This is a genomic window from Stenotrophomonas sp. LM091, assembly GCF_001806305.1.
GTDB classification, from domain to species: domain Bacteria; phylum Pseudomonadota; class Gammaproteobacteria; order Xanthomonadales; family Xanthomonadaceae; genus Stenotrophomonas; species Stenotrophomonas bentonitica_A.
The window spans coordinates 4,074,790-4,131,713 of sequence record NZ_CP017483.1; the positions used below are offsets into that span (position 1 = coordinate 4,074,790).

The window sequence follows — 56,924 nt, forward strand, 5'->3', positions numbered from 1 at the left end:
CACCAAGGCGTCGAGCCTGCTGATCATGGCGATCGTCGGCGGGGCGCTGATCCCGGTCCTGCAGGGCAAGCTGGCCGACCATATCGGCCTGCAGCCGTCCTTCATCCTGCCGCTGCTGTGCTACGGCTACATCATCTTCTACGGCCTGTGGGGCTCGCGCCCGGCCGCTGGAATCCGCCAGGGAGCTTGAGGCCAAGATGTCCAAGATTGTTTGTTTCGGCGAGATTTTGATCGATCTACTTGCCCAACCGCCGGCCACCCCGGACACCCCGCGTGCCTTCCTGCAGTATGCCGGCGGTGCGCCCGCCAACGTCGCCGTTGCTGCGGCGCGGCTTGGTGCGGACACCCATTTTGCCGGCATGCTCGGCCAGGACATGTTCGGCGACTTCCTCGCCGAGAGCCTGGCCAGTGCCGGCGTGGCGACGGACTGCATCGTACGCACCGACGCGGCCAAGACCGCGCTGGCGTTCGTTGCCCTGGATGCCAGCGGCGAACGCAGCTTCAGCTTCTACCGCCCGCCGGCGGCGGACCTGCTGTTCCGCAGCGCGCATTTCCATCCGAACTGCTTTGAAGGCACGCGCAGCTTCCATGTGTGCTCCAACAGCCTGACCGAGGCCGAGATCGCCGAGGCGACGCTGGAGGGCATGCGCCGCGCGCGCCAGGCCGGTGCGATGGTCAGCCTCGACCTCAACCTGCGCCCGGCGCTGTGGCCGACCGGTGTCGACCCGTTGCCGCGGTTGTGGGAAGCGCTGTCGCTGGCCGATCTGGTCAAGCTTTCGCGCGAAGAACTCGAGTATCTGGCGGTCTCGGTGCCGGGCGGTGACGCCGCCGTGGTCGCGCGTCTGCTCGCCGCGCAGGCGCAGGCGGTGGTGATCACCGATGGTGCCGCGCCGATCCGCTGGCATACCCGCCACGCCCACGGCGTACTCACCGGCTTCCGCGTCACCACGGTGGATTCCACTGCGGCGGGCGATGCCTTTGTCGGCGGGCTGCTGTTCGGCATCGGCGAGCGCGGTGGCGACGGGACGGGCTTTGCCGCCTTCTGCGAGGACCCCGCCGCGCTGGTCGAGGCGATCCGCTTCGGTGCGGCCGTCGGGGCGCTCGCGGTCACCCGCAAGGGCGCCTTCGCCGCGATGCCCAGCCGTGATGAAGTCCAGCACCTGCTCCAGCAACAACAGGATGACGCCGCATGACCACGCCGGTTCCGCCGACCCCCGATTTCCGCTCGCCCGCGTTCCTGCGCGCCCATATCGCGCAGACGATGGCGTTCTACCAGCCGCATGAAATCGACCCCAAGGGCGGTTTCTTCCATTACTACCGTGACGATGGCAGCGTCTACGACGCCAGCCATCGTCATCTGGTCAGCAGCACCCGGTTCGTGTTCAACCACGCGATGGCCTACCGCGAGTTCGGCAAGCCGGAGGACCTGGCCGCGGTCGAACACGGGCTCCGCTACCTGCGCGAAGTGCATCGCAACCCGGCGACCGGCGGTTACGCCTGGACGCTGCGCGATGGGGTGGTCGAAGATGCGACCAACCACTGCTACGGCGTGGCGTTCGTGCTGCTGGCCTACAGCTGCGCGCTGAAGGCCGGCATCAACGAGGCCCGTGCGTGGATGGACGAGACCTGGCAGCTGCTGGAGACGCGCTTCTGGGAGCCGGCGTTCGGCCTGTACAAGGACGAAGCCGACGCCGACTGGACCTTCAGCGATTACCGCGGCCAGAACGCCAACATGCACATGTGCGAAGCGATGCTGGCTGCATTCGAGGCCAGTGGCGAGCAGCGCTACCTGGAACGTGCGCTGCTGCTGGCCGACCACATGACCCGCCGCCAGGCGGCGCAGGGCGACGGGCTGGTGTGGGAGCACTACGACACCCAGTGGCAGATCGACTGGAACTACAACCGCGACAATCCCAAGCATCTGTTCCGCCCCTGGGGTTTCCAGCCGGGCCATCAGACCGAGTGGGCCAAGCTGCTGCTGATCCTGGATCGCCACGTACAGGCCGACTGGCTCGTGCCGACCGCGCGGCATCTGTTCGATGTGGCGGTGGAACGCAGCTGGGACGCCGAACGCGGCGGGCTGTACTACGGGTTCGCCCCGGACGGCAGCGTGTGCGATGACGACAAGTACTTCTGGGTGCAGGCCGAATCGCTGGCCACCGCCGCGCTGCTGGCCAAGCGCACCGGCGACGCCGTGTACTGGGACTGGTACGACAAACTGTGGGGCTACGCCTGGCAGCACATGATCGATCATCGCTACGGCGCCTGGTATCGCATCCTGGACGCGGACAACCGCAAGTACAGCGATGAAAAGAGCCCGGCCGGCAAGACCGACTACCACACCATGGGCGCGTGCTACGAAGTGCTCAACGTAGTGCGTTGAATCGGTAGCCGACCGCCGGTCGGCTGCACCAACCCGGTAGAGCCGACCGTTGGTCGGCTGCTCCCGCAGCCAGGCAGATCCCCATGCGCATGCACAGCCGTCTCCATGTCGTTGCACCGGCCTGCTGGCTGATGCTGGTCCTGCTGGCCGCCTGGGCACTGCCCGTGGCAGCCGCCCCGCTGGCGGCGGAGTGGTCATTCCGCCTGCTACCCGGCGACGCGCGCGGTGCCGCGCACCCCGGCCTGCAACAGTGGCGCCCGGCGCAGGTGCCCGGCGCCGTGCACACCGACCTGCTGGCGCAGGGGCAGATTCCGGATCCCTACGTCGGCGCCCCGGAGGCCGGCCTGCAGTGGATCGGCCTGGCCGATTGGGAGTACCGCGCACGGTTCGATGTGGATGCCGGCACGCTCGCCCGTGCGCATGCCGAGCTGGCGTTCGACGGGCTGGACACGTTCGCCACGGTCACCCTCAACGGTCAGCCACTGCTGCAGGCCGACAACAGCCATCGCACCTGGCGGGCCCGGGTCGACGGGAAGCTGCGCGCGCGCGGCAATGAACTGCGCATCGTGCTGCGCTCGCCGATCCGCACCCTGCTGCCGGGCGTGCAGGCGATGCCGCACAAGATCGCCGGCAACTATCCCTCGCCCTATGGCGATGAGCCAAAAGACGCGATGGTCGGCAATTTCGTGCGCAAGCCGGGCTACCACTTCGGCTGGGACTGGGGCCCCCGATACGTGACCGCCGGCATCTGGCGCCCAGTGCGACTGGAGAGCTGGGACGCGCAGCGCCTGACCGCGCTGGCCGTGCAGACCCGCGCCCTGGATGCGACGCGGGCGGACCTTGAGGTTGCGGTGGAGGTGGAAAGTGCTGCCGTCGGCACTGCAGCGGTGCAGGTCGAGGTGCTGGATCCGGACGGCAAGCGCGTGGCGCGCATCGACCGCAAAGCCCTGCTCAAGGCCGGTGACAACCGGATCGTCATGCCGGTCGCGCTGCCGCAGCCACGGCGCTGGTGGCCGGCCGGGCAGGGCGAGCAGGCGCGCTACACCGTGCGCGCCACGCTGGCCCCTGGCACGAGAGACGCGACCCGCATCGAGCAGCGCACCGGCCTTCGCACCGTCGAGCTGCGCCGGGAAGTGGACCGCAACGGCGGGCAGGGGTTTGCATTCGTGATCAACGGCGTGCCGATCTTCGCCAAGGGCGCCAACGTGATCCCGTTCGACATGTTCCCGGCGCGCGTGGACGCGGCGCGGATCCGGCGCGAGCTGACCGCTGCGCGCGATGCCAACATGAACATGCTGCGCAACTGGGGCGGCGGCTACTACGAAGATGACGTGTTCTTCGACATCGCCGACGAGCTCGGTCTGCTGGTCTGGCAGGACTTCATGTTCGGGGGCGGCATGCAGCCCGGCTACGATCCGGACTTCCGCGCGAACGTGGTCGCCGAGGCGCGCGACAACGTGCGGCGCCTGCGACATCACCCCAGCGTGGTGCTGTGGTGTGGCAACAACGAAGAAGAAACCGCGTGGAAGGACTGGGGCCACGGCCGCGACCTGACCGCCGCCGATCCCGCGTTCGCCGCGAAGGTCTGGCAGGGCTACGTGGACCTGTTCGGCAATGACCTGCGCCAGGTGGTGGCCGAGGAGGGCCTGGGCGTGCCGTACTGGTCGAGCTCGCCGAGCAACGACCTGGACGAGAAGGCCAACGATTCCACCCGAGGCGACAAGCACTACTGGCAGGTGTGGGGCAATCCGGCCCTGCCGGTCACCGCCTACCTGCACGAAACGCCGCGCTTCATGTCCGAGTACGGGCTGCAGGCCTGGCCGGTGATGCGCACGCTGGACGGCATCATTCCCGCCGCGGAACAGCAGGTGGACAGCCCGACGGTGCGCGCGCACCAGAAATTCATGGCAGGCGAGGGCAACCAGCGCCTGCTCAAGTACATCGAGGAGGAGTACGGCACGCCGCGCGACTTCCCGGCCTTCGTGTATCTGAGCCAGGTGATGCAGGCCGACGGCATCCAGCTCGCCGCGCTGCATCACCGCGCCTCCAGGCCGTACACGATGGGCTCGCTGTACTGGCAGCTCAACGATGTGTGGCCGGGCGCCTCGTGGTCCAGCATCGACTACGCCGGCCGCTGGAAAGCGCTGCACTTCCACGCCAAACGGTTCTTCGCCGACCACGCGGTGGCCGCACTGCGCGACGAAGGCGTGACCCGGGTGAGCCTGCTCAACGATCGTCAGCAGGGCCTGCAGGCGACGTGGCGGATGCGGGTGATGGATCTCGATGGCGCGCCGCGCAGCGAGCAGCGGCATACCGTGGCACTGCCGCCGTTGTCCGCGCTGGAGGTGGGGCGATTTGCCGACGCGGACCTGTTGAAGGGCGCCGATCCCACCCGCACGGTGGCGGTCGTCGAGCTGTTCGATGGCGCCACGCTGTTGTCGCAGCAGGTGGTGTATTTCGCACCGGCCAAGGCGTTGGCGCTGTCACCGGCGAAGATCGACAGCACGCTGCGCGCGGACGGCGAGGGTGCCGTGCTGACCCTGCGTGCGCCGAAGCTGGTGCGTGCGTTGTGGATCGACTTCGACAGCGTGGATGCCACCCTGGACGACAACGCGCTGGACCTGGTGCCGGGCGAGACGGTCACCATCCGCCTGGGCAGTAAAGCGGACCTGCCGACCCTGCGCCGCACCCTCCGCCTCACCTCGCTGGCCAACGCAAGGTAGAGCCACCCCATGGGTGGCTGGCGCGGTGCCGGCATCGCGCCAAACGCAGCCACGCATGGCGTGGCTCTGCCGATGGGGGGTCTTACAGCGTGATCTGCTGGAAATTCTCGACGCGGTCGTGGCCGTGGGTGGCCTCACCGCTGCGCGGCAGCGGGTAGTCGTCCAGGCGATCCAGCAGACGGGTCTGCAGGCCGGCGTCGCGCGCGGCATCCAGCTCTTCGACCACGTCGGACAGGAACAGGATCTGCCCGGCCGGCACGCCGATCGCCTCGACGATGTGGCGGTAGCTGTCCGCCTCACGCTTGCCGCCAACCTCGGTGTCGAACCAGCCCGAGACCAGCCCGGTCAGGTCACCGGCCTCGCTGAAGCCGAAGAACAGCTTCTGTGACGGGACCGAGCCGGAGGAATACACGTACAGCGGCTTGCCCTCGGCATGCCAGCCCTTCAGCACGGCGGCCACTTCGGGATAGAAGTGCGCCTTGTAGTCGCCATTGCGGTAGCCGGCTTCCCAGATCATGCCCTGCAGCGCCTTGAGCGCGGTGTGCTTGCGGTCCTGGTCGATCCAGCCCTGCAGCGTCTCCACGATCAGGCTGTCCTGGCAGGCGCCGCCGATCTCGACCGCCACCGCATCCAGCCAGCGGCGCACCTGCGGCTCGTGGCCATGCGCGGCGACGAACGCCGGCAGCGCCTTGCGCGCATACGGGAACAGCACGTTCTTGACGAACGAAATGCTGCTGGTGGTGCCCTCGATATCGGTGAGGATGACGGTCGGATGCGGCATGGATCAGTCGGCCTGGTGCTGTGCGGGGTGGTAACGCGGGAAGGTCTGGGCAATGTCGCTGCCGGTGAAATGGCCGACCCAGCCATCCGGCTCGGTGAAGAAGCGGATCGCCACGAAGCTCGGCTCCTCGCCCATGTCGAACCAGTGCGTGATGCCATCGGGCACGGCGATCAGATCGTTCTTCACGCACTCGATCTCGTAGACCTTGCCATCCACGTGCAGGGTGAACAGCCCCGAGCCGGCGACGAAGAAGCGGACTTCATCTTCCTTGTGGAAGTGCTCGTCCAGGAACTTCTTGCGCAGTTCGGCGCGGTTGGGGTTGTCCGGCGCGATCGAGGCGACATCCACACTCTTGAAACCGTGCTTGGCGACCAGCCGGTCGATGTCGACCTTGTAGGCGGCGAACACCTCGTCCTGGCTGGCGCCCGGTGCGACCTCATGGGCCGCCTGCCAGCGCTCGAAGGTCACGCCGATCGGGGTCAGTTCGGCAGCGATCGCCTCGCCATCCCGGCTGTCGAACAGCGGGACATCCGGGGCGGTGTCATCAAATATGCGGAGTCGGCTCATGGCGGCGGCATCGAGGCGAAGAGGGAAAGGAAAGGGTACCAGTGCGGCGCCGGGGTGGGGGCGACGCACTGATGCCGATGCGCGGAATACAGATTCTCTTCAGGAATCTGAGCGCGATCAGCCGCGCAGCTTGCGCAGCTCCAGCTCACAGTGGAGCAGGAATTCGAAGGCTTCCATGTGGCGGCGTGCCTCGGCCATGGTGCGGCCCCAGGCATACAGGCCGTGGCCATCGATCAGGTAGCCCCACAGCGGCTGGGTGTCGAGCAGGGCATCGACCTGGGCCGAGAGCACATCCATGTCCTGGGTGTTGGCGAACACCGGCACATCCACCGCCATCTCGTGGGTGCTGTTGCCGTGGAAGGCCTTGAGCAGCTCGTAGCCTTCCAGGCGGATATGGCCCTGCGGCGCATACAGCCGCGAGGCGATGGTCTGCACCGGCGAATGGGTGTGCAGTACGCAGCCGATCTCCGGGAAGCGGCGATACAGCTGGGTGTGCAGCAACGTCTCGGCAGACGGGCGGAGCGGCCGGCCGACGGCCTTGCCGTCGAAATCGACCACCATGATGTCGTCCTCCACCAGCCGGCCCTTGTCCTTGCCGGACACGGTGATCGCGGCATGGCGGTCATCCAGGCGGTGGGAGAAGTTGCTGCTGGTGGCCGGGGTCCACCCGGCGTGGGCCAGCTCGCGGACGTTGTCGATCAGCAGCTGGGCCAGCTCGCTCAGGCGCGCGGTGTCGTACGGGAAGGTGGGGGTGCTCATGCCGGTCATTTTAGCTAGGTCAAACGCTAAAAGCAGGTTTGTCGACTGGGCCGGACGGGGTGGGGCTTGCGGCGTCCCCCGCGAACCCATGCCACCCGCCAAACCGACCGAAACAGGAGAGCTGACGCTTCGGCCGGTGCTTCGGCCGTTGGCTTAGGCGTGATCCTTAATTCCCGCGCAGCCGGCTATGGCGATACCCATAACCGAAGTAGATCGCGAAACCGCCCAGCGTCCAGAAGCCCATCAGCATCCAGTTGTGGGCCGTCATCGCGGTCAGCAGCGCGATGCAGCTCAGCACGCCCAGACTGCAGATCAGCCACGCCATCGGCATCCGGAACGGACGCGGCAGGTCCGGCTGGGTGCGGCGCAGGATCAGCACGCCGGCGCAGACCGCCGCGAACGCGATCAGCGTGCCCATCGAGGTCAGCTCGCCCAGAACGTCCAGCGGGAACACCGCCGCCAGCAGCGCGATGCCGATGCCGGTGATCACGGTGTTGATGTGCGGCGTGCGGTACGTGGGGTGGATCTTGGTGAACAGCGGCGGCAGCAGCCCGTCGCGGCCCATGATCATGAAGATGCGCGGCTGCGCGATCACCATCACCAGCACTACCGAGGACAGCCCGATCAGCGCGCCGATCTCCACGACCACGCGCAACCAGCCCAGCTGCGGATGCGCGGCCACCGCGGTCACCACCGGCTCATCGGTACCCAGCAGCTGGTACGGCACCAGCCCGGTCATCACCGCGGCCATGGCGATGTACAGCACGGTGCAGATCACCAGCGAGAGCAGCATGCCAATCGGCATGTCGCGCTGCGGCTTGTGCGATTCCTGCGCGGCTACGGACACCGCCTCGAAACCGATATAGGCGAAGAAGACCATCGCGGCACCGCGCAGCACGCCGTCGAAGCCGTACTTGCCCGGGCCTTCGTTGTCCGGAATGAACGGGGTCCAGTTCGCCGGATCCACATACTTCCAGCCCACCACGATCACCAGCAGGATCAGCGCGGTCTTGAGCACCACCATCGCCATGTTCATGGCCGAGGACTTGCTGATGCCCACGTAGCACAGCCAGGTCAGCAGCAGGACCAGCACGGCGGCCGGGATGTTGGCGATCGCGCCGGTCGGGCGCAGCTGGCCATCCAGCGGCGCGCTGACCAGCGCGGCGGGTAGATGGATATCGAAATGGCTGAGCAGGCTCAGGAAATAGCCGGTCCAGCTGACCGCCACCGCCGAGGCGGAGACGCCATATTCCAGCACCAGCATCCAGCCGATGAACCAGGCCGAGAGCTCGCCGAACGTGGCATAGGTATAGGTGTAGGCGCTGCCGGAGACCGGCACCATCGCCGCGAATTCGGCATAGGCCATCGCGCAGAACGCGCAGCAGATCGCGGCCAGCACGAACGACAGCATGATCGCCGGGCCGGCATGGTTGGCTGCGGCCTGGCCGGTGATCACGAAGATGCCGCCGCCGATCACCGCACCGATGCCCAGCGCGGTCAGGCCCCACGGGCCGAGGGTACGGCGCAGGCTCAGGCCATTGGCGTCTTCATGGGCGGCGTGCGGATGCTTGGTGGCCCACAGTTGCTTGAACATGGTTTGGATTTCTTCTCAGGCGCGATGTAACAAACGACCGGGCCGGCACTGGGCCGGCCCGGTAGCACTCAGGCGGACTTCTTGTTCAGCTTGCTGTGGCGGATGCCGTAGCCGAAGTAGATCAGTGTCCCCAGCAAGGTCCAGCCAACAAACAGATGCCAATGCTCACGGAATGCCATGCCGAACAGCGTCAGGCATGCCAGCGCGCCCAGGGGGCAGATCAGCCACACGGCCGGGACGCGGAACGGTCGCTGCAGTTCCGGGCGCGTGTAGCGCAGGATCAGCACGCCCACGCAGACAGTGGCGAACGCGAGCAGCGTGCCCATCGACACGAGTTCACCGAGGACATTGAGGGGCATCAGGCCAGCCAGCGCCGCTGCGATGACGCCCACAATGATGGTGGCCACGTACGGGGTCTTGAACCGTGCGTGCACCTTGCCGAACAGCCTTGGCAGCAGACCGTCGCGCGAGATCGTGTAGGCGATGCGGGTCTGCCCCATCATCATCACCAGCACCACCGAGGACAGGCCGGCGATGGCGCCGACTTCGACGAAGGTCTTCAGCCACGACAGCTGGGGGTGGGCTTCCAGCGCGGTCACTACCGGCTTGGCAGTACCGAGCTGGGTGTAGGGCACCAGACCGGTCAGCACCAGGCACACGATCACGTAGATGATGGTGCAGATGGCCAGCGAACCCAGCAGGCCGATCGGCATGTTGCGCTGTGGATCCTTGGTTTCACCGGCGGCGGTGGACACCGCATCGAACCCGATGAACGCGAAGAACACGATGGAGCCCGCGCGAAGGACGCCGCTCCAGCCGAACTCGCCGAACGTGCCCGTGTTATCTGGAACGAACGGAGTCCAGTTGGCGGGATCGATGTACGCCACGCCGACGCCAATGAACAGGCAGATCACCGCGACCTTGATCGCGACGATGATGGCGTTGATGAAGGTCGACTGGGTGATGCCGACGTAGAGCAGGCCGGTGACGGCCGCCACGATCAGAACGGCGGGGAGGTTGAACAGCTTCCCAGAGGACACGAACTGTCCTGCTTCCCACGCCACCGGCGCCGATGCCAGCGCGTCCGGGAAGGGCAGATGCAGGGTGGTGGTGATGAAGCTGATCAGATACGCCGACCAAGCCACCGCAACGGATGCCGAGGCGAACAGGTACTCCAGTACCAGGCACCAGCCGATGAACCAGGCCATGCCTTCGCCCAGGGTCGCGTATGAGTAAGAGTACGCGCTGCCCGAGACGGGCATCATGGCCGCGAACTCCGCGTAGCACAGGCCGGCAAGAGCACAGGCCAGGCCTGCTGCGATGAATGACAGGGTGACGGCAGGGCCGGCATGGAAGGCCGCGGCCTGGCCTGTCATGACGAAGATGCCCGCACCGATCACCGCACCGATGCCAAGCAGGATGAGGTGTTTCGCTGTGAGGGTCCGTTTCAGTGTGGGCTCGCCATCCAGGCTGCCTTCGATGGGCTCGCCAGCATCGACGTGCGGTGCCGGTGCGACCGGTTTGACCCTCAACAGAGACTTCAGCATGCAGTGCTTCCCTAAAAGAACAAAGGTGAGGCGCGCGGTACATTGCCGCACGCCCTGATGGCGACTGGGCGCCCCAGCGGTGCGGGGCCCGCTGTACCTTAGCCAAAGCTGAAGCCGCTGTACAAGCACAAATGCAGCATGGCCGAGCGATAATCGGCCAAATCCGCACGATGCCTGCTCCTGCCATGTCGCTGAACCCCGAATCCGTTGCCATTCCTGACGCTGCACTGCGCAGTCAGCTTGATGCCTACGCCCGCCGCCACCCGGATCAAGCCGCACTGGCTGACGAATTCAGCACACTCCTGGACGATCCTCTGAATCCCTTCCTGCGGGAACGGCTGGCCGGCCACTTCACCGGCAGCGCCTGGCTGGTCAGCGCCGACGGGCAGCGGGTCCTGCTGACCCACCACCGCAAGCTGGACCGCTGGCTGCAACTGGGCGGCCACGCCGATGGCGAGCGCGATCTGGCCCAGGTGGCGCTGAAGGAGGCCGAGGAGGAATCCGGGCTGACCGCGCTGGTGCTGGAGGATGGCGAACTGTTCGACATCGACAAGCACTGGATCCCGGAACGCAAGGACGTGCCGGGGCATTGGCACTACGACGCCCGCTATGTGGTGCGGGCGCTGGGCAGCGAGCAGTTCGCGATCAGCGAAGAATCACTGGCGCTGGCCTGGCGTGAGATCCGTGACGTGGCCAACGCGGCGATCGAGACCCCCGATGGGGATGATTCGCTGCCGCGCATGGCCAAGCGCTGGCTGGCCCGTCAATAAAGAACGCGGGTGCGCAGGGTGCCCGGGATGGCCGCCAGCTCCTCGCGCACCGCGCCGGCCTGGGCTTCGCTGGCGGTGATGTCGATCACCACGTAGCCGACCTTGGGGTCGGTGCGCAGGAACTGGCCGTCGATGTTGACGTTGTGGCGCGAGAAGATCTCGTTGACCTTGGAGAGCACGCCCGGCACGTTCTGGTGGATGTGCAGCAGCCGCAGGCTCTCGGCATGCTCGGGCAGGGTCACTTCCGGGAAGTTGACCGCCGACAGGGTGCTGCCGTTGTCGCTGTAGCGCACCAGTTTGGCCGCCACTTCCACGCCGATGTTGTCCTGCGCTTCCAGCGTGCTGCCGCCCACGTGGGGGGTCAGGATAACGTTGTCGTGCGCGGTCAGCGGCGAGACGAAGGCATCGCCGTTGCCCTTGGGCTCGACCGGGAACACGTCCACCGCCGCGCCGCCGAGGTGGCCTGAACGCAGCGCCGCATCCAGCGCGTCGATGTCGACCACGGTGCCGCGCGCGGCATTGATCAGGTGCGCGCCGGGGCGCATCCGGGCCAGTTCATCGGCGCCGATCATCCACTGGGTGGCCGGGGTCTCGGGTACATGCACGGTGACGATGTCCGCACGTGCCAGCAGGTCGTCCAGGCTGATCGCCGCCCGGGCATTGCCCAGCGACAGCTTGGTTTCGACATCATGGAAGATCACCTGCATGCCCATCGCTTCGGCCATCACGCCGACCTGCGTGCCGATATGGCCGTAGCCGATGATGCCCAGCGTCTTGCCGCGCACCTCATGGCTGCCGGCGGCCGACTTGGACCAGCCGCCGCGATGGCATTCGGCGTTCTTCTGCGGGATGCCACGGGTGAGCATGATCGCCTCGGCGATCACCAGCTCGGCCACGCTGCGGGTGTTGGAGTAGGGCGCGTTGAACACCGGGATGCCTGCCAGTTCCGCCGCCTCCAGGTCCACCTGGTTGGTGCCGATGCAGAAGCAGCCGACCGCCATCAGGCGCTTGGCATGTACCAGGACGTCCGCGCTGAGCTGCGTGCGCGAGCGGATGCCGACGATGTGGGCCTCGGCGATGCGTGCCTTGAGCTCGTCTTCGGGCAGCGCCTTGCTGTGCAGTTCGATCTGCGAATAGCCGGCCGCGGTGAACACGTCGATCGCGGTCTGGCTGACCCCCTCGAGCAACAGTACGCGGATATCCTGCTTCGGGAACGAGGTCTTTTTCGGCGACATGGGCGGCGTGCGACGTGTGGCGGCGGGAGCCCTCAACTATGCCAGAAGCGGGCGGCGATGGTGCGGTGCGCCAATCGGTGGCAAAACGGTTTCAGATGCACCTATTTCTGGTGTGCGCCCTGGGGATCGCCAGAGGCTGCGGCGCCCGGGGCTCCGCTACTGGACGCGGCCCGTGGTGGCTGGCAGGCTTGCGGGCTCCCCCGGCACCGCCAGACGCCCCATGACCGATCCGCGCCTTGATTCGCTCCTGCACGACTGCCCCGGGCTGCGCCTGAAGACCGACCCGGCCGATCTGGAGCACTACGGCCGAGACTGGACCCGGCGCTGGGTGCCGGCACCGCTGGCGATCGCACTGCCGGGAACGATCGAAGAGGTGCAGGCGATCCTGCGCTGGGCGAGCGCCCAACACGTGGCCGTGGTGCCCTCCGGCGGCCGTACCGGCCTGTCCGGTGGCGCGGTGGCGGCGCACGGCGAGCTGGTGCTCAGCCTGGAGCGCATGAACAAGCCGCTGGCCTTCGATGCGGTCGACCGCACCTTGACCGTGCAGGCCGGCATGGCGCTGGAGGCGGTGCACAACGCCGCACTCGAACACGGGCTGATCTACCCGGTGGATTTCGCTGCGCGCGGTTCCTGCTCGATCGGTGGCAACATCGCCACCAATGCCGGCGGCATCCGGGTGATCCGCTATGGCAACACGCGCGAGTGGATCGCCGGGCTGAAGGTGGTGACCATGGCCGGTGAGCTGGTCGAGCTCAACAAGGGCCTGATCAAGAATTCCAGCGGCTACGATTTCCGTCAGCTGCTGATCGGCTCGGAAGGCACGCTCGGCGTGATCGTCGAAGCCACCCTGAAGCTCACCGATCCGCCGCCGGCCAGCAACGTGATGCTGCTGGCGCTGCCCTCGTTCGAGGTGCTGATGCAGGTGTTCGCCGCGTTCCGCGAGCGGCTGCAGCTGCAGGCGTTCGAGTTCTTCACCGACCGCGCGCTCGAGCATGTGCTGGCGCATGGGGCGCAGGCACCGTTCGCCGAGGTCTACCCGTATTACGTGGTCACTGAGTTTGCGGCCGGCGATGAGGCCCAGGAAGCGGCGGCCATGGCGGCGTTCGAAGACTGCATGGAGCATGGCTGGGTCAGCGATGGCGTGGTCAGCCAGAGCGATGCGCAGGCTGCGCAGCTGTGGCGCCTGCGCGAGGGCATCACCGAGGCGGTGGCGCGCTACAAGCCCTACAAGAACGATGTCTCGGTGCGCATCTCGGCCATGCCGGCCTTCCTTGCCGAAACCCAGGCGCTGATCGGGCAGGCGTACCCGCAGTTCGAGGTGGTCTGGTTCGGGCACATCGGCGACGGCAACCTGCACATCAATGTGCTCAAGCCTGACGATACCGCCGATACGGAGTTCCTGACCCAGTGCGAGCACGTCACCAAACTGCTCGCCGGTGTGCTGAGCCGTTTCGATGGCAGCATCTCGGCCGAGCACGGCATCGGCCTGGTCAAGAAGGGCTATCTGGACAGCACGCGCAGTGCGCCGGAAATCGCGCTGATGAAGGCGGTCAAACGCGCGTTTGATCCCCAAGCGCTGCTGAATCCGGGCAAGGTTTTCGACCTCTGAGGCAAGACAGGATTTCACGCAGCCTATACGCTCTGTGTTTTCCACCGCGAACGACACCCCGATGATGCGTCCGATCCTGCTCCTTGCCGTGCTCGCCCTGCCGTTGTCGGCGATGGCCTCCAGTTTTGCCGGCAGCTCCGCCGGTTCCGCCTCCGGCGCGTCGTCGGCCGGTTCGTCCAGCTCCGGCGACGACAAGATCGTGATTGACGCCCGCGACGACGCGGCTGCCTTCGTGGCCAGCGATGGCGCGATCCGCGGTGCACGCCTGGAAGCGGCGCTGCTGCACCTGCGCGAGCAGAGTGTCGCGCAGCAGCAGGCCAGTGACATGGCATTGGCCAGGACGCTGCTGGCCCGCTGATGCACCCGTCCGGTCAGGTCCGCCGCTGGCGCTGGGCGGTCCTGTTCGCATGGCTTGCCGCGCCATGGGCGCACGCGGCACTCACGTTGGAGCTGCAGCCGCAGGGACTGGATCCGGCGCAGATCGTCGCGGCCGAGCGTACCCTGCAGCAGGTGCGCGGCCGCTTGCCGCCGCAGTGGCAGGCACGGTTCCAGCACCCGGTGCAGGTGCGCTGGTCGGACACGCTCCCCGCGCACGTGCATGGCCGCGCCCGCAACGGGGCGATCACCCTGCAGCGCGCCTTGCTCGACACCGTGAAAGACGATCAACCGCTGCCGCGCCCGCTCGAGGCCGCGCTGATCCATGAACTGACCCACGTACTGGACCGTTCGCCGCAGGGCGGTTGGTCGCGCGATGCGCGGCTGCGCGATCTGGCCGGGTGGCAGCGGCGACCTTGGAAACTTGGCCGTACGGCCAATGCCTTCAGCGGGCGCAGCCCCGACGACTATGAGCGCGCACGCCCCGCGGAATTCCTGGCGGTGAATGCCGAGCACCTGCTGCTCGATCCCGATTACGCCTGCCGTCGGCCGGCGGTGGCCGCGTGGTTCGCCGAGCATCTGGGGCCGATCGACCACACCGTGGCCTGCGACAGCCGCCTGCCGTTGATGCAGGCCGAGGAAGACGCGGGCGCGGCGAGCCTGCTGGAACTGGACCCGGCCCGGATCTACGCCGTCGACTACCTGCTCGCCGAAGGCAACGAGCAGCTGATGAGCCGTTGGGGCCACAGCATGCTGCGGCTGGTGATCTGCGCACCGGGCCGGCCGCGCGGGCCGGCGTGCCGGATGGACCTGTCCCATCACCGCGTGCTGTCCTACCGCGCCTTCGTTGGCGATGTGCAGATCTCCAGCTGGCGCGGGCTGACCGGTTCCTATCCCTCGCGCTTGTTCGTGCTGCCGCTCAACCAGGTCATCAACGAGTACACCCAGCTCGAGCTGCGCGGCCTGTCGTCGGTGCCGCTGGCGCTGGATGGCCAGGACATCGCCGGCCTGCTCGAGCGTGTCGCGCAGGTGCACTGGAGCTATGACGGCCGCTATCTGTTCGTCAGCAACAACTGCGCGGTGGAGACCGGCAAACTGCTGCAGGAAGGCGTGCCACGCCTCGCGTCGCCCGGGTTGAACCGGATCACCCCGCGCGGATTGCTGACCCGGCTGGAGCGCCAGGGCGTGGCTGATGCCAGCGTGCTGGCCGATCGCGCGCTGGCGACGCGCCAGGGTTACTACTTCGCCTCGGCCGCAGACCATTACCAGCAGCTGTTCGATGTCGCCCGGCGGCAGCTGCCGCTGGGCGCGACAACGGTAGGCGACTGGTTGCGGCAGCCTGCCAGCGCCCGGTCACGCTGGGTGGAGCAGGGCGACCTGCGCGCCACCTCCGCCTTGCTGCTGCTGGAGCAGGCGGCGCTGCACCGTGAGGAGCTGCGCGCGCGCGATGCCCTGAAACGGCTGCTCGGCCATCCGCGCCCTGGCGATGCCGCGGCGCGCGACACGCTGCGCGCGTTGCTCGAGGACACCGGCCAGCTGGTCAGTCCGGCCGCCTTGGTGAGCCGTGGCGGCTACGGGCTGCCATTGGCCGAGGAGCGCGTGCAGGCTGCGGAGGCGGCGGCGCAGCTGAGCGCCCAGGGCGTCCCGGCCTGGAAGGCGCTGCAGGCGCAGTTGAAGCAGCGCCTGCCGGCCGCACAGCAACGCGAACTTGCCACGATCGACCGCAATCTGGCCCGGCTCGGCACGCGGATGCGCGAGCTGGCCCTCCAGGACGCTGCTACTGCCGCGGCAGCTCGATGACGAAACGTGCGCCGCCCAGGGTGCTGGCGCTGCAGGCGACCTGGCCGCCATGCGCATCGGCGATCGCCTTGACCACCGCCAAGCCCAGCCCGCTGCCGCCGCGCTGACGCGAGCGCGAACCATCGCCGCGCAGGAAGGGATCGAAGATCTGCTCGCGCAGCGCTGCATCGATGCCGGGGCCTTCGTCATCGATGGCGATCTGCACATGGGTAGCGGTGTCGTGCACCGCGATGCGCACCCGGCCCGGCGTCGCATAGCGGCGTGCATTCTCCAGCAGTGCCATCAATGCCTGCCGCACGCGGGTCGGGTCACAATGCGCGGGATGCTCCTCGCGTGAGGTCTCCAGTTCCAGCACGAAGCCGCTGCTGCGGAAACCCGGATCCACCAGGGTCATCACCGTGTGCACTTCCTGTACCACATCGTTGCGGGCGCGGCGCACGTCCAGGCGGGCGCTGTCGGCCAGGCTGAGCACACGCAGGTCTTCGATCAGCCGCGACAGCCCCTCCACCTGCGCCAGCAGGCTGCGGAACTGGCCTTGGTCCGGGGCAAATACGCCTTCGGCCAGACCCTGCAGGCGGCCGCGCAGGATGGTGACCGGCGTGCGCAGTTCATGCGCGATCGCCGCGTGCCACATCACCCGGTCGGCCTCGATGTTCTGCAGCCGGCGCGCCATGGCGTTGAAGTCGTCCACCAGCAGCGCCACTTCGCCCAGCGAGCGGTCACTCACTGCCGCGCGTGCGCCCAGGTCGCCATCGGCCAGCCGCCCGATGCTGTCCACCACCGCGTTGAGCGGGGTCAGGATGCGCTGGGACAGGCGTACGGATGCGGCGACCGCCAGCGTCAACCCGATCAGGGTCACGCCCACCATCCAGACCAGTTCCGGGCCACTGGGTACCCAGCTGACCGGTTCGTCCACGCCGCCGGGGTAAAACGCCACCAGCACCGCATAGAGCAGGTAGGAGCTGAGGATCACCATCACGATGACCGCCAGCACCATCATCGACATCGAGACCACGATGTGCCGGCTCAGGCCCGAGCGGCGCATCAGTGGTCCGCCGCCAGCCGGTACCCGACGCCGCGCACGCTGGCCGGCACGTTCGCCAGGCCGACATCGTCAAGCTTGCGGCGCAGCTTGCTGACGTGGCTGTCCACGGTACGCTCCAGCGCTTCGCTTTCCGGCAGGCACTCATGCATGAGTTCGCTGCGGCTGAAAATGCGCATCGGTGCCAGCGCCATGCAGTGCAGCAGCTTGAATTCGGTCAGGGTCAGCAGCAGCTCGTGGCTGTAGCCGTCGCCTTCGACATGCACCGTGTGGTGCTCCGGATCGATCACCAGGTTGCCCACGCGCAGGATCTCCGGCGCACTCTGGCGCGCGGCGTTCAAGGTGCGCCGCAGTACCGCGCGCACCCGCGCGGCCACCTCGGCCGGGTTGAACGGCTTGACCACGTAGTCGTCCGCGCCCATCCGCAGCGCGGTGAGCTTGTCCAGGTCCTGGTCCAGCGCGGTCAACATGATCACCGGCGTGTCGCCGCGCTGGCGCAGTGTGTTGAGCACGGTCCAGCCATCCATGCCCGGCATCTGCACGTCGAGCAGGACCAGGTCCGGGCGTGCGCTGCGGTGCAGGGAAAGGGCAGTGAGGCCATCCTGCGCGCGCAGTGTGCGCAGGCCTTCGCGGGCCAGGTAGGCCGCGACGATGTCGGCGATCTCGGGTTCGTCCTCGACGATCAGGACCAGGGCATTGAGCGAATGATCCCAGCGCGCGGTCGAGGCGCCGGGTAGATCGGAGGCAGGCATGCAGGGCAAAGCCGGAAGGTGCTTGGGCTCCATCGTATCTCCACACTTCCTCCATCGAAACCCCACCGAGGCCGCGCAGACTGCCGCCATCGTGATTTCGGCCGGTGTTCCGGCAGCTGTGCAGATGAAAAGCAGGAAGACGCATGCCGCCCTGGTGGCGGCAATCCAGACGCTGGGCGCGCACGCCAGCGGGCCGCGACGACGATGTCCGGTGCGCCCATGAGCGCGATACTGCAACCGGCGCACGTGGAGGCAGCCGAGGCGCGGCTGTGGGACGCGCTGATCCAATGGCAGCCGCAGCAGGTGAACGCACTGCTCTCGCCAGCGCTGTTCCTGACCGACCACGATGGCCAGCGGCAGGATGCCTCGGCGTTGCTGGCGGGCTGGAATGCGCGGCGCATCCGCATCGTTGCCATCGAGCGGCAGCAGACCGAGCAGCTCGCCTGCGGCGCCATGGTGCTGGTCACCGGCGAGATGCGCCTCCATCTCGACGGCGAGCACGGCCGGCAGCTGCATGCGATGCGGCTGCTACGGGTCTGGGCGCGCTGCACGGGCGCACCCGGCGTGCATCTGCTTTCGCTGTGCGTGCTGCCGGCCGCGCCGCGTGCGCACTGAACCGCGTGTTCAGGCCTGCGGCCGGGGTCAGCCTCGCTTCACCCGCTCTCACGGCGCGGCAGGTACGATCAAGTGTTGTTGACGTTATCGCAAGGAGTTCCTCATGCGCGCATCTCCCTGGCTGTTGAGCCTGGCCATTACCGGCGCACTCGCCGCCTGCCAACCGGCCACCGAGAGCCGCCCTGCCGCCGATGGCAGCGAAGCGCCCCCACCGATGGATGCCTCCACCACCGATGAGCGCAGTTACGCGTTCCGCTGTGGCGAGCTGGAAGTGCATGCCACGTATCGCGGCCAGGATTCGGCCACGGTGGTGGTTGCCGATCGCACGTTTGCCATGTCCTCGCAGCCGGCCGCTTCCGGCGCGAAATACGGAGACGGGCAGGGCAACGAATTCTGGACCAAGGGCACCACTGACGGGATCCTGATCCTCAAGGGCGAGCCCGATCGCACCTGCACCGGTACCGGCGAGCAGGGCGGCGAAGCGCCGCCGGCCAATGCGGCCGCCAAGGCCGATACTGAAGCCGGCGCCGATGCAGCCGCCGGGTTCCGCGCGACCGGCAATGAGCCCGGTTGGCTGGCCCAGGTCGGCGCGGGGGCCACCCCGGCGCTGCACATCGAGATGGATTACGGCGAGCGCAAGCTCGAGATCGCCAGCCCCACCCAGGGCCGTGATGGCTGGTCCGGTACCGCTGCTGACGGCACCCCGGTGAAGCTCACCTTCCAGCGCACCGTGTGCCAGGACAACATGAGTGGCCAGGCCTTCGGTGCCACGGCCATGCTTACCGTCGGCGCGCGCCAGTACCACGGTTGCGGCGATTTCGCCGGTGCGCCGTCGTTGGCTGCCAAGCCCTGATCGAAGGGAACGCACCGGATTGCGCGCCTGCGCGTCCGGTGCAGGGTCACAAGCCGCGTGGGCAGGGGTTGGGTTGCGCCCGGCTGTCCGCATCCAGCGCGAGCTCGTTACGCGTGCCCAGCAGCATCAGCTCGGTGTGCACAAGGCAGTTGTCGGCGTGGCGCTGCAGCAGCTGATTGAACAGCGCAGCCCGGTCGTCGCAGGTTTCGTGGATCGCATACGCCAGTTCGCGGGCGCGGTCCTCGTCGTAGGCTTCTTCGCCAGCGAAGTGCTGACAGGCGCTTTCGCGCGTCAGAAACGCCTGCACGTCGCCCGGCATCGCGCAGTACATGCGGATGTCCTCGGCCACGAAGATCTCTGCAGGCACTTCGCAGCGCGCATCAGCGGTGTTCCCCATCGGCGCTGTGCCCGTCGCCGAAGGCACGGGCGCCAGCGTCTCGCTCTCCACTGCCCGCGGCGAACACGCCGCGAGCAGCAGGAGCAGGACGGTCGGTGCGGCGCGCTTAGTCGGCACGGCCGGCGAATTCACCGGTGGTGGTGTTGACCAGCACGCGCTCGCCGTTGGCGATGTACTCCGGCACCATGATTTCGATGCCGGTGTTGAGCTTGGCCGGCTTCGGGCGCTTGGTGGCCGTGCCACCCTTGAGTTCCGGCGGGGTCTCGACCACTTCCAGCACCACGCTGGTCGGCAGCTGCACGCCCACCGGGGTCTCGTCGATCACCTGCACGTAGATGCCGGTCAGGCCGTCGGTGATGTAGCCGGCGTCATCGCCGAGCACATCGGCATCGACCATGTACGGGGTGTAGTCCTCGTCATCCAGGAAGACGAAGGCATCGCCGTCCATGTAGGAGTAGGTCGCCTGGCGGCGCAGCAGTTCGACTTCCGGCAGGTTGTCGTCGGCGTCGAAGCTGGAATCGAGCTTGTTGCCGCCCGGCACGCTGTACATGATGAAACGGAAGCGGACATTGCCGCCGCGGCCCTGCGGGGAGCTGCGTTCGATGTCGCGGATCTGGTAGACGCCGTTGTTGAATTCGACGACGTTGCCTTTCTTGATGTCGCTGGCTTTCATGGGAATGAAGGTCGGTTCGTGGAGGTGGCGGGTGCCGGAACCGGGCACCCTGCGGGTTGCGTGCTCGCTTACTTCGGCGCCAGACGCACGGCGCCGTCAAGGCGGATGGTCTCGCCGTTGAGATAGGTGTTGCCCAGGATGTAGGCAACCAGCCCGGCAAAGTCTTCCGGCTTGCCCAGGCGCGGCGGGAACGGGATGGAGGCGGCCAGCGATTCCTGCACCGCCGGCGGCATGCCATCGACCATCGGGGTCCAGAAGATGCCCGGGGCGATGGTCATCACGCGGATGCCGAAGCGCGACAGCTCGCGTGCCATCGGCAGGGTCATGCTGACCACGCCGCCCTTGGAGGCGGCATAGGCGGCCTGGCCGATCTGGCCTTCATAGGCGGCCACGCTGGCGGTGTTGATGATCACGCCGCGCTCGCCATCGTCGCCCGGGGTGTTGTGCTGCATGCGGTTGGCGGCCGCCTTGGCGACGTTGAAGCTGCCGACCAGGTTGACCATCACCGTGCCCTGGAAGTTGGCCAGCGGCATCGGCGCCTCCTTGCCCAGCACGCGCCCGGCGCCCAGGATGCCGGCGCAGTTGATCGCGGTGTTCAGCCCGCCCAGGAAGTCGCAGGCGGCATCGATCTGCGTGGCCACGGCGGCCTCGTCGCTGACATTGGTGCTGTAGTAGCGCGCGTTGGCTTCGCCGAGCGTGGCCACGGCGGCCGCACCCTTGTCGTCATTGAGATCGAACAGGGCCACCTTGGCGCCGTTGGCGACCAGGTGCTGGGCCACGGACAGACCAAGGCCGGAGACACCGCCGGTGATGACGGCGCGGACAGAAGACAGCTGCATTGCACGATCCCGCTGGTTCAAGAACCGCTGATTCTAGCGGAAGCGGCCGCCATCACCGTTGTGCACTGCCCACCGCGACCCGGGCGCGCAGCGCGAGGCGCCGCGCGAACTCGTCCGGCGCCAGCCCGGGCGCGAACAGGAAGCCCTGGCCGACCGACACCCCCAGGGAGGTCAGGAACTGGCGCTGGGCCTCCGATTCGATGCCTTCGGCCACCAGGCCCAGCCCGAGACTGCGGGCGATCCCACAGACTGCCTCGCACACCGCCACATCCGAGCGGTTGGCCGGCACCCCCTCGACGAACAGCTGGCTCAGCTTGAGACCATGGATCGGCAGCCGGCGCAGATAGTTCAGCGCGCTGTAGCCCTCGCCGAAGTCGTCGATGGTCAGCAGCACGCCCATCTCGCGCAGCTGCGCGAAGGTGCGCAGGGTGTCCGGGGCATCTTCGATCAGCACCCGTTCGGTGAATTCCAGTTCCAGCGCGCTGCCGGGCAGATGGAACTCGTCCAGCACCGCGCGGACATGCCGGGCCAGGTCCTCGCCCACGAACTGCCGGTAGGACACATTGACCGCCACCCGCACGATGCCCAGCCCGTCATCCTGCCACTGGCGGACCTGCCGGCAGGCTTCGCGCAGCACCCACAGGCCGATCCGGACGATGTCACCGGTGCTCTCGGCATGGCCGATGAAGATGTCCGGGCGCAGCTCGCCGAGCTGGGTATTGCGCCAGCGGATCAGCGCTTCGGCGGCGATCAGCTGGCCGCTGTGCAGGTTGACCTGCGGCTGGTAGACCAGATGGAACTCGTCGTCGTCCAGCGCCCGGTGCAGCCGGCTCTCGATCTGCAGGCGGTCATGCTGGCGCTGGGCCAGCTCGGGCGAGAACACCTGCCAGCCGTTGCGGGTGCGCCGCTTGCAGTCGTACATGGCGATGTCCGCGTTCTGGATCAGCTGCTGCGGGCGCAGCCCATCCTGCGGCGCGCGCGCGATGCCGATGCTGGTGGTCACCGGGAATTCGTCGGCACCGAAGCGGAACGGTGTGCTGAAGGCGCGCGTGATCGCAGTGGCCAGCCGCTCGGGTTGATCGGCCTGGTCGCGGGTATCGCAGATCACCAGGAACTCATCGCCGCCGAACCGGGCCAGCAGGCCTTCGGTGCCGATCGCGGTGGCGATGCGGCGGGTGGCATCGATCAGCAGTTCGTCACCGGCGTTGTGGCCCAGCAGGTCGTTGACGGTCTTGAAGCGGTCCAGGTCGATGTACAGCACCGCGACCCGGCAGTGGGTCGGGTTGGCCATGCGCATGGCCAGGTCGTTGAGCACCGCATCGCGGTTCATGATCCCGGTGAGCGGATCGGTGCGCGCCTGGATCCGCAGCGTCTCCTCGGCCTGCTTGCGTGCGGTGATGTCCTGCACGGTGCCGGCGATGCGCGCGGCATCGACATCCCCGGCCTCGGCCTCGCCGATCATCCGCACCCAGAACGAATGCCCATCGCTGCGCTGGCCCTGCAGCTCCAGTTCGAACGAGACCTGGCGGTCGACCACCTCCAGTAGCGCCTGCTGCAGCTGCGCGCGGTCGTCCACGCGCAGGCATTCCAGCAGTTCGGCCATGTCGCGCATCGGCAGCTCCTGGCCGAGGATGCGGGTCGCCTCGTCGGTCAGGTACAGCCGCTGCAGGCCGCGGTCCCACTCCCAGCCGCCGATGTGCGCCAGCGACTGCGCGCGGTCGAACAGCGTGTTGTTGCGTTTGAGTTCGGTGATGTCGCTGAACAGGCCGAACACATGGTCCGGCGCATCGCGCCCGTTGCCGTACACCGGCACGTTGGTGGTGGAGATCCAGATCATCCGGCCGCGCGGGCGGTGGTACAGCCCGACGATGGTGCTGCGCACGATGCGCCCGCTGTGCAGCGAGACGCTGGCCGGCCATTGCTCGCGGGTGAGCGGGTGGCCGTGCTCGTCCACGCTGATCCAGTCTTCCGGGGCGAGCATCGCCTGCAGGCTGCCGCCATTGCCGGCGGTGCCCAGAATGCGGTGCGCGGCCGGGTTGGCCGAGACCACCCACAACTGGCGATCGAACAGGATCACGCCCTTGTCGATGGATTCCATCAGCAACCGGTAGCGCGATTCGGCCTGCCAGCGGCTGCTCAGGTCGCGCGCCACCGCCACGATGCAGTGCTCGCCCTGGTGCTCGAAGCCGGCCGAATGCACCTCCACCGGGAAGCGGCTGCCATCGCCGCGCATGTTGGTGACCTCGATGACATAGGTCTCGCCCCGGTGCAGCGCCTCCCAGACCGGATCGAGGTGGTCGCCCGGCAGGTCCGGGTTCAGCAGCTCGATCGGTTGCCCGACGATTTCCTCGCGGGGACGGCCATAGGCGCGCACGCCAGCCTTGTTGAGGTCCAGCACCACGCCGCGTTCGCTGAGGATGCTGACCGGGTCCGGGACCGCATCGAACAGCGCGGCATAGCGACGCAGCGCCAGCTGGCGCTCGTCCATGGCCTCCTGCAGGGCCTGCTGCACTTCTTCCAGCAGGCCGCGCAGATCGCCCGGCGACTGTGCCAGGGCGCGTTGCAGGGCGGCCAGCGCGTGGACGTGGGCGGTGAGATGATCACCTACCGCAGCGTCCTTGCGCGGGCCGCCGCTTTTCATGTCGCCGCCAGCGCCCTGCCGGTCTTGCTGCCGGTCTCGCGCCCGAGCCGTGCGGCCAGCCAGCGCCCGGTGGCGGCCAGCGCCGGCAGATCGATGCCGGTGCGCATGCCGATGCCATGCAGCATGTAGACCACGTCTTCGCTGGCGACGTTGCCGCTGGCGCCCTTGGCATACGGGCAGCCGCCCGCACCGGAGACCGCCGAATCGACCACGCGCACGCCTTCTTCCAGGCAGGCATCGATGTTGGCCAGGGCCTGGCCATAGGTGTCATGGAAGTGCACCGCCAGCGCGGCCATCGGCAGTTCGCCGGCGACCGCCTTGAGCATCGCGCGGGCCTTGCGCGGCGTGCCGACGCCGATGGTGTCGCCGAGCGAGATTTCGTAACAGCCCATCTCGTACAGCGCGCGCGCGACACGCACCACCTCGCTCACCGCGACCTCGCCCTGGTAGGGGCAGCCAAGCACGGTGGAGACGTAGCCCCGCACCTTCACCCCGTCGGCCTTGGCCCGCTCCAGGATCGGTGCAAAACGGGCCAGCGATTCGTCGATGCCGGCATTGGTGTTGGTGCGGTTGAAGGTTTCCGAGGCGGCCGTGAACACCGCCACTTCCTGCACGCCCACCGCGCGTGCGCGGTCATAGCCCTGTTCGTTGGGGACCAGCACCGGGTAATCGATGCCCGGGCGGCGCTCGATGCCGGTGTACACCTCGGCGGCGTCGGCCAGTTGCGGCACCCAGCGCGGGCTGACGAAACTGGTCGCCTCGATGGTGCGCAGCCCGGTCAGCGAGAGCTGGCGGATCAGTTCGATCTTGTCGGCGGTGGCCACCGGCTGGGCTTCGTTCTGCAGCCCGTCGCGCGGGCCGACCTCGACGATGCGGACGAAGTCATCCATGTGCCGGCCCTCCGCGAACGGAGCGACGGACGACCAGCAGGGGGCGGGGTGGGGTAGAGGTCACGGAGATTCCTGTCAGGCGAATGGCGGCCCACGTTCCCCGGCGGGCCACGAAAAGGGGATACGCGGGATGGGCGACAAAGCGGCCATCCCGCCGGCGTGCGCGGTCAGCCGGGGTGGTGGCAGACCGCTTCGATGTTGTTGCCGTCCGGATCGAGCACGAACGCCCCGTAATAATCGGGGTGGTAATGCTCGCGGATGCCCGGGGCGCCATTGTCGGTGCCACCGGCCGCCAGTGCCGCACGGTGGAAGGCGTCCACGTCGGCCCGCCGGGTCGCGCTGAAGGCCAGGTGCACGCCGCCATGGGCGCCGGGGGCGTTGCTGATCCAGAAGTCCGGTTTACCGCTACGGCCGAAGCCGGCGTGGTCATGCTCGCCGGTCTGGGCGGCCGAGACCTGCATCACCACGGTGATGCCCAGCGGCGCCAGGGCCTGCTGGAAGAACGCCAGGCTGCGCCCGAAGTCGGCGCAGCGGATGCCTATATGGTCGAGCATGACGCTGTCCTCAGTCCTGGGTGACCCAATGCGGGGAACGCTTGTCGAGGAAGGCCCCGAGGCCTTCCTGGCCTTCGGCCGAGACCCGCAGGCGGGCGATCAGCGCCGCGTTGTCGCGGTCGGTGGCGTCCCGGTCGCGGCCCAGCGCCACCCGCCGGACCAGGTCCTTGGCCGAGGCCGAGGCCACCGGGCCGGCCTTGTCGAGCAGGCCGAGCTGACGCTGGACGGCCTCGTCGATCCGTTCCGGCTCGATCAGCTGGTGCACCAGACCGATGCGCAGGGCGGTTTCGGCGTCGAAATGCTCGCCGGTGGCAAACCAGCGGCGGGCCTGGCGCGGGCCGATCGCGTCAATGACATAGGGCGAGATCACCGCCGGCAGCAGGCCCAGGCGGCTTTCGGTCAGGCCGAAGCGGGCGCTGGTGCTGGCGATGGCGATATCGCAGCAGGCCACCAGGCCGACCCCGCCACCGAAGGCGGCACCCTGCACGCGGGCGATGGTCGGCTTGGGCAGCTCGTCCAGGGTCCGCATCAGGCGGGCCAGGGCGAGCGAATCCTGGCGGTTGTCCTCCTCGCTGGCGGCGGCCATGCCACGCATCCACTGCATGTCCGCACCCGCCGAGAAGGAGGCGCCTTCCCCGGCCAGCACCACCGCGCGGACATGGTCGTCGCGTCCGGCGGCCTCCAGTGCGGCGGTCAGCTGGGCGATCAACGAGGCGTCGAAGGCATTGTGCAGGGTCGGGCGGTTCAGCCACAGGGTCAGCACCGAGGCGCTGCGTTCAATCCGTAATGCGTCACTCATGGGCGGGTTTACTCCATACATGTACAGATCATAGCGGGCCGTTGGTCACGGGCAATGACGCGGCGCGGCGATGGTAGAATTGATAACCATTCCTATCATCGAGAAGGCGCTCCGTGACGTTGTCCGATCTGGCGCTGTACAGCTCCGCCCTGGTGGAGTCCGTGCAGGAACTACACGCAAACGATGCGATCGCCCGCCGCCTGAAGGAGCTTGGCTTCGTCAAAGGGGAAGAGGTCCGTCTGGTAGCCCGTGGTCCGGTCGGCGCCGAGCCGCTGCTGGTGCAGGTCGGGTTCACGCGCTTCGCGCTGCGCCGCAGTGAGGCCGCCCGCATCGTGGTCACTGCGCTGCAGGGCCAGGAGGCCCGCGCATGAGCGCTGCCGCCAACGCCCTGCGCATCGCCCTGGTCGGCAATCCGAACAGCGGCAAGACCGCGCTGTTCAACCAGCTGACAGGCAGCCGCCAGAAAGTAGCCAATTACACCGGCGTAACCGTGGAGCGCAAGGAAGGCCGCCTGCGCGCGCCGTCCGGCCGCGAATTCGCCGTCCTTGATCTGCCGGGCGCCTACAGCCTGCAGCCGGCCAGCCTGGACGAGGCGATCACCCGGGACCTGTGCCGGGGCTTCTACCCGGGCGAGGCCGCCCCGGACGTGCTGCTGTGCGTGATCGATGCGACCAACCTGCGCCTGCACCTGCGCTTCGCGCTGGAACTGCGCGAGCTGGGCAAGCCGATGATCGTGGCGCTGAACATGGTCGATGCGGCCGAGCGCCGTGGCATCAAGATCGACGTCCAGGCGCTGGAACAGGCGCTGGGCGTGCCGGTGGTCGAGACCGTGGCGGTGCGCCGCAACGGCGCGGCCAGGCTGGTGGAGCGCCTGGATGCGATGGTGCCGCACCTGCAGGCCCCGGTGGCGGTGCCCGCGGCGCAGGCCGACTACCACGCCCAGGTGCGCGACATCCTCGCCGCCTCGGTCAGCATGCCGACGCGGACGGCGAAGATCGACGACGCGCTGGACCGCTGGCTGCTGCACCCGGTGTTCGGGCTGCTGACCCTGGCGGTGGTGATGTTCCTGATCTTCCAGGCGGTGTATGCCTGGGCCACGCCGGTGATGGACCTGATCGAGGCCGGCACGGCCGCGCTGGGGGGCTGGATCGGCGGCGCGCTGCCCGAGGGCCCGCTCAACAGCCTGCTCACCGACGGCATCATCGCCGGCGTCGGCGGGGTGATCGTGTTCCTGCCGCAGATCCTGATCCTGTTCGCCTTCATCCTGGCGCTGGAAGAGTCCGGTTACCTGCCGCGCGCGGCCTTCCTGCTGGACCGCATGATGGCGGCGGCCGGCCTGTCCGGCCGTTCGTTCATCCCGTTGCTGTCCAGCTTCGCCTGCGCGGTGCCGGGCATCATGTCCACCCGCAGCATCCAGGACCCGCGCGACCGGCTGGCCACGATCCTGGTCGCGCCGCTGATGACCTGTTCGGCGCGCCTGCCGGTGTATGCGCTGCTGATCGGCGCCTTCATCCCGCAGAAGCAGATCTGGGGCGTGTTCAACCAGCAGGGCCTGGTGCTGTTCGGGTTGTATGCGGCCGGCATTCTCAGCGCGCTGCTGATGTCCTGGACCATGAAGAAGTGGCGCCGCGACAAGAGCGAGCATCCGTTGATGCTGGAACTGCCGTCCTACCGCATCCCGCACCCGCGCGATCTGGCGGTGGGCCTGTACGAGCGCGGCATGATCTTCCTCAAGCGCGTGGGCGGCATCATCCTGGCGCTGACCATCCTGCTGTGGTTCCTGCTGTCCTTCCCGGGCGCGCCCGAGAACGCGACCATGCCGGCGATTGACTACAGCTTCGCCGGTCAGATCGGCCATGCGATGGCGGTGTTCTTCGCGCCGCTGGGGTTCAACTGGCAGATCTGCATCGCGCTGATTCCAGGCCTGGCCGCGCGTGAAGTCGCGGTCGCCTCGCTGGCCACGGTGTATGCGCTGTCGGCCGCCGATGACGATGCGGCCAGCCAGGCGCTGACTCCGCTGATCAGCGATGGCTGGTCGCTGGCCACCGCGCTGTCGCTGCTCGTCTGGTACATCTACGCGCCGATGTGCATTTCGACGCTGGCCACGATCAAGCGCGAAACCAACTCGTGGAAGCAGATGGGCTTCGCCACGTTCTACCTGTTCGCAGCCGCCTACATCGCCTCGCTGATCACCTACCAGGTGACCGTGGCACTGGGCGGCGGCTGATGGAGACCGGCCTGCTGCTGCAGTACGCCGTGATCGCGCTGGCCGTGCTGGTCAGCGCGTGGGTGGTGATGAAGAAGCAGTTCCCCGGCACCGTGCGCAAGGCGCGCGGGGCGATCGCGCTGGGGCTGGTGAAGCCGCAGCGCGCCGCCTGGCTGCAGGCGCTGGGCCGGAAGATCGCGCCACCTGCCACGGGTGGCGGTGGTGCGTGTGGCGGCTGCGACAGTTGTGGGCCGACGCCACCGAAGCAGCACTGAGCCGCCAGGGCAGGGCCACGCCAAAACCTCTTGTGCAGCCTCACCACCACCCGCTAGCCTGCTGGCATGACTACCACTCCCCTACGTTTGCTCATCCACGGTGCCTCCGGCCGCATGGGCCAGGCGCTGCTCCGTCTTGCCGCCGATAACCCCGCCCTGCAGGTCGTGGCCGCGGTCACCCGCCGCTCGCCGGCCCAGCGCGTGGTGGACGGCGTGCCGCATTTCGCCAGCAGCGAGCTGGCCGGCGCGCCCCAGTTCGATGTCGCCATCGATTTCAGCCTGCCCGAGGGCTTTGATCCGGTGCTGGCGCTGTGCGTGGAGCGTGGTGCCGGCTTCGTGTCCGGCACCACCGGCATCAGCGAGACGCAGCGCCAGGCACTGATCCAGGCGGCGGGCCGGATTCCACTGGTCTGGGCCTCGAACTTCAGCCTGGGCGTGGCGGTGCTGGATGAACTGGTGGAGCGGGCCGCAGCGGCGCTGGCCGGCTGGGACTGCGATATCGTCGAATCCCACCACACCCAGAAGAAGGATGCGCCTTCCGGTACCGCCCTGACCCTGGGCGCCGCGGCGGAGAAGGGCGGGGCGCACCCGCACTACGCCAGCCTGCGTGCCGGGGACATCGTGGGCGAGCACCTGGTGCAGTTCACCGGGCTGGGCGAGCGCATCGAGCTGACCCACCGCGCCACCAACCGCGACATCTTCGCCCGCGGCGCGCTGTTTGCCGCCGCCCAGCTGCCGGGCCGCGCCCCGGGCAGCTATCGGGTCCGCGACCTGCTGGATGGCGCCAGCCCGCCACCCGCCGTCTGAATGGGGCCCGCGCGGCCAGCTGGGGCAGGCGCCTGAACCGGCGCCATGCCCTCTGTCGGGCTGAATAGGGCAATTGCACGCGGATACTGGCGTCGAACCCGGCTTCCCTTTACAATTCCCGCTCGCCGAATCACGACAGCCGGACCGGTCCAGAACCGCAGTCCGCGCTTTTTTGCAGCCGCTTTTTCGTGAAGCGCAGGCGTGACTTCGGCGACCCCTCGGTAGCCAAAGTGAGATTTCCGTGACCCAAGCCGCAATCCTCGTCCTCGAAGACGGCACCGTATTCGAGGGCGAATCCGTAGGCGCGCCCGGCCTGTCCGTTGGTGAGGTGGTGTTCAACACCGCCATGACCGGCTATCAGGAAGTGTTGACCGATCCTTCCTACGCCCGGCAGATGGTCACGCTGACCTACCCGCATATCGGCAATACCGGCATGACCGACCAGGACGATGAAGCGGCCAAGGTGTGGTCGGCCGGCCTGATCGTGCGCGATGTGCCGCGCCGCCCGAGCAACTGGCGCAGCCAGGTGTCGCTGCAGGATTGGCTGATCCAGCGCGGCGTGGTCGCCATCTCCGGGATCGATACCCGCAAGCTGACGCGCATCCTGCGCGAGCGCGGCGCCCAGAACGGTGCGCTGATGGCCGGCGAAGGCCTGAGCGTGGAAACGGCGCTTGAAGCGGCCCGCACGTTCCCCGGCCTGAAGGGCATGGATCTGGCCAAAGTGGTCAGCACCGACAAGCGCTACACCTGGACCGAGGGCCAGCTGGATCTGGACAGCAACGCCTTCGTCAACGCCGCACCGCGCTTCAAGGTGGTGGCCTATGACTTCGGCGCCAAGCTCAACATCCTGCGCATGCTGGCCGAACGCGGCTGCGAGCTGACCGTGGTGCCGGCGCAGACCCCGGCCGCCGAAGTGCTGGCGATGAACCCGGACGGCGTGTTCCTCTCCAACGGCCCGGGCGACCCGGAACCGTGCGATTACGCGATCGCCGCCATCAAGACCTTCCTCGAGAAGAAGGTGCCGACCTTCGGCATCTGCCTGGGTCACCAGCTGCTGGCGCTGGCCTCCGGTGCGAAGACGGTCAAGATGGGCCACGGCCATCACGGCGCCAACCACCCGGTCCAGGACCTGGACGGTGGCCGCGTGATGATCACCTCGCAGAACCATGGCTTCGCGGTGGATGAAGCCTCGCTGCCGGCCACCCTGCGCGTGACCCACCGCTCGCTGTTCGACGGCACCAACCAGGGCATCGCCCGCACCGACGTGCCGGCGTTCTCGTTCCAGGGCCATCCGGAAGCCTCGCCGGGCCCGCATGACGTCGGTCCGCTGTTCGACCGCTTCGTGACCCTGATGGCCGAGGCCAAGGCGTGATGCGCAGCCCCGTGCTGCTGCTGTCGCTGTTGTGCTTCACCGGTGTGGCCCAGGCCGCACCGGCCACGGATGCGGAGGTGCGGGCGGTGGTCCAGTCGCTGGGCCTGGGCACGCTGGGTACGGACATGGCCAAGCTGATGGTCGACAACGTGCCCGCGCTCAATGCGCTGCCCGAGACCGATCGCCAGTGCGCGCATGCGCCGATCAAGAGTCTGCTCGACGCACAGTTCCGTCGTTCGGTGATCTCCGGCCTCGGCAACGACGGCGACGAGGTGATCGCGGAGTGGTCGCGCTTCCTGGGCACCCCCGGGGGCAAGAGCCTCTCCTCGGCCTTCGCCGCTGCGAATCCATCGACGATCGCCGAAAAGTCCAACGTGGATCTGAGTGAAGCCGAGCGCGCCGAAGTGGCTGCGTTCCTGGCCAGCCCGGCCTACACCCGCTTCATCGCCACGCTCGACATCGAATCGGAGCTGCCCGACGACATCGGCGTGCAGCTGGCCAAAGGACTGCAGGACCAGTGCCGGATCGCGCTGAACCCCGACGATATTTCCTGATCGACAGCGTGCGATCACCCCCATCTGCCTCGCTGTCCAGACTTAGAGAAGACAATGCCCAAGCGCACTGACCTTAAAACCATCCTCATCATCGGTGCTGGCCCGATCGTCATCGGCCAGGCCTGTGAGTTCGACTACTCTGGCGCGCAGGCCTGCAAGGCACTGCGCGACGAGGGTTACCGCGTGGTGCTGGTCAACAGCAATCCGGCCACGATCATGACCGACCCGGAGATGGCCGACGCCGTCTACATCGAGCCGATCAACTGGCAGACGGTCGAGAAGATCATCGCCAAGGAAAAGCCCGATGCGCTGCTGCCGACCATGGGTGGCCAGACCGCGCTGAACTGCGCGCTGGACCTGGCCGACAACGGCGTGCTGGAGAAGTACAACGTCGAGCTGATCGGCGCCAAGCGCGACGCCATCCGCATGGCCGAAGACCGCGAGCTGTTCCGCGTGGCGATGGGTGAGATCGGCCTGGAGTGCCCGTCGGCGGCGGTGGCGCACACGCTGGAAGAAGCGATCGAGATCCAGACCCGCGTCGGCTACCCGACCATCATCCGCCCCAGCTTCACCCTGGGCGGCAGCGGTGGCGGCATCGCCTACAACCGCGAAGAGCTGGTCGATATCGTGACCCGCGGCCTGGAGCTGTCGCCGACCACCGAAGTGCTGGTGGAAGAGTCGGTGCTGGGCTGGAAGGAATTCGAGATGGAGGTGGTGCGCGACACCGCCGACAACTGCATCATCGTCTGCTCGATCGAGAACCTGGACCCGATGGGCGTGCACACCGGTGACTCGATCACCGTGGCCCCGGCCCAGACCCTGACCGACAAGGAATACCAGCGCCTGCGCGATGCCTCCATCGCCGTGCTGCGCAAGATCGGCGTGGACACCGGCGGTTCGAACGTGCAGTTCGGCATCAGCCCGACCACCGGCCGCGTGGTGGTGATCGAAATGAACCCGCGTGTGTCGCGCTCCTCGGCGCTGGCCTCCAAGGCCACCGGCTTCCCGATCGCCAAGGTCGCGGCCAAGCTGGCCGTGGGTTACACCCTGGACGAATTGAAGAACGAGATCACCGGTGGCCTGACCCCGGCCTCGTTCGAGCCGTCGATCGACTATGTCGTCACCAAGATCCCGCGCTTCGCCTTCGAGAAGTTCCCGGCCGCCGACGCACGCCTGACCACCCAGATGAAGTCGGTGGGCGAGGTGATGGCGATGGGCCGCACCTTCCAGGAGTCGCTGCAGAAGGCGCTGCGTGGCCTGGAAACCGGCAAGATCGGGCTGGACCCGACCGGCCTGGACCTGGCCAACGAAGACGACATCACCACCCTCAAGCGCGAGCTGAAGGCCCCGGGCCCGGAGCGCCTGTTCTTCGTGGGTGATGCGTTCCGCGCCGGCTTCAGCGTGGAAGAGGTCTTCGCGCTGTCGCACATCGACCCGTGGTTCCTGGACCAGATCGAAGAGATCATCCAGGCCGAGGCCGAGGTGGCCGCCGACGGCATCGATGCACTGGATGCCGCACGCCTGCGCAAGCTCAAGCGCGCCGGTTTCTCCGACGCCCGCCTGGCCGAACTGACCGGCACCAACGAGGCGGCCGTGCGCGCGCTGCGTCGTGCCCACAAGGTGCGCCCGGTGTACAAGCGCGTGGATTCCTGCGCCGCCGAGTTCGCCACCAGCACCGCCTACCTGTACTCGACCTACGAGGACGAGTGCGAAGCGGCCCCGAGCAACCGCGACAAGATCATGATCCTGGGCGGCGGTCCGAACCGCATCGGCCAGGGCATCGAGTTCGACTACTGCTGCGTGCACGCCGCGCTGGCGCTGCGCGATGATGGCTTCGAAACCATCATGGTCAACTGCAACCCGGAAACCGTCTCCACCGATTACGACACCTCCGACCGCCTGTACTTCGAGCCGCTGACGCTGGAAGACGTGCTGGAGATCGTCGAGCTGGAACAGCCCAAGGGCGTGATCGTGCAGTACGGCGGCCAGACCCCGCTGAAGCTGGCGCGCGCGCTGGAAGCCAACGGCGTGCCGGTGATCGGCACCTCGCCGGACTCCATCGATCTGGCCGAAGACCGCGAGCGTTTCCAGCAGCTGGTGGAGAAGCTCGGCCTGAAGCAGCCGCCGAACCGCATCGCCCGCAACGACCAGGAAGCGCTGCTGCTGGCCCGCGAGATCGGCTACCCGCTGGTGGTGCGCCCGAGCTACGTGCTGGGCGGCCGCGCGATGGAAATCGTCTACGGTGAATCCGACCTGGCCCGCTACGTCCGCGACGCGGTGAAGGTCTCCAACGATTCGCCGGTGCTGCTGGACCGCTTCCTGGACAATGCCGTGGAAGTGGACGTGGACATCATTGCCGACAAGGACGGCAACGTACTGATCGGCGGCGTGATGGAGCACATCGAAGAAGCCGGCGTGCATTCGGGCGATTCGTCCTGCTCGCTGCCGCCGTACTCGCTGTCAGCTGAAACCCAGGCCGAGCTGCGCCGCCAGGTGGTGGAGCTGGCCAAGGCCCTGAACGTGGTCGGCTTGATGAACACCCAGTTCGCCATCCAGGCCGGCGAGAACGGCGAAGACATCGTCTACCTGCTGGAAGTGAACCCGCGTGCCTCGCGCACCGTGCCGTTCGTCTCCAAGGCCACCGGCATGCCGCTGGCCAAGATCGCCGCGCGCTGCATGGCCGGCAAGACGCTGGCCGAGCAGGGCGCCACCAAGGAAATCGTGCCGGGCTACTACTCGGTCAAGGAAGCGATCTTCCCGTTCGCCAAGTTCCAGGGCGTCGACCCGATCCTCGGGCCGGAGATGCGCTCCACCGGTGAGGTGATGGGCGTGGGCCGCAGCTTCAGCGCCGCCTTCGCGCGTGCGCAGGAAGCCGGTGGCATCAAGGCCCCGCCGCTGGGCAAGGCCTTCGTCTCGGTCCGTGATCCGGACAAGAAGCGCGTCCTGCCGGTGGCCCAGGCCCTGCTCGAGCGTGGCTACACCCTGGTCGCCACCCGTGGCACCGCCGCGTGGCTGCAGCAGCACGGCATGGACTGCGAGATCGTCAACAAGGTCGTCGAAGGCCGTCCGCACATCGTCGATTCGATCAAGAACGGCGAGATCGTCTACATCGTCAACACGACCGAAGGTCGCGCGGCGATCAACGACTCGTTCTCGATCCGTCGCGAGGCGCTGCAGCATCGCGTCACCTATTCGACCACCATTGCCGGCGCCAAGGCGCTGGTGCAATCACTGGAATTCCGCGGGACCGGCCCGGTCTGGTCGCTGCAGGAACTGCACAAGGAGTTGAACGCATGAGAGCACCGATCACCCTGAAGGGCGCGCAGCGTCTGCGCGAAGAGCTTGACCACCTGAAGTCGGTCAAGCGCCCGAAGGTCATCGCGGCGATCGCCGAGGCCCGTGAGCACGGCGATCTCAAGGAGAACGCCGAGTACCACGCCGCGCGCGAAGAGCAGGGCTTCATCGAAGGCCGCATCAAGCAGCTGGAAGGCGAGCTTTCGCATGCCGAGATCATCGACATCACCAAGCTCAACGCCGGCAGCAAGGTGGTGTTCGGCGCCACGGTCGAGTTGTCGGACGTGGAGAGTGATGAAGAAAAGCGCTACCAGATCGTTGGCGACCTGGAAGCGGACATCAAGCTGGGCCTGATCGCGATCTCCTCGCCGCTGGCGCGTGCCCTGATCGGCAAGCTGGAAGGCGATGCGGTCACCATCGACGCGCCGGCCGGCCAGCGCGAGTACGAAATCGTCAGCGTCCAGTACCTGGACTGACCGCGATGGCCACGGCGACGTTGTTGCTGCCGGCGCGCAGTCGGTTTCCGGCGGCGCCGCTGCCCGATGACGTCGCCAAGGCGCTGGGGCGTGCCGAACGCCGCAGTGCCGATGCGGGCGAGCGCGCCCAGCTGCGTCGGCATTTCCAGACGCAGCCGGACGCGTGGTCGGCCGCAGCCCTGACCCGCCAGCTCGATGTTGGCGATGCCGGCGGCGCGGTCTGGCTGCGGGCCGATCCGGCGAACGTGGTGCCGGACATGCACGGCGCCCGCCTGATGGGGCACGGGGATACCCTGCGCCCCGACCTGGCCGATGTCATGCACCTGCTGCCGGCGTTGCAGCCGTTGTTTGCCGGGTTCGGTTTCGTGCTGGATGCCCCGGTGCCGTCGCGCTGGTACCTGCGTCTTCCGCCGGGCACGACCCTGCCAGCCTTTGCCGAGCCGGATGAAGTGCTCGGCGATGATCTGTTCGCCCATCTGCCCGAAGGCGATGCCGGCCGCCGCTGGCGCGCCCTGCTGACCGAAGCGCAGGTGGTGCTGCACCAGCATGGGTGGAACCAGCAGCGCGTGAGCGAGGGCAAGCGCGCGATCAATTCGCTGTGGTTCTGGGGTGGCGGTGAGCTGCCCGAACGTGTGACCACCGCGCATGCCCAGGTCCGCAGCCGCGATGCGCTGCTGCAGGCACTGGCCAAGGCCGCGGGCCTGCAGGCCGACGGCGAGCAGACCGTGGATGCCCTGGTGGACCTGCGCCAGCTGCGTTCGCTGGAACAGCTGGGCAATGATGCGATCCGCCCGTTGCTGGCGGCGATCGCACGCGGGGAGTTGAAGCGGCTGGTGCTGGATTTCGAGGACGGCACCCGCGTGGAGATCGACAAGGCCCAGCGCTGGCGGTTCTGGAAGAAGCCGGTGCAACTGCACGCGCTCTGAGTGCGTCGAACGGCAGCCGGCCAGCGGTCGGCTCTACCGGTACCAGGGCGGTATCATGGGCGCGCACGTCATTGATCGAGCCTGTTTTGACCCAGTCTGAAGCACCCCGTATCCAGCGCCGTCCTGCCGCCGCCGTCAGCGAGTGGCCCTCGTCCATGTTGCCGTTGCTGCAGCGCCTGTATGCCGCCCGCGGCGTCACGGATGCCGCACAGGCCCAGCCGAAACTGGCCCAGCTGCATGCGCCGGACCTGCTCGGCAGCATGCAGGCTGCGGTAACGCTGCTGGCCGATGCGATCGCCAACAACGAACGCATCCTGATCGTCGGTGATTTCGACTGCGACGGCGCCACGGCCTGTGCGGTTGGCGTGCGCGGCCTGCGCATGCTCGGCGCGCGCGATGTGGTGCATGCCGTGCCCAACCGCATGCTGCACGGCTATGGGCTGTCGCCGTCACTGGTGGCCGAACTGGCCCCGCTCAATCCCGGGCTGCTGGTCACGGTCGACCATGGCATCGCCTGCCACGCCGGCGTCAACGCGGCCAAGGCGCTGGGCTGGAAGGTACTGGTGACCGATCACCATCTGCCAGGCGAGCACCTGCCGCCGGCCGACGCGATCGTCGACCCCAACATCAGCGGCGATGCGTTCCCGAGCAAGGCGTTGGCCGGCGTCGGGGTGATCTTCTATGTATTGATGGCGCTGCGCCGCCACCTGCGCGAGCAGGGCGCGTACGCCACGGCCCCGGAGCCGGACCTGCTGACCCTGCTCGACCTGGTCGCGGTCGGTACCGTCGCCGATCTGGTGGCGCTGGATGACAACAACCGCGCCCTCGTCTCGGCTGGCCTGCGCCGGCTGCGCAGCGGCAAGGGCTGCGTTGGCCTGCAGGCGCTGATCGAAGCCAGCGGGCGCGATGCCTCGCGGCTGACCGGCAGCGACATCGGTTTTGCGCTGGGCCCACGTTTGAATGCGGCCGGCCGGCTGGAAGACATGGCGCTGGGCATCGAACTGCTGCTCACCGAAGACCGCGCCCATGCGCGTGAGATCGCCACGACGCTGGAATCGATCAATACGGAGCGCCGTGCGGTTCAGCAGCTGATGACCGACGACGCCGAACTGGCCGTGTCCCGTGCGGTGTTGAGTGCCGAAGGCGTGCGCCCGGTTGCGGCCTGCCTGTTCGACGCCGAGTGGCATCCGGGGGTGGTGGGGCTGGTGGCGTCGAAGATGAAAGATCGCCTGCATCGGCCGGTGATTGCGTTTGCGCCTTCAGAGCCAGGTGGCGATTCGCTGCGTGGCTCGGCGCGCTCGATCCCCGGCTTCCATATCCGTGACGCGCTGGCACTGGTCAACGCGGCGCACCCGGGCCTGATCGACAAGTTCGGTGGGCATGCGATGGCCGCCGGCCTGAGCCTGCCGCACGCGCAGCTGGCCGCCTTCGAGCAGGCCTTCGTGGAGGTGGTGGAACGTACGCTGGACCCGCTCTCGCTGCAGCAGCTGCTGATCACCGACGGCGAGCTGCTGCCGCAGGAGCTGGATTTCGCCCATGCCGAGGCGCTGCGCCTGGCCGGGCCGTGGGGGCAGGGTTTCCCGGAGCCGTTGTTCGATGGTCACTTCCAGGTAGCCCGCTGGCAGGTGCTCAAAGAGAAACACCTCAAGCTGAGCCTGCGCGTGCCCGGCCGTGCCGAGCCGATCAGCGCCATCCACTTCAGCGGCTGGACCGGCAATGCGCCGGCCAACCATGTCCATATCGCCTACCGGCTGGTCAGCGATGATTACCGGGGCGGTGGGGCGATCCAGTTGATTGTGGAGCACTGCGCGGATGCGTGAGGCGCATGCCCGTTCTCTGACTTCAGGGGGGAGCGCCGAACGTCCGTGCCGATTGCGTTAACTTCTGGCGCAGCGCGGCAGTACTTGCTGTGCTGGACCAATTAGGATCTGAACCAACGAAAGCGGAATCGAGTGCGTTCAAAGTGGATCACCAGTTAATGGACATGATCACCCTGGATATCATGACGGGGGACGGGGATCTTTATGGCTTGCCTGCCACCGATTCTGAGATCGAGACCGCGGAACAGACACTTGGTGTCAAGTTCAATGCTGACTACATCCAGTTCATCAAGGCGTTTGGGGGTGCATTTGGCGGTATCGAGATCCACGCTTTCAACAATGGCTCTCTTATCGGCAATGAAACAGTCACTGAGCTGACCGAGCGGTTTCGAGACAACTATCTGGAAAGTGCCGGAGAACAGTGGCGCGACGCCTACGTCATATCGGATGACGGGACCGGCAACCCGGTTTTGATGACAGCCGAAGGGGTACTTCATCTGTATCTCCACGAGACTGGAGAAACCGAGTTGTTGTATGACTCGTTGGAGCAGCTGCTAAGCCAGACCTTCCCTTTCAGGATGCCGCGTCCGCCAAGGTGATTCCCTGGCACGGGCTGACCACTGCCCGATGACAGGGCAGCGGGCAGACGAGGCACTTACTTCAGCACACGGGTCACCAGTGTCGGCATCTGCCATGGTCCGCCAAGGGTGACAAGGCGGCACAGGCCGGTAGTCAACGCCGATGTGGGGACAAAATCCTTGCCATCCCACGCCCAGCTCTTAGCCGATAAACAGTCGCCAGCAACATTCCTCTGTGATGCAAAAATGTGGCTTGCCCCAATACTTTCGTCGGCCGATATAGTGACCAGAGCAGCCTGATAGGGCGCGCGGTGGTTGACCATCCAATAGCCGAACCCTGCGTTTTGCCCACTTGTCCAGCATTGGGCGGAAACCAGCAGTTTGCTGCCGCTTAATCTGCGTACGGTCAGAGGGTGGTCGCGTTCGTCGAAGAACAGGTCGGGGCATCGTTCCTGCAGCTCCACCTGCTCGGTGGCACACAGAGCCGAGCGACGGGAAGGGGGTCGTTCCAATGCTCTATGCCGACGCCTGAGCCCGCCGTTCCACGCGGGCGCGACTTACTTGACGACCCGGGTCACCAGGATCGGCATGTCCCAGGCGCCGCCGGCCGCGACCAGCCGGCACATCCCGGTGGTGGCATCGGCGGTATGTACGAACCGGCGGCCATCCCAGGTCCAGCTGTCGCTCGACCAGCAGTCACCCAGGCCGCGGATCTTGTGCGCGGCGTGTATGCTGCCTTCGTCTTCATCGCTGCCGCTCGTGGTCACCAGTTGCGGGTTGAACGGCGCACGATCGTTGGTGACCCAGTAGCCCTCGCCCACGTTGTAGGCACCCATCCAGCACTGCGTGGAAACAAGCAGCTTGTCCGCGCTGAGGCGGCGTACCGTCAGCGGTTCGACGCGCTCGCCGCTCACCAGGACATCGCAGGCGTCCGGTGCCAGGGAGGTTTTCAGGGCCGCGCGCAGTGCCGCACTTCCGGCCAGCGCGGCATCGCCGGGACGCGTAGCGACCAGGGCGGCCTGCCTGACCACGGGCACCGGCACCGCCGGCAGCACCGTCGCCTCGGGGCGATTGCCCTTGCGCAGCAGCGCCCCGGGCGTGTGGAGCCTGCCCTGGAACTCGTCCATCTTCAGCAGTACCGCCGAGGCGCCACGGTCTGAGAGCTGCCACTGGCGTTTATCGGCGCTCACGACGAGGATCGTGCTGTCGCGGGTCAGCGCTTTGAGCAGGGCGGCGGTCTGTGCGGCACTCAACGGCCCGGCACCGGTCTCAGCTACCGCGCCCAGATCCTGCCCGTTGATGCGCAGGCGCGGCTTAACCGGCGGCGTGCTTTCGTCGTACACGCCCAGCATCAGTTCGGCGGTGACCGCCTGGTTCGGGCCGCCCGCCCGGGTAAGCAGCACCGAAAGCGGCTCCCGGTCGCCATTGTCAGCTTGGTAGCCGGCTGCACGGCAGGTGCGAGTGTTGTCGCAGGCGATGGTCCAGTCGTGGTGATCGAACCGCATGCCGGTGAGCGCATCGGCGGCTTGGACGGGCACTGCGCCGGCCAGCAGCAGGGGGACGAACATCAAGCGGCTGGGAGGCAACGAACGCATGCGGCATCCTTGGAGCATGAGGGCTTGGGAGCGTGATCTTTGCCCACCCGCGCTGAGGCGTACATGACCGGCGCATCCTTCCGCGTGGCGGCAACCCCGTTGCCCTGGGCCTGCCGCACGCGCGTTTGGAGGGTTTCCAGCGGGCGTTCGTGGCAGTGGTTGTTGCGCCCCACAGCTGATCGGTCCTCGACCGCAAGGAAATGAACAGCCGCGCATCTTACTGCTGCACCCTGGTCACCAGGGTCGGCAGATTCCATGGGCCGCCAAGCGTGATTGATCGGCACAGTCCAGAACTGGCCATCGCTGTCTGTACGAAGCGGGTGCCGGTCCAGCTCCATGTAGTGGAGTAAATGCAGTCGGCCAGGCCGCGGCCCCTGTGCCATTCTTCGATGGAGCGCACGTTGTCGCCGCTGCCCGAGTTAGTGACCAGCCTGGGGCGGTACGGGGGGCGGTCGTTGATCACCCAATATCCGTCCCCCTGTTGTAGGCGCCCCGCCAGCACAGATGCGATACCAGCAGCTTGTCTGCGCTCAGACGCTGCACCTTCATTTCTTGAGGGCCTTCATTGGAGGTGTCGTTCCATGTCGGTTGCAGGGCTTCGCAATCGTCGGCCGAGACGGTTGCAATCAACGCTTCGCGCAGCGCGGCCGACGAGGCCAGCGCTTTGTCAGCCGGCCGCGTGGCGACTATGTTGGTCAGTTTAATGATTGGCATCGACACGGCGGGCAGTACCGTGCTCTCGGCTTTCGTGCCTTTCCGCACGAGCGCGCCGGGCGTGCCGATCCGTCCCTGGAATTCATCCATCTTCAACAGCACCGCCGAAGCGCCGCGACCAGACAGCGTCCAGCGTCTGCCGTCGTCGCCGATCAGCGCGATGCGGCTGTTGCCCATCAGTGCCGCGAGCATGGCGCTGACCTGCGCCGGCAACAACGTGGCGGTGCCATCGGCCGCGTTGTACCTCAGCGGGCCCAACCTGGCGTCGTCGATCTGCAGCGACAGCCGCAGGGGCAGCTTGATTTCGCCGAGCTGGCCAAGCATGAGCTCGGCCTTCACCCGCTGGTCCGGGCCCGCCCGCCGGGTCAGCAGCACCGATACCGGTGCATGCTCGCCATCGTCAGGCTGATAACCTGCGGTACGGCATGTCCGGGTGTTGTCGCAGGCCAGAGTCCAATCACCGTGGTCAACGGCGATGCCTTTGATGGGCGGGGCAGCCAGAGCAGTAGGCGAAGAAAGAAAGCAGAGCAGCAGGGCAAGGGTCGGCTGGTTGGCGAGCAGGCGCATCGTGGGGGTCCTGTGCGGAGGTTCACAGTGTCCCTGCTGGCGAGCGCGACGGCCATGCAACGAGTACGATTCGGTTCCCTCTGGTCAGTCAGGGTCGGTCACGGCGACGTCGGGTATTGCAGATGCGACCGCTACTCCTGTACTTCGGTCACCAGCGTCGGCATCTCCCAGGCGCCACCGGCGGCAACAAGGCGGCACAACCCGGTGCTGGAATCGGCCGTCTTCACGAACTGCGAGCCGGTCCAGCCCCACGTGGTGGTGGACCAGCAGTCGCCGAGGCCACGGCCCTTCTGCGCCTCCTGGATGGTGCGCACCTCATCCCCCACGGCTGCCGTGGTGACCAGCCGCGGCTGGTACGGCGCGCGGTCATTGATCACCCAGTAGCCGTCGCCGGTGTTGTAGGCCCCGCGCCAGCAACTCAGCGACACCAGCAGCTTGTCGGCACTGAGCCGCTGTACGGTCAGCGCTTCGGGTTCGCCGTCCGGTGACAGGCTGCCGCCGGCGCCCAACGCCTCGCAGTCGTCGGCCGACGTCACCGCCGCCAGCGCGGCGCGCAGCGCGGGCGACGCGGCGAGCGCCGTGTCCGCCGGGCGGGTTGGCACCGGCTTGCCCAGTTGCACCACCGGCACCGGCAGTGCAGGCGGCACCGAGGATTCGGCCTGCGTGCCCTTGCGCATCAGCGCGCCGGGTGTGCCGAGGCGGCCCTGGAACGCATCCATCTTCAACAGCACGGCCGAGGCGCCCTGATCGGAAACCGTCCAGCGCGCACCATCGTCACCCGTCAATTCGATGCGGCTGTTGCGTGTCAGCGAGGCGAGCAGGGCGGCGAGCTGCTTCGCGGAAAAGGTGGCGGTGCCCTCGGCGGCATCGAACTGCATCGGGCCCAGCGAGGTGCCATTGATACGCAGGCTGAGCCGCTTGGTGGCGGTATTGTCGTCGTACTGGCCGAGCATCAGTTCCGCCTGGACCGGTTGATCCGGCCCGCCCGCGCGGGTGAGCAGGATCGAGACCGGGTCGCCGCCATTGTCATCGGCCTGATAACCGGCGGCGCGGCAGGTGCGGGTGTTGTCGCAGGCCAGCGTCCAGTCGTGGTGGGTGAACGTCACACCCTCGATGGCGGCGGCATAACCGGGCAGGGCGAGCCCCATCAACAGCGGGGCGGTCAACAACAGGCGCATGCGGCATCCTTGGTCCATCAATCCGTGGAGAGCGATCTTGGCCCAGCGCGGATGAGGCGTCCATGACCGGAACAGGCGATTGCCACCGCTCAACCCCGTTGTGGATCGCGGCGCGTTCAATGGAGGGTCATCGGATCAGGAGCGTCACATGGGACTCGCACTGCGCAGTATCGGTCTGCTCGCGCTGCTGTGCTGGCAGCTGCCCAGCGCCCACGCACAGCCACGGCGTTTTCCCTCGCCACGCCCACCCATCCTGCAGGTCGCCGGTGCCGAGGTGCCGGTGCGGTTGACCGAGGCCCACATCGACAGCCGCGTCGTGGCAGGGCTCGGCGAAACCACGATCGAATTGACCTTCCACAATCCCAATGCGCGCGTGCTGGAAGGGCAGCTGGAATTTCCCTTGGCCTACGGCCAGCAGGTGGCCGGTTTCGCACTGGATATCGATGGCACGCTTCGCGATGCGGTGCCGGTACCCAAGGCGCAGGGACGCCAGGTCTTCGAGGCGATCGAACGTCGCCAGGTCGATCCGGGCCTGCTGGAACAGACGGTCGGCAACCAGTTCCGGCTGCGCATCTATCCCATCCCCGCGCGCGGCGAGCGTCGTCTCCGGCTGGTGCTGCGGGACAGCCTGCCGCTTGTGCCGCAGGGTCTGCACTGGTCATTGCCGGTGTCCTTCGCACGCCAGGCCGAGCAACTGACGCTGCGGTTGGAGACCAGCGGCACCGGCCAGCCGATGCCCGTGGGCGTGAATCCACTCGCGTTCACGTTGAAGACCGGTGCCTACGCGGCGCAGTGGCAGGGGCGGGGCGCGGACCTGCCTGCGCAACTGCAGTGGAGCCTGCCGCTCGCGCGCAGCACTGACGTGGTCACCGGGCTGCAGGATGGGCAGCGCTATCTGCTGGCCAGCGTGCCGGTCCGCACCCCGACCGCCGCGCGCGTCCTGCCTGCGCGCATCGGTCTGCTCTGGGATGCCTCCGGTTCGGCCGGTACGCGTAACCGTGCGGCTGAACTGGCCGTGCTGGATCGCTATTTCCAGGCGTTCGGCACGGGCCAGGTCCAGCTGACGGTGCTGCGTGACCGCAGCGAAGCGCCGCGCGAGTTCCCGATCACCCGGGGCAACTGGTCGGCGCTGCGCGAGTACCTGCTGGCGCTGCCTCATGATGGCGCCAGTGCGCTGGGCGACTGGACGCCGAACCGCACGATCGGCGAGTACCTGCTGGTCAGCGATGGCCTGGCCAACTATGGCCGCCAGGCCTTGCCCACCCTGTCGCCTGATCAGCGTTTGTATGCATTGAGCAGCGCCGGTGCGAAGACCGACGCGCCGCGCCTTCGTGCGTGGACCAGCGCCCATCATGGTCAGCTGCTGCAGCTGCGCGACGAGGCGGAGGTGGAGACGGTAATGCCGCTGCTGCTGCGGCAGCCCGCCGAAGTGACCGATGTGCTGGCACGTGGCGTGGAGGACGTGAACGTGGATGCCTCGCGGGCTGCGCAGGGCTGGATTCGCGTCACCGGCCGCGTGCTGCGTCCCGATGCGACGGTGCTGCTGTCCCTGCGTGGTGGCGACAGCGATCCGCAGCCGGTTACGCTCAACGTCGCGAACGCGCGTGCGGTCGACGGCGGCCTGGTCGCTCACGCGTGGGCGAATGACCGGTTGGCAGCACTGGCGGCGGACCCCGCCGGGGCGCCGGAGGCCAACGCGCTGGCCCGGCAGTTCGGGATCGTGACGGCCGATACATCGCTGCTGGTCCTGGAGACGCTGGAGGACTATCTGCGCTATGGCATCCGCCCGCCGGCTCCGCTGCGCGCGGCCTACGACCAGCGCCATGCGTTGACGGTGGCCGACGTGGCAACCGAGCGGAAGCGCCGCCTGGATGGCATCGCCCGCCAGTTCGCCGAGCGCGAGCAGTGGTGGAATACCCGCTGGCCGAAAGATACGCCGCCGCAGCCCAAGCCGGACGTGCACGCTGTCGCCGCGCCGGTGGCCATGGCGATGGCCGCGCCACCGCCGGCACCTGCGGCGCCGATGGCGCTGGACCGTGTAGAGCTGACCGCCTCGGCGGTTGCCGATGAGGCGGAGGCCACCCCCGAGCGCCGCGCCAAATCGGCACCCAGGGCCAACAATGGCCAGATCACACTGACGCTGGCGCCGTGGGCACCGGATTCGGCCTATGCACGCCGCCTGCGCGATGCCACGCCGGCGCAGCTGTATCCGCTGTACCTGCAGGAGCGCGAACAGCACGCCGGCAGCAGCGCGTTCTATCTGGACGTAGCCGATCTGTTGCTGGCCAGCGGACAGCGGGAGCTGGCCCTGCGCGTGCTCTCCAACCTCGCCGAGATGGAACTGGAAAACCGCCACGTGCTGCGCGTGCTCGGCTATCGCCTGATGCAGGCCAAGGCGCCCGCGCTGGCGGTGCCGGTGTTCCGCCAGGTGCTGGCGATGGGCGAGGAAGAGCCGCAGAGTTTCCGTGACCTGGGCCTGGCCCTGGAAGCGGCCGGGCAGTACCAGGCGGCGGTGGATGCGCTCTACGAAGTCGTGGTGCGCCCGTGGGATGGGCGGTTCGACGGCATCTCGCTGATCGCGCTGGACGAACTGACCCGGCTGATCGCGCGCGAGCGTGTGGACGCCTCGGCCATCGATCCACGCCTGCGCCGTGCGATGCCGGTGGACCTGCGCGTGGTGCTGAGCTGGGACAGCGACAACAGCGACATGGACCTGTGGGTCACCGATCCCAATGGCGAGCGCGCCTACTACGGCAACCAGCTGACCTACCAGGGCGGGCAGATGTCGCAGGACTTCACCGGCGGCTATGGCCCGGAGCAGTTCTCGTTGCGCGATGCCAAGCCGGGCATCTACAGGATCGAAGCGAACTACTTCGGCAGCCGCGAGCAGCTGGTCACCGGCGCCACCACATTGATGCTGCGCCTGAGCACCCGATGGGGCAGCCGCGACCAGCGCGACCAGCAGGTCACGCTGCGGTTGAAGGACCGCGCAGAGACGGTGCTGGTCGGGGAGTTCGAGGTGAAGTGAGCACCCGCAAGCGGACCCCGTGAGGGCCGCCGCCGTTTATTCGACGGCGGCGGCCCGTGGCAGGCTGCGCGCCGCCAGCGGCCAGTACCCCGCCAGGGCGATGCCGCCCATGAAGATCGCCGCGTTGCCGATGGCATTGAACACCACCTCCACCACCGCTGCGTCGGGGAGTGCCAGTGCGACGGCGACCGCCTCCAGCACGGGGCTGATGACGAGATACAGCCCGATGACGGCCATGACGCGCCCGATCCGCTGCCACGCTGTGTACGGATCCAGCGGCCAGCCGCGCCAGTGCAGGAAGGCGAAGACCAGCAGCAGCCCCAGATACCGCCCCGCGCTGTCTGCCGGGACGAACGCGGTCGTCAGCGCCGCTGCCGTCACGCAGATGCCGAGGGTGACGAGGATGAGGTGGCGGGTTCGATTGCGATGCGCGGGCGCTGGCAGGCACTGCCAGGCAAGCCAGCCCAAGGCCATCCCGACCAGCCAGCCGCCCAGCACATCGGACAGGAAATGCCGCCCCAGGTACATCCGAGACAGCGCCATCAGCAACGGCCAGCCGATCAGCAGCGCGATTCGCCAGCCAGCACTGCGGATACCGAAGCACAGCACCACGGCCGTCATGGCAGCCGTCGCCACCCCCACATGACCGCTGATGAATCCGTAGTCCGGATCCGGCTGCGCGCGCAGGGAGGCAATCGCCTGATCGGTCGGCAACGACCAGAACGATCCGGCAGCGCCATCGGCGACCAGCGCGTGGTCCGGCCGGCCCTTGTCCAACACGTGGATGTCGACATCGCTGGGGCGGGGCAGGGCGGCACCCTGCTTGATCGCGTGCGTGGCCATCGACATCAGCAGTACCGCCATCATGATGCCCAGCCCCGCGCGAAGACGCACCCCGAAACTGCACACCACGATCAACAGCACGTAAGCCCATTCGTAGCCCAGCGCGCTGACGAAGTTCATCAGCGGCAACATCCATGCGGCATCGAAGAAGGACTGCAGCCATACATGCCAATGGGTCTGGAACATCCGTATTCCTCAGTGCCGGGCCACCGCCCGCGTGACCGGCAACGATAACGGCTCCCGGCGCAGTCCGAACAGTGGACGCAGCCAGCCAACGCGCCGGATCAGCCCTTCGTGCAGCAGCAGGCAACCCGCCACGGTTCCGGCCAGGACCAGCAGTGGCTCCCACCATGGCCCCAGGTGCAGCGGTTTAAGCCAGAACAGCAGCGCGATGATCAGGCTCTGGTGCAGGATGTACCAGGGATACACCGCCTCGGTGCAGTACGGCAGCCAGCGGAACGGGCGATCCAGATACACCTTGGCCCAGCCGAGCAGGGTCAGCAGCACGGCCCACAGGTACAGCGACTGGCTGGCCATCACCTGCAGCGTCCAGACACTGTCCGGCCACTGCCGCAGCACCGAATCGGCCGGCAAGACCCGCCCCAGGAGGCGGATGCCGAAGTACCAGCTCGCGGCAATGATCGCCACCCACAGGGTGGTCCGGCGCAGCTCGACCACGCGCGCCCAGAACGGGGTGGCGCGGGCAAGCAGGTAGCCGGCCAGGAATACCGTGCCGTACTTGGCGTGCTGGTACCAATCGCCGAACAGCAGGTTGGTGGACGGGAACCGGGGATCGAGCCAGGCCACCCAGCCGAAGGAGAGCAGGCTGGGCACCCCGATCAGCAGCGGCGCCGGCGCACGGGCGAAGCGCTCCACGGCGCGATGCACGGCAGCGGTATCCAGCACCGGCATCAGCAAGGCCAGCACCAGCGTGTAGACCCATAGGTAGGCCAGGTACCACAGGTGGTTCCAGGTGATGCGCAGCTGCCAGCCGGCAAAGCTGTCCTGCGGCCAGGCCGGCATCTGCCAGTAGCGCAGCAGGAACGCGCCGAAGCCGGGCTCGATGCGGCCGTTGGTCAATGCCTCGCAGTAGGGTTGGATCGGCACCACCACCCACATCCCGAACACCAGCGGCAGCAGCAACCGCCACGAGCGCAGCACGGCAAAGCGCACGATGCGTGTCTCCGGCCGCATCAAGGCGATGGCGATGCCCGAGAGCAGAAACAACAGCTGCATCCGCCAGCGGTTGACCAGCAGCATCGGCCATTGCAGCCACTCGGCGGTGTGATCGCTCTTGAGATGGAACCCCCAGCCGTCCACGTAGGCCATGGCGGTGTGATACAGGATGAGCAGGGCGAAGGCGAGTACGCGCAGGGCGTCGATGTCGTGGCGGCGTGGCATGGACGGGGCAGGGAGGGCAGGAGCCTCCACGGTGCGCACTGGCAGGAGGTTCGGCCACGCCAAAGGGCTCTGCCGTGGGTGCCAAGTGACCAATGGCGGTCGCCAAGGGACGGGCGGGGCGCACTACCATGGTGTGATGAGTCAGGCTGACGACCCTTTGCGAATGGACGATTCAATGGCGAACGGACGTGCCGCGCGGTGGCGGCCGGGTGCGCGGATGCTGGTGTGGTCGGTGATCCTGCTGACCACCGCGGTGGCCAATGCGCTGGTGGAAGTGATGGATGCGGGGCGCCGTGGCGAAGACCTGGGCCTGTGGCAGCCGATGATCTGGGAGCTGAGCAGCGTCACGATGATCCTGCTGACGCTGCCGGTCCTGTGGTGGGGCTGCCAGCGTTGGCCGCTGCATGCCGATACCTGGAAGCGCCGCCTGCCGCTGTACCTGCTGGCCAGCGTGGCGTGGTCGCTGGTGCATGTCACCGGGATGATGGGGCTGCGCCATCTCGCTTATGCCGCGCTCGGCTACCACTACCAGGACGATGCCAGCTGGCCGGTACGCCTGGTGTACGAGTACCTCAAGGATGTGCGTGCGTTCTTCACCTTCGTGGCGATCGAGCATTTCTTCAGCTGGTTCGGACGGCGCCGGCAGGGCGAGGCGCATCTGCTGGCCGCGCCGGACGATGCGCCGCCGGTGGACGCCGTGGAGCGCCCGGAACGGTTCCTGGTGCGCAAGCTGGGGCGCGACTTCCTGGTCGCCACCGGTGATATCGAATATGCCCAGGCGGCCGGCAACTACGTCAATCTGCGGGTGCGCGGGCACGACTACCCGCTGCGCAGCACCATGGCGGCACTGGAAGAACGATTGGATCCGGCCGTGTTCGTGCGGGCCCACCGCAGCTGGCTGGTGAACGTGCGGCACCTGGTCTCGATCGAGCCGCTGGACGGGGGCGAGGCCTTGCTGCACATGGACGATGGTGGGCGCGTACCGTGCAGTCGCCGGCAGCTGCCCTCGTTCCGGCAGGCGCTGGCGGTGCAGGCAACGGCCTGACCCGGCCTGGCTGACCGGCACCCTGGCGGAGCAGGGTGCCGGCAGGGAACTCAGCGCTTGCTGTCTTTCTTGATCATCGCGTCGATGCGCCCGGCGCGGGCTTCCGAGCCCGGGTGGGAGGACATCAGGCCGCCCTTGCTGGACAGCTTGCGGAACATGCTGGCCAGGGCGGCCGGGTCGTACTGGTGGCGCTTCATGAAGCGGTAGCCGTATTCGTCGGCAGCGCTTTCTTCCTTCTGCGAGAACTGCGCGTTGACGAAGCCCTCGGCCAGTTCGCCGAGCTGGCCCTGGGTCAGGGTGGCGATATTGGCATTGCCCGAGGCGGCCAGCGTGTCGCGACCGGCCGAGGCCAGCAGTGCGGTACGCATCTTGGTCTTGGAGTGGCCCAGCTTGACGTGGCCGATCTCGTGGCCGATCACGCCACGCACTTCGTCGTCCGAGGCCATGTCCATCAGGCCCGAGTACACGCGCACGCAGCCGTTGGCCATGGCCCAGGCATTGACGTCGTCGGTCAGGTAGACCTTGAAGTTGAGGTTCATGCCGTCTTCGTTGGCCAGGCCCTGGGTGATCCTGGCCAGGCGCTGGGCGTAGGGCGAGTTGGCGGGGGCGACCTTGTTCTGCTGGTCCATGTAGACGCAGGCTTCGTCGGCGGCCTTGGCCACGTCCTGGTCGGACAGGGTGAGCGCCTGGCCGGCCTTCAGGCCGGTGCTGGTCAGCTGCTTGAGGTCCAGGGCCGAAGCGCCGGTGGAGGCGGTCAGGCAGGCGAAGGCCAGCAGCAGGGCGGAGGATGACGTCCTCATCGGGGTGGTGCTCCATGTAGTGCGTTGGGGGACGCCGCGGGCAGGGGGCCGCGCGGCGGGGCCGAAGTCTACCGTCTGGCCGGGCGCCCGTGTTCAGCGATCTCGCTTTCCTGCCCGCCGGCGGGTACCTGCCGCCCCGGCCACCGCCGGAAAGGCCCGGATAGGCTATGATGGACAGTCTTTTCGCACGCATTAATCGCCGACATGATCGAGCTCAATCCTGTCCGCCAGCGCATCACCGATCTCACCGATCGCGTGCTCTCGCTCAGGGGGTATCTTTGACTACGACGCCAAGAAAGAGCGTCTGGAAGAAGTAACCCGGGAACTGGAAAACCCGGATATCTGGAACAACGCCGAGTACGCCCAGAACCTTGGCCGCGAACGCGCCAACCTGGACAAGACCGTGGGCGGCATCGCCACGATCCTCGACGGCCTGACCGAGTCGGGCGAACTGCTGGAACTGGCCGAAAGCGAACAGGACGAAGAAACCGCCCTGGCCGTGGTCAGTGACCTGGACAAGTACCAGAAGCACGTGGAGCAGCTGGAGTTCCAGCGCATGTTCTCCGGCCAGATGGACAACGCCGCGGCGTTCGTCGATATCCAGGCCGGCGCCGGCGGTACCGAAGCCCAGGACTGGGCCGAGATCCTGCTGCGCATGTACCTGCGCTGGTGCGAATCGCGCGGCTGGAAGACCGAGCTGATGGAAGTCTCCGGCGGCGACGTCGCGGGCATCAAGTCGGCCACGCTGCGCGTGGAAGGCGATTACGCCTACGGCTGGCTGAAGACCGAGACCGGCGTGCACCGCCTGGTGCGCAAGTCGCCGTTCGATTCGGACAACCGCCGCCACACCAGCTTCACCTCGGTGTTCGTGTCGCCGGAAGTCGATGACAACATCGAGATCGACATCAACCCCGCCGACCTGCGCACCGATGTGTACCGCTCCTCCGGCGCCGGTGGCCAGCACGTCAACAAGACCGAGTCGGCGGTGCGTATCACGCACATTCCGACCAATACGGTCGTGGCCTGCCAGACCGGCCGCAGCCAGCACCAGAACCGCGACAACGCGATGAAGATGCTGGCCGCCAAGCTGTACGAGCTGGAGATCCAGAAGCGCAATGCCGAGCGTGATGCGGTGGAAGCCACCAAGTCCGATATCGGCTGGGGCAGCCAGATCCGCAACTACGTGCTCGACCAGAGCCGTATCAAGGACCTGCGCACCGGCATCGAACGCTCCGATACGCAGAAGGTGCTGGACGGCGACCTCGACGAATTCGTCGAAGCCAGCCTGAAGTCCGGCCTGGCCGTGGGTGCCAAACGCACCGACGCCTGACCGTCGGGGCCGCCACGCGCGGCCCCGATCCGTTGTGCCCGGGCCGCGCCCGGTTTCGCAATCCGCCCCGACCATCGGCATGATGGCGGGGACCGTACCTCCCCCCCGACATACATAGACCCACGCCATGAACGATCAGACCGCCTCGCCGCAGCCCCCCGTCGACGAGAACAGCCTCATCGCCGAGCGCCGCGCGAAACTGACCGCCCTGCGCGGGCAGGGCATTGCCTACCCGAACGATTTCCGCCGCGAGCACTTCGCCGGCACCCTGCAGGCCGAGTTCGCCGATGCAGAGCAGTGGACCGCCGAAGCGCTGGAGGCCAGCGACCGCCAGGTCAAGATGGCCGGCCGCCTGATGGCCAAGCGCGTGATGGGCAAGGCAAGCTTCGCCCAGATCCAGGACGAGTCCGGCCGCATCCAGCTGTTCCTGCAGGGCAGCACGCTGGGCGATGCCTACACCGCCTTCAAGGGCTGGGACGTGGGCGACATCATCGCCGTGGAGGGCGGGCTGACCCGGACCAAGACCGGTGAGCTGTCGGTCAAGGCCACCAGCATCCGCCTGCTGACCAAGTCGCTGCGCCCGCTGCCGGACAAGTGGCACGGCCTGGCCGACGTGGAGCAGCGCTACCGCCAGCGCTATGTCGACCTGATCGTGACTCCGGAGTCGCGCGAGGTGTTCATCAAGCGCTCGCGGATCATCCGCGCCATGCGCGCGTGGCTGGACAACCGCGACTTCCTGGAAGTCGAAACGCCGATGATGCATTACATCCCCGGCGGCGCCACGGCCAAGCCGTTCACCACCCACCACAACGCGCTGGACCTGGACCTGTACCTGCGCGTGGCCCCGGAGCTGTACCTCAAGCGCCTGGTCGTGGGTGGCCTGGAGCGCGTGTACGAGATCAACCGCAACTTCCGCAATGAGGGCGTGAGCACCCGCCACAACCCGGAATTCACCATGATGGAGCTGTACGAGGCCTACGCCACGTACACCGAAGTGATGGACCTGACCGAAGGCGTGATCCGTGACGTGGCCAGCAAGGTGCTGGGCACCACCACGGTGGAGTGGGACGGTGCCACCATCGACCTGGCCCCGGCGTTCCGCCGCTGGCGCATGGACGAGGCGGTTCGCCACCACAACCCGGAGATCAGCGCCGCCGACTGCACCGACCGCGATGCGCTGGCCGCCCACTGCGAGCGCCTGAAGATCCGCATCAAGCCGTCCTACGGCTGGGGCAAGCTGCTGCTGGAGATCTTCGAGGCCACCGTCGAGCACACCCTGATCCAGCCGACCTTCATCACCGACCACCCGGTCGAGGTCTCGCCGCTGGCCCGCGCCAACGATGACCAGCCCGGCTACACCGACCGCTTCGAGCTGTTCATCAACGGCAAGGAGCTGGCCAATGGCTTCTCCGAGCTGAACGACCCGGAAGACCAGGCGGCCCGGTTCCAGGCCCAGGTCACGGCCAAGGAAGGCGGCGATGACGAGGCCATGCACTATGACGCCGATTACATCCGCGCGCTGGAGTACGGCATGGCCCCGACCGGCGGCCTGGGCATCGGCATCGACCGTCTGGTGATGCTGCTGACCGGCAGCAGTTCGATCCGCGACGTGCTGCTGTTCCCGTACATGCGTCCGGAAAACTGAGAATTGGGTCCGGGCGTGCTTGGGGCACGTCCGGCGCGGGGGTTCCGCTGCCGTGGCCGCGCGGGTATGGTTTCTGCGTGGCCTTAACAGGCGCTATGGCGTGATGGCCACAGACCATGACGGGTTGCAGGGAGATGCCGACACCGGCGTCACACTGTGACGACGATCATGAACTGGGGTGTTCATGACGGGAGGCGGACCGATGCAAGGTGCCAGTGTGCAGAGCGGCGGAGTATCCTCTTCGCAGCATGTTCCAGTGTGGTCAAGGAAGAAGGCAGAAGCAGCCTTGAATATTGTCATCGTTGACGATCAGACGTCCGCGCGTACCATGCTGCGCCATGTCATCGAGGACATCGCGCCGGAACTGTCCGTGCACGACTTCGGCGATCCGCTGACGGCGCTTGCCTGGTGCGAGTCGCACGCCGTGGATCTGCTGTTGCTCGATTACCGCATGCCGGAGATGGACGGGCTGGAGTTCGCCCGCCGCTTCCGCCGCCTGCCCAAGCACCGCGACATCCCCGTGATCCTGATCACCGTGGTCGGCGACGAGCCGATCCGCCAGGCCGCGCTGGAGGCCGGGGTGATCGATTTCCTGGTCAAGCCCATCCGCCCGCGCGAACTGCGCGCGCGCTGCTACAACCTGTTGCAGCTGCGCCAGCAGTCGGAGAACGTCAAGCAGCGCGCGCTGTCGCTGGAGCAGCGCCTGCTGGCCAGCATGCACGAGGTGGAGGAGCGCGAGCGCGAGACGCTGTCGCGGCTGGCGCGGGCGATCGAATTCCGTGATGCCGGCACCAGTGCCTACCTGGAGCGCATGGCGCATGTCGCCGGGCTGATCGCCGAGCAGCTCGGGCTGCCGGAAGAAGAGGTCAAGCTGATCGAGATGGCGGCGCCCCTGCACGACATGGGCAAGATCGCCATTCCCGATGCGGTCCTGCTCAAACAGGGCAAGCTGAGCGATGAGGAGCAGGCGATCATGCGCCGGCACCCGCGGATCGGCTACGAGCTGCTGAGTGGCAGCCAGAACCGTTTCATCCAGGTCGGGGCCCTGATCGCACTGCGCCACCATGAGCGTTACGACGGCAGCGGCTACCCGGATGGGCTGGTCGGCGATGCGATTCCGCTGGAAGCGCGGATCGTGGCGGTGGCCGATGTGTTCGACGCGCTGATCTCACCGCGTCCGTACAAGGAAGCATGGACCATGGAAGCCACGCTGGCGTATCTGTATGCCCAGCGGGGCCGGTTGTTCGATCCGCGCTGCGTCGATGCCCTGCTGCGCGGCCGCCTCCAGCTTGATGAGATCTGCGCACAGCACTCCACCGCGTCATCCCGCCCGGGGATGTGATATGCGTCGTCTGTACCCGCGCCTGAAGCACCGCCTGGCGCAGCGCCCGGATACCGAACACGGCCAGGCGATCGTGCGCATCGTGCTGATCACCCTGATCCTGCTGTATGTGCTCATGCCGGGGCCGCGCCACGACCTGCCCCCGGCGCAGTACCACGGGGTGCTGGCGATCGTGCTGACCGGCCTGACCCTCTCGCTGGGGCTGTTCGGCTGGTTGCTGTGGCGGCCGGGACGCTCGGACCCGCGCCGGGTGGCCGGCATGCTCGCCGATTACGGGCTGATCGCCGCCGGCATGGTGCAGATGGGCGAGCCACTGGCCTGGGTCTACATCGTGGTGATGTGGGTGACGGTCGGCAACGGCATGCGCTACGGCAACAACTATCTGTACGTCGCGGTGGCGATGGCGATGGTCAGCTTCGGCAGCACCGCACTGCTGACCCCGTACTGGCATCAGAACGCGCGGCTGGCATTCGGCCTGTGGCTGGGCCTGGCGGCGGTGCCGCTGTATTTCTCCACGCTGCTGCGCCAGCTCACCCGTGCGATGGCCGAGGCACGCCGCGCGAGCGAGGCCAAGAGCCGTTTCCTGGCCAACATGAGCCACGAGTTCCGCACGCCGCTCAACGGCCTGTCGGGCATGACCGAGCTGCTGGCCACCACCAAGCTCGATGACGAGCAGCGCGAGTGTGTGAACACCATCCAGGCGTCCTCGCGCAGCCTGCTGGCGCTGGTGGAGGAAGTGCTCGATATCTCCGCGATCGAAGCGGGCAAGCTGCGCGTGACCGCCGAGGACTTCGCGCTGGCCGATGTGATCCAGGCCATCGGGTTGATCCTGCTGCCGCAGGCCAAGGCCAAGCGGCTGGATTACCGGGTCAAGGTGGCCGATACCGTGCCGCCGCTGCTGCGCGGTGACCTGGGTCACCTGCGGCAGATCCTGCTCAACATCGCCGGCAACGCGGTCAAGTTCACCGACCACGGCCGTGTCGAAATCCGCGTGGCCGTGCTCGATGCCGAATCCAACGGCGGGGTGCGCCTGCGGTTCGACATCCTCGACACGGGCATCGGTGTCGCCCCGGAGATGCGCCCGCGCCTGTTCGAAGCGTTCGAGCAGGCCGACGTCAGCATGGCGCGCCGCCACGAAGGCACCGGCCTGGGCACGACCATCGCCAAGGGCCTGGTCGAGGCGATGGGCGGGGACATCGGCTACGAAGAGAACCCGCCGCAGGGCAGCCATTTCTGGTTCGAGCTGCCGTTCGCGCCGCCGCGCGTGCCGCTGGGCACGGTCACCCCGGCGCTGGTCGGCGACGGGCTGCCGGACCGCAACGGCAATGTGATTGCGTTTGCCGACCCGTTCCTGCGCCACCGCGCGCGCGTGCGCAGCATGCACATCCTGGTCGCCGATGATCACGAGGCCAACCGGATGGTGCTGCAGCGCCTGCTGCAGAAGGCCGGCCACAAGGTGCTGTGCGTCAACGGCGGTGAAGCGGTGCTCGATGCGATGGCCGAGAGTGATTTCGATGCCGCCATCGTGGATCTGCACATGCCCGGCATGAGTGGCCTGGACATGCTCAAGGAACTGCGCGTGATGCAGGCCGGTGGCGGTCCGCGCACGCCGGTGCTGGTGCTCAGCGCCGACGTCACGCCCGAGGCCATCCAACGCTGCACCCAGGCCGGCGCGCATACGTTCCTGGCCAAGCCCGTGGTCGCGGTGCGGCTGCTGGATGTGCTTGCCGATATCGCCTCCAACGGCCAGCTCAAGGCCAGCGCACCGATCGTGCGTACCGCTACCGTGCTGGATGGTGTACTGGACCCGGGCGTGCTCGACGAGCTGGCCTCGCTCGGCATGGGCGACGGTTTCGAACGGGAGTTCATCCGCCAATGCCTGGCCGATGCCGACCAGTGCATCGGCGTGGCACTGGCCGACGGCGAGCGCAGCGACTGGGTCCATTTCCGCGAGCAGGCGCACGCGATCAAGGGCGTGGCCAGCAATCTGGGCCTGGTCCGCGTTGCCAACCGCGCCGGGGATCTGATGCGCATGGCCGACTGGCAGCTCAAGAGCGAATGGCGGCAGCGCGTGACCCTGCTGCAGGCCGGCATCAAGGAAGGCCGGCAGGCGCTGGATGCGCGTGCGCAACGCAAGGCGCAGGGGCAGGCCGACGACGGCGGCGACATGCGCTGAGTGGGGCTGAAATAAAAAAAAGCCCGGCGGCAGCCGGGCTTGAACAACACAGGGGAGGGGATGGCTCAGGCGACGTCGAGGGTGGCGCGGCGGGTCTGGGCCTTGATCAGGCGGTCCATGGTGCGCAGCGACTTGTCGCCCAGCGCAAGGGCGGAGTCCACCCAGACCTTGGTGATTTCCAGCAGTTCGTCATAGCGCACGGCCTGGGCCAGGTTGCGCGCGGCGTTCATCGCCAGATACGAATGCGGAATGCGCTGGTGCTGGCGGATCAGATCTTCCACGGCCTTGACGCCCTGGCCCTTGGGCACCAGCACATCGACCACGCCCATGGCATGCATCTCTTCGGAGGAATACACGCGGCCGTCGAGGATGATCTTCTCGGCCAGCTGCGGGGCCACGCGCTTGCACAGGAAGGAATAGGCGCCCATGCCCGGGAACAGCCCGAACAGCACTTCCGGCAGGCCCATGCCGCAGCCTTCCTCGGCCACGATGGTGTGGCAGGCCAGCGCCATCTCCAGGCCACCGCCGAGGGCATCGCCCTGGATCAGCGCGATCGAGCGCACGTCGCCACCGAAGCCGGTGTGCAGGTGGTGCACGCCTTCCACGCAACGCTGCGCATAGGTCAGCAGGCGGTCGCGGTTGCCCTCGCGGATCAGGCGGGTGAACAGGTCCAGATCACCGCCCAGGTTGTAGGCATTGGCATCGGAGGCGAGCACGAAATGGCGCAGCTTGCCGCTGTTGCGCTCGGCCGGGC

General features: G+C 67.5%; 51 protein-coding genes (2 of these 51 only partly in view). 27 read left to right on the forward strand and 24 right to left on the reverse strand.

What is annotated here, in order from left to right; genetic code table 11:
- The 4 genes from fucP to BIZ42_RS18155 form a co-directional block, all read left to right on the forward strand.
- Window positions 1-190: the 3' end of an L-fucose:H+ symporter permease gene (gene fucP, locus BIZ42_RS18140; protein ID WP_019182991.1), read on the forward strand. It extends 1,121 nt beyond the left edge of the window; 190 of the gene's 1,311 nt are visible here — the last part of the coding sequence; the start codon falls outside the window, past its left edge; the stop codon is at window positions 188-190.
- Window positions 191-197: 7 nt separating this feature from the next.
- Window positions 198-1,193, forward strand: coding sequence for a carbohydrate kinase (locus BIZ42_RS18145; RefSeq protein WP_070427276.1), 996 nt, complete (start codon window positions 198-200; stop codon window positions 1,191-1,193).
- Window positions 1,190-2,383, forward strand: a complete 1,194-nt coding sequence (locus tag BIZ42_RS18150; protein ID WP_019182989.1) for an AGE family epimerase/isomerase — start codon at window positions 1,190-1,192, stop codon at window positions 2,381-2,383. The genes BIZ42_RS18145 and BIZ42_RS18150 overlap by 4 nt, the downstream gene beginning before the upstream one ends.
- Before the next feature lie 83 nt (window positions 2,384-2,466).
- The gene (locus BIZ42_RS18155) at window positions 2,467-5,106 is read left to right on the forward strand and encodes a glycoside hydrolase family 2 protein (protein ID WP_070427277.1); all 2,640 of its coding nucleotides are present in this window, start codon (window positions 2,467-2,469) and stop codon (window positions 5,104-5,106) included.
- A gap of 82 nt (window positions 5,107-5,188) precedes the next feature.
- On the opposite strand, the gene mtnC is transcribed toward BIZ42_RS18155, so the two are convergent.
- The 5 genes from mtnC to BIZ42_RS18180 all read right to left on the reverse strand — a co-directional run bounded on the left by mtnC (window position 5,189) and on the right by BIZ42_RS18180 (window position 10,354).
- Window positions 5,189-5,887, reverse strand: coding sequence for an acireductone synthase (mtnC, locus tag BIZ42_RS18160; RefSeq protein ID WP_070427278.1), 699 nt, complete (start codon window positions 5,885-5,887; stop codon window positions 5,189-5,191).
- Window positions 5,888-5,890: 3 nt separating this feature from the next.
- Entirely contained in the window at window positions 5,891-6,454 is a 564-nt protein-coding gene (locus BIZ42_RS18165; RefSeq protein WP_019182986.1) for an acireductone dioxygenase, read from the reverse strand.
- Between the two features lie 117 nt (window positions 6,455-6,571).
- Complete coding sequence (locus tag BIZ42_RS18170; protein ID WP_026069746.1) at window positions 6,572-7,213, reverse strand: methylthioribulose 1-phosphate dehydratase; 642 nt, start codon at window positions 7,211-7,213, stop codon at window positions 6,572-6,574.
- Between the two features lie 166 nt (window positions 7,214-7,379).
- A complete protein-coding gene (locus BIZ42_RS18175; protein WP_070427279.1) occupies window positions 7,380-8,807 on the reverse strand; it encodes an amino acid permease in 1,428 nt (475 codons plus the stop codon).
- 68 nt (window positions 8,808-8,875) lie between these two features.
- Window positions 8,876-10,354: an amino acid permease gene (locus BIZ42_RS18180; protein ID WP_070427280.1), complete on the reverse strand. Its 1,479-nt coding sequence runs from the start codon at window positions 10,352-10,354 to the stop codon at window positions 8,876-8,878.
- Window positions 10,355-10,539: 185 nt separating this feature from the next.
- Between BIZ42_RS18180 and BIZ42_RS18185 the strand changes: the two genes are divergently transcribed.
- Window positions 10,540-11,124 (forward strand): NUDIX hydrolase, encoded by a 585-nt coding sequence (locus BIZ42_RS18185; protein WP_019182982.1) that lies wholly within the window; start codon window positions 10,540-10,542, stop codon window positions 11,122-11,124.
- Here BIZ42_RS18185 and serA read toward each other — a convergent pair.
- Complete coding sequence (gene serA / locus BIZ42_RS18190; protein ID WP_046273456.1) at window positions 11,118-12,359, reverse strand: phosphoglycerate dehydrogenase; 1,242 nt, start codon at window positions 12,357-12,359, stop codon at window positions 11,118-11,120. The two genes, BIZ42_RS18185 and serA, sit on opposite strands and share 7 nt — an antisense overlap.
- Before the next feature lie 220 nt (window positions 12,360-12,579).
- On the opposite strand from serA, the gene BIZ42_RS18195 reads away from it, so the two are divergent.
- The 3 genes from BIZ42_RS18195 (at window position 12,580) to BIZ42_RS18205 (ending at window position 16,143) form a co-directional block, all read left to right on the forward strand.
- On the forward strand, window positions 12,580-13,968 hold the full coding sequence (locus tag BIZ42_RS18195; RefSeq protein ID WP_070427281.1) for an FAD-binding oxidoreductase: 1,389 nt from the start codon (window positions 12,580-12,582) through the stop codon (window positions 13,966-13,968).
- Between the two features lie 61 nt (window positions 13,969-14,029).
- Window positions 14,030-14,326: a DUF2388 domain-containing protein gene (locus BIZ42_RS18200; RefSeq protein WP_046273482.1), complete on the forward strand. Its 297-nt coding sequence runs from the start codon at window positions 14,030-14,032 to the stop codon at window positions 14,324-14,326.
- Window positions 14,326-16,143 carry a DUF4105 domain-containing protein gene (locus tag BIZ42_RS18205; RefSeq protein WP_070427282.1) on the forward strand — a complete coding sequence of 606 codons (1,818 nt, stop codon included), beginning with the start codon at window positions 14,326-14,328 and terminating at the stop codon, window positions 16,141-16,143. Before BIZ42_RS18200 ends, BIZ42_RS18205 begins: the two co-directional genes overlap by 1 nt.
- On the opposite strand, the gene BIZ42_RS18210 is transcribed toward BIZ42_RS18205, so the two are convergent.
- Together BIZ42_RS18210 and BIZ42_RS18215 are read right to left on the reverse strand one after the other, a co-directional pair.
- On the reverse strand, window positions 16,121-17,188 hold the full coding sequence (locus BIZ42_RS18210; protein WP_070427283.1) for an ATP-binding protein: 1,068 nt from the start codon (window positions 17,186-17,188) through the stop codon (window positions 16,121-16,123). The two genes, BIZ42_RS18205 and BIZ42_RS18210, sit on opposite strands and share 23 nt — an antisense overlap.
- The gene (locus BIZ42_RS18215; RefSeq protein ID WP_070427284.1) at window positions 17,188-17,937 is read right to left on the reverse strand and encodes a response regulator; all 750 of its coding nucleotides are present in this window, start codon (window positions 17,935-17,937) and stop codon (window positions 17,188-17,190) included. Before BIZ42_RS18215 ends, BIZ42_RS18210 begins: the two co-directional genes overlap by 1 nt.
- Window positions 17,938-18,156: 219 nt before the next feature.
- On the opposite strand from BIZ42_RS18215, the gene BIZ42_RS18220 reads away from it, so the two are divergent.
- Complete coding sequence (locus tag BIZ42_RS18220; RefSeq protein ID WP_157266876.1) at window positions 18,157-18,552, forward strand: nuclear transport factor 2 family protein; 396 nt, start codon at window positions 18,157-18,159, stop codon at window positions 18,550-18,552.
- Window positions 18,553-18,655: 103 nt separating this feature from the next.
- On the forward strand, window positions 18,656-19,405 hold the full coding sequence (locus BIZ42_RS18225) for an MliC family protein (protein WP_019182974.1): 750 nt from the start codon (window positions 18,656-18,658) through the stop codon (window positions 19,403-19,405).
- Between the two features lie 46 nt (window positions 19,406-19,451).
- Here BIZ42_RS18225 and BIZ42_RS18230 read toward each other — a convergent pair whose 3' ends face one another.
- The 7 genes from BIZ42_RS18230 to BIZ42_RS18260 form a co-directional block, all read right to left on the reverse strand.
- On the reverse strand, window positions 19,452-19,919 hold the full coding sequence (locus BIZ42_RS18230) for a hypothetical protein (RefSeq protein ID WP_070427592.1): 468 nt from the start codon (window positions 19,917-19,919) through the stop codon (window positions 19,452-19,454).
- On the reverse strand, window positions 19,909-20,475 hold the full coding sequence (gene yeiP / locus BIZ42_RS18235; RefSeq protein ID WP_019182972.1) for an elongation factor P-like protein YeiP: 567 nt from the start codon (window positions 20,473-20,475) through the stop codon (window positions 19,909-19,911). Before yeiP ends, BIZ42_RS18230 begins: the two co-directional genes overlap by 11 nt.
- Window positions 20,476-20,543: 68 nt before the next feature.
- Window positions 20,544-21,314: an SDR family NAD(P)-dependent oxidoreductase gene (locus tag BIZ42_RS18240; RefSeq protein WP_070427285.1), complete on the reverse strand. Its 771-nt coding sequence runs from the start codon at window positions 21,312-21,314 to the stop codon at window positions 20,544-20,546.
- A 52-nt stretch (window positions 21,315-21,366) separates the two neighbouring features.
- On the reverse strand, window positions 21,367-23,955 hold the full coding sequence (locus BIZ42_RS18245; protein ID WP_070427286.1) for an EAL domain-containing protein: 2,589 nt from the start codon (window positions 23,953-23,955) through the stop codon (window positions 21,367-21,369).
- Window positions 23,952-24,845 (reverse strand): hydroxymethylglutaryl-CoA lyase, encoded by an 894-nt coding sequence (locus BIZ42_RS18250; RefSeq protein WP_070427287.1) that lies wholly within the window; start codon window positions 24,843-24,845, stop codon window positions 23,952-23,954. Before BIZ42_RS18250 ends, BIZ42_RS18245 begins: the two co-directional genes overlap by 4 nt.
- 167 nt (window positions 24,846-25,012) lie before the next feature.
- Window positions 25,013-25,399, reverse strand: a complete 387-nt coding sequence (locus tag BIZ42_RS18255; protein WP_070427288.1) for a VOC family protein — start codon at window positions 25,397-25,399, stop codon at window positions 25,013-25,015.
- 10 nt (window positions 25,400-25,409) lie between these two features.
- Window positions 25,410-26,198: an enoyl-CoA hydratase-related protein gene (locus BIZ42_RS18260; protein WP_019182967.1), complete on the reverse strand. Its 789-nt coding sequence runs from the start codon at window positions 26,196-26,198 to the stop codon at window positions 25,410-25,412.
- 113 nt (window positions 26,199-26,311) lie between these two features.
- On the opposite strand from BIZ42_RS18260, the gene BIZ42_RS18265 reads away from it, so the two are divergent.
- From BIZ42_RS18265 to BIZ42_RS18315, 11 genes are all read left to right on the forward strand, one after another.
- Window positions 26,312-26,569, forward strand: coding sequence for a FeoA family protein (locus BIZ42_RS18265; protein ID WP_019182966.1), 258 nt, complete (start codon window positions 26,312-26,314; stop codon window positions 26,567-26,569).
- Window positions 26,566-28,425, forward strand: a complete 1,860-nt coding sequence (locus BIZ42_RS18270; protein ID WP_070427289.1) for a ferrous iron transporter B — start codon at window positions 26,566-26,568, stop codon at window positions 28,423-28,425. Before BIZ42_RS18265 ends, BIZ42_RS18270 begins: the two co-directional genes overlap by 4 nt.
- A complete protein-coding gene (locus tag BIZ42_RS18275; protein WP_070427290.1) occupies window positions 28,425-28,679 on the forward strand; it encodes a DUF6587 family protein in 255 nt (84 codons plus the stop codon). The genes BIZ42_RS18270 and BIZ42_RS18275 overlap by 1 nt, the downstream gene beginning before the upstream one ends.
- A 66-nt stretch (window positions 28,680-28,745) precedes the next feature.
- Window positions 28,746-29,486 carry a 4-hydroxy-tetrahydrodipicolinate reductase gene (gene dapB / locus BIZ42_RS18280; RefSeq protein ID WP_083279902.1) on the forward strand — a complete coding sequence of 247 codons (741 nt, stop codon included), beginning with the start codon at window positions 28,746-28,748 and terminating at the stop codon, window positions 29,484-29,486.
- A 241-nt stretch (window positions 29,487-29,727) separates the two neighbouring features.
- A complete protein-coding gene (gene carA / locus BIZ42_RS18285) occupies window positions 29,728-30,858 on the forward strand; it encodes a glutamine-hydrolyzing carbamoyl-phosphate synthase small subunit (RefSeq protein WP_019182959.1) in 1,131 nt (376 codons plus the stop codon).
- The gene (locus tag BIZ42_RS18290) at window positions 30,855-31,412 is read left to right on the forward strand and encodes a hypothetical protein (protein ID WP_139146366.1); all 558 of its coding nucleotides are present in this window, start codon (window positions 30,855-30,857) and stop codon (window positions 31,410-31,412) included. The genes carA and BIZ42_RS18290 overlap by 4 nt, the downstream gene beginning before the upstream one ends.
- A 54-nt stretch (window positions 31,413-31,466) precedes the next feature.
- Window positions 31,467-34,709 carry a carbamoyl-phosphate synthase large subunit gene (gene carB / locus BIZ42_RS18295; protein ID WP_019182957.1) on the forward strand — a complete coding sequence of 1,081 codons (3,243 nt, stop codon included), beginning with the start codon at window positions 31,467-31,469 and terminating at the stop codon, window positions 34,707-34,709.
- An 8-nt stretch (window positions 34,710-34,717) separates the two neighbouring features.
- Window positions 34,718-35,182 carry a transcription elongation factor GreA gene (gene greA / locus BIZ42_RS18300; protein WP_026069738.1) on the forward strand — a complete coding sequence of 155 codons (465 nt, stop codon included), beginning with the start codon at window positions 34,718-34,720 and terminating at the stop codon, window positions 35,180-35,182.
- 5 nt (window positions 35,183-35,187) lie between these two features.
- On the forward strand, window positions 35,188-36,108 hold the full coding sequence (locus BIZ42_RS18305; RefSeq protein ID WP_070427291.1) for a phosphoglycerate mutase: 921 nt from the start codon (window positions 35,188-35,190) through the stop codon (window positions 36,106-36,108).
- Between the two features lie 155 nt (window positions 36,109-36,263).
- Window positions 36,264-37,928: a single-stranded-DNA-specific exonuclease RecJ gene (gene recJ, locus BIZ42_RS18310; RefSeq protein ID WP_237393610.1), complete on the forward strand. Its 1,665-nt coding sequence runs from the start codon at window positions 36,264-36,266 to the stop codon at window positions 37,926-37,928.
- A 158-nt stretch (window positions 37,929-38,086) separates the two neighbouring features.
- Window positions 38,087-38,527 (forward strand): SMI1/KNR4 family protein, encoded by a 441-nt coding sequence (locus BIZ42_RS18315; protein WP_070427292.1) that lies wholly within the window; start codon window positions 38,087-38,089, stop codon window positions 38,525-38,527.
- 56 nt (window positions 38,528-38,583) lie between these two features.
- Here BIZ42_RS18315 and BIZ42_RS19420 read toward each other — a convergent pair whose 3' ends face one another.
- The 5 genes from BIZ42_RS19420 to BIZ42_RS18330 form a co-directional block, all read right to left on the reverse strand.
- Window positions 38,584-38,970 carry a DUF1176 domain-containing protein gene (locus BIZ42_RS19420; RefSeq protein ID WP_172838063.1) on the reverse strand — a complete coding sequence of 129 codons (387 nt, stop codon included), beginning with the start codon at window positions 38,968-38,970 and terminating at the stop codon, window positions 38,584-38,586.
- Window positions 38,971-39,063: 93 nt separating this feature from the next.
- Entirely contained in the window at window positions 39,064-40,074 is a 1,011-nt protein-coding gene (locus tag BIZ42_RS18320; RefSeq protein ID WP_156785825.1) for a DUF1176 domain-containing protein, read from the reverse strand.
- Between the two features lie 244 nt (window positions 40,075-40,318).
- Window positions 40,319-40,603, reverse strand: coding sequence for a DUF1176 domain-containing protein (locus BIZ42_RS19920; RefSeq protein ID WP_335743728.1), 285 nt, complete (start codon window positions 40,601-40,603; stop codon window positions 40,319-40,321).
- Complete coding sequence (locus tag BIZ42_RS18325; RefSeq protein WP_237393528.1) at window positions 40,561-41,382, reverse strand: DUF1176 domain-containing protein; 822 nt, start codon at window positions 41,380-41,382, stop codon at window positions 40,561-40,563. The genes BIZ42_RS19920 and BIZ42_RS18325 overlap by 43 nt, the downstream gene beginning before the upstream one ends.
- Before the next feature lie 131 nt (window positions 41,383-41,513).
- Window positions 41,514-42,560 (reverse strand): DUF1176 domain-containing protein, encoded by a 1,047-nt coding sequence (locus tag BIZ42_RS18330; protein WP_070427293.1) that lies wholly within the window; start codon window positions 42,558-42,560, stop codon window positions 41,514-41,516.
- Between the two features lie 148 nt (window positions 42,561-42,708).
- Here BIZ42_RS18330 and BIZ42_RS18335 point away from each other — a divergent pair, with 148 nt between their 5' ends.
- Window positions 42,709-45,588: a VIT domain-containing protein gene (locus tag BIZ42_RS18335; RefSeq protein ID WP_070427294.1), complete on the forward strand. Its 2,880-nt coding sequence runs from the start codon at window positions 42,709-42,711 to the stop codon at window positions 45,586-45,588.
- Between the two features lie 36 nt (window positions 45,589-45,624).
- Here the strand turns inward: BIZ42_RS18335 and BIZ42_RS18340 are convergent, their stop codons facing one another.
- Together BIZ42_RS18340 and BIZ42_RS18345 are read right to left on the reverse strand one after the other, a co-directional pair.
- On the reverse strand, window positions 45,625-46,617 hold the full coding sequence (locus tag BIZ42_RS18340; protein ID WP_070427295.1) for a phosphatase PAP2 family protein: 993 nt from the start codon (window positions 46,615-46,617) through the stop codon (window positions 45,625-45,627).
- A gap of 9 nt (window positions 46,618-46,626) precedes the next feature.
- A complete protein-coding gene (locus BIZ42_RS18345; RefSeq protein ID WP_070427296.1) occupies window positions 46,627-47,832 on the reverse strand; it encodes an acyltransferase family protein in 1,206 nt (401 codons plus the stop codon).
- 175 nt (window positions 47,833-48,007) lie between these two features.
- Between BIZ42_RS18345 and BIZ42_RS18350 the strand changes: the two genes are divergently transcribed.
- A complete protein-coding gene (locus BIZ42_RS18350) occupies window positions 48,008-48,877 on the forward strand; it encodes a LytTR family DNA-binding domain-containing protein (protein WP_019182948.1) in 870 nt (289 codons plus the stop codon).
- A gap of 50 nt (window positions 48,878-48,927) precedes the next feature.
- Here BIZ42_RS18350 and BIZ42_RS18355 read toward each other — a convergent pair whose 3' ends face one another.
- Complete coding sequence (locus BIZ42_RS18355) at window positions 48,928-49,677, reverse strand: M48 family metallopeptidase (RefSeq protein ID WP_070427297.1); 750 nt, start codon at window positions 49,675-49,677, stop codon at window positions 48,928-48,930.
- Between the two features lie 204 nt (window positions 49,678-49,881).
- Between BIZ42_RS18355 and prfB the strand changes: the two genes are divergently transcribed.
- From prfB to BIZ42_RS18375, 4 genes are all read left to right on the forward strand, one after another.
- Window positions 49,882-51,007 (forward strand): peptide chain release factor 2 gene (gene prfB / locus BIZ42_RS18360; RefSeq protein ID WP_102788438.1). Its coding sequence is split into 2 segments (ribosomal slippage): window positions 49,882-49,956 and window positions 49,958-51,007, totalling 1,125 coding nucleotides; the frame shifts between segments, so codons are not numbered across the junction.
- Between the two features lie 127 nt (window positions 51,008-51,134).
- Window positions 51,135-52,652, forward strand: coding sequence for a lysine--tRNA ligase (gene lysS / locus BIZ42_RS18365; protein WP_070427298.1), 1,518 nt, complete (start codon window positions 51,135-51,137; stop codon window positions 52,650-52,652).
- Between the two features lie 202 nt (window positions 52,653-52,854).
- Window positions 52,855-53,994: a two-component system response regulator gene (locus BIZ42_RS18370; protein ID WP_019182944.1), complete on the forward strand. Its 1,140-nt coding sequence runs from the start codon at window positions 52,855-52,857 to the stop codon at window positions 53,992-53,994.
- Between the two features lies 1 nt (window position 53,995).
- Complete coding sequence (locus BIZ42_RS18375; RefSeq protein WP_046273437.1) at window positions 53,996-56,170, forward strand: ATP-binding protein; 2,175 nt, start codon at window positions 53,996-53,998, stop codon at window positions 56,168-56,170.
- Window positions 56,171-56,235: 65 nt separating this feature from the next.
- On the opposite strand, the gene BIZ42_RS18380 is transcribed toward BIZ42_RS18375, so the two are convergent.
- Window positions 56,236-56,924: the 3' portion of a crotonase/enoyl-CoA hydratase family protein gene (locus tag BIZ42_RS18380; protein WP_070427299.1), read on the reverse strand. The gene runs 181 nt beyond the window's last position; only the last 689 of its 870 coding nucleotides appear in the window; its start codon lies off the right edge, out of view; the stop codon is at window positions 56,236-56,238.

Bases quoted from the DNA above. Each gene is read 5' to 3' on its own strand.
- BIZ42_RS18145 (WP_070427276.1), top strand. From the start codon at position 198: ATGTCCAAGATTGTTTGTTTCGGCGAGATTTTGATCGATCTACTTGCC.
- BIZ42_RS18150 (WP_019182989.1), top strand. From the start codon at position 1,190: ATGACCACGCCGGTTCCGCCGACCCCCGATTTCCGCTCGCCCGCGTTC.
- BIZ42_RS18155 (WP_070427277.1), top strand. From the start codon at position 2,467: ATGCGCATGCACAGCCGTCTCCATGTCGTTGCACCGGCCTGCTGGCTG.
- mtnC (WP_070427278.1), bottom strand. From the start codon at position 5,887: ATGCCGCATCCGACCGTCATCCTCACCGATATCGAGGGCACCACCAGC.
- BIZ42_RS18165 (WP_019182986.1), bottom strand. From the start codon at position 6,454: ATGAGCCGACTCCGCATATTTGATGACACCGCCCCGGATGTCCCGCTG.
- BIZ42_RS18170 (WP_026069746.1), bottom strand. From the start codon at position 7,213: ATGAGCACCCCCACCTTCCCGTACGACACCGCGCGCCTGAGCGAGCTG.
- BIZ42_RS18175 (WP_070427279.1), bottom strand. From the start codon at position 8,807: ATGTTCAAGCAACTGTGGGCCACCAAGCATCCGCACGCCGCCCATGAA.
- BIZ42_RS18180 (WP_070427280.1), bottom strand. From the start codon at position 10,354: ATGCTGAAGTCTCTGTTGAGGGTCAAACCGGTCGCACCGGCACCGCAC.
- BIZ42_RS18185 (WP_019182982.1), top strand. From the start codon at position 10,540: ATGTCGCTGAACCCCGAATCCGTTGCCATTCCTGACGCTGCACTGCGC.
- serA (WP_046273456.1), bottom strand. From the start codon at position 12,359: ATGTCGCCGAAAAAGACCTCGTTCCCGAAGCAGGATATCCGCGTACTG.
- BIZ42_RS18195 (WP_070427281.1), top strand. From the start codon at position 12,580: ATGACCGATCCGCGCCTTGATTCGCTCCTGCACGACTGCCCCGGGCTG.
- BIZ42_RS18200 (WP_046273482.1), top strand. From the start codon at position 14,030: ATGATGCGTCCGATCCTGCTCCTTGCCGTGCTCGCCCTGCCGTTGTCG.
- BIZ42_RS18205 (WP_070427282.1), top strand. From the start codon at position 14,326: ATGCACCCGTCCGGTCAGGTCCGCCGCTGGCGCTGGGCGGTCCTGTTC.
- BIZ42_RS18210 (WP_070427283.1), bottom strand. From the start codon at position 17,188: ATGCGCCGCTCGGGCCTGAGCCGGCACATCGTGGTCTCGATGTCGATG.
- BIZ42_RS18215 (WP_070427284.1), bottom strand. From the start codon at position 17,937: ATGCCTGCCTCCGATCTACCCGGCGCCTCGACCGCGCGCTGGGATCAT.
- BIZ42_RS18220 (WP_157266876.1), top strand. From the start codon at position 18,157: ATGAGCGCGATACTGCAACCGGCGCACGTGGAGGCAGCCGAGGCGCGG.
- BIZ42_RS18225 (WP_019182974.1), top strand. From the start codon at position 18,656: ATGCGCGCATCTCCCTGGCTGTTGAGCCTGGCCATTACCGGCGCACTC.
- yeiP (WP_019182972.1), bottom strand. From the start codon at position 20,475: ATGAAAGCCAGCGACATCAAGAAAGGCAACGTCGTCGAATTCAACAAC.
- BIZ42_RS18240 (WP_070427285.1), bottom strand. From the start codon at position 21,314: ATGCAGCTGTCTTCTGTCCGCGCCGTCATCACCGGCGGTGTCTCCGGC.
- BIZ42_RS18245 (WP_070427286.1), bottom strand. From the start codon at position 23,955: ATGAAAAGCGGCGGCCCGCGCAAGGACGCTGCGGTAGGTGATCATCTC.
- BIZ42_RS18250 (WP_070427287.1), bottom strand. From the start codon at position 24,845: ATGGATGACTTCGTCCGCATCGTCGAGGTCGGCCCGCGCGACGGGCTG.
- BIZ42_RS18255 (WP_070427288.1), bottom strand. From the start codon at position 25,399: ATGCTCGACCATATAGGCATCCGCTGCGCCGACTTCGGGCGCAGCCTG.
- BIZ42_RS18260 (WP_019182967.1), bottom strand. From the start codon at position 26,198: ATGAGTGACGCATTACGGATTGAACGCAGCGCCTCGGTGCTGACCCTG.
- BIZ42_RS18270 (WP_070427289.1), top strand. From the start codon at position 26,566: ATGAGCGCTGCCGCCAACGCCCTGCGCATCGCCCTGGTCGGCAATCCG.
- BIZ42_RS18275 (WP_070427290.1), top strand. From the start codon at position 28,425: ATGGAGACCGGCCTGCTGCTGCAGTACGCCGTGATCGCGCTGGCCGTG.
- dapB (WP_083279902.1), top strand. From the start codon at position 28,746: ATGACTACCACTCCCCTACGTTTGCTCATCCACGGTGCCTCCGGCCGC.
- carB (WP_019182957.1), top strand. From the start codon at position 31,467: ATGCCCAAGCGCACTGACCTTAAAACCATCCTCATCATCGGTGCTGGC.
- BIZ42_RS18305 (WP_070427291.1), top strand. From the start codon at position 35,188: ATGGCCACGGCGACGTTGTTGCTGCCGGCGCGCAGTCGGTTTCCGGCG.
- recJ (WP_237393610.1), top strand. From the start codon at position 36,264: ATGTTGCCGTTGCTGCAGCGCCTGTATGCCGCCCGCGGCGTCACGGAT.
- BIZ42_RS18315 (WP_070427292.1), top strand. From the start codon at position 38,087: ATGGACATGATCACCCTGGATATCATGACGGGGGACGGGGATCTTTAT.
- BIZ42_RS18320 (WP_156785825.1), bottom strand. From the start codon at position 40,074: ATGTTCGTCCCCCTGCTGCTGGCCGGCGCAGTGCCCGTCCAAGCCGCC.
- BIZ42_RS18325 (WP_237393528.1), bottom strand. From the start codon at position 41,382: ATGCGCCTGCTCGCCAACCAGCCGACCCTTGCCCTGCTGCTCTGCTTT.
- BIZ42_RS18330 (WP_070427293.1), bottom strand. From the start codon at position 42,560: ATGCGCCTGTTGTTGACCGCCCCGCTGTTGATGGGGCTCGCCCTGCCC.
- BIZ42_RS18335 (WP_070427294.1), top strand. From the start codon at position 42,709: ATGGGACTCGCACTGCGCAGTATCGGTCTGCTCGCGCTGCTGTGCTGG.
- BIZ42_RS18340 (WP_070427295.1), bottom strand. From the start codon at position 46,617: ATGTTCCAGACCCATTGGCATGTATGGCTGCAGTCCTTCTTCGATGCC.
- BIZ42_RS18345 (WP_070427296.1), bottom strand. From the start codon at position 47,832: ATGCCACGCCGCCACGACATCGACGCCCTGCGCGTACTCGCCTTCGCC.
- BIZ42_RS18350 (WP_019182948.1), top strand. From the start codon at position 48,008: ATGGCGAACGGACGTGCCGCGCGGTGGCGGCCGGGTGCGCGGATGCTG.
- BIZ42_RS18355 (WP_070427297.1), bottom strand. From the start codon at position 49,677: ATGAGGACGTCATCCTCCGCCCTGCTGCTGGCCTTCGCCTGCCTGACC.
- lysS (WP_070427298.1), top strand. From the start codon at position 51,135: ATGAACGATCAGACCGCCTCGCCGCAGCCCCCCGTCGACGAGAACAGC.
- BIZ42_RS18370 (WP_019182944.1), top strand. From the start codon at position 52,855: ATGCAAGGTGCCAGTGTGCAGAGCGGCGGAGTATCCTCTTCGCAGCAT.
- BIZ42_RS18375 (WP_046273437.1), top strand. From the start codon at position 53,996: ATGCGTCGTCTGTACCCGCGCCTGAAGCACCGCCTGGCGCAGCGCCCG.